General features: G+C 36.0%; 50 protein-coding genes and 4 tRNA genes (1 of these 54 running past the window's edge). 28 read left to right on the top strand and 26 right to left on the bottom strand.

The window, feature by feature from the left end:
* From topA to ACFIKR_RS05660, 7 genes are all read left to right on the top strand, one after another.
* Positions 1-1,720: the 3' portion of a type I DNA topoisomerase gene (topA, locus tag ACFIKR_RS05690; RefSeq protein WP_375659172.1), read on the top strand. It extends 854 nt beyond the left edge of the window; the window shows 1,720 of its 2,574 coding nt (coding positions 855-2,574); its start codon lies beyond the left edge, outside the window; its stop codon occupies positions 1,718-1,720.
* Positions 1,721-1,723: 3 nt separating this feature from the next.
* Positions 1,724-4,000, top strand: coding sequence for a ribonuclease R (gene rnr, locus ACFIKR_RS05685; RefSeq protein WP_375659171.1), 2,277 nt, complete (start codon positions 1,724-1,726; stop codon positions 3,998-4,000).
* Between the two features lie 322 nt (positions 4,001-4,322).
* Positions 4,323-4,586 (top strand): hypothetical protein, encoded by a 264-nt coding sequence (locus ACFIKR_RS05680; RefSeq protein WP_375659170.1) that lies wholly within the window; start codon positions 4,323-4,325, stop codon positions 4,584-4,586.
* A gap of 141 nt (positions 4,587-4,727) precedes the next feature.
* Positions 4,728-4,895: a 50S ribosomal protein L33 gene (gene rpmG / locus ACFIKR_RS05675; protein ID WP_004864083.1), complete on the top strand. Its 168-nt coding sequence runs from the start codon at positions 4,728-4,730 to the stop codon at positions 4,893-4,895.
* A 334-nt stretch (positions 4,896-5,229) separates the two neighbouring features.
* Positions 5,230-5,787: a thermonuclease family protein gene (locus ACFIKR_RS05670; RefSeq protein ID WP_375659169.1), complete on the top strand. Its 558-nt coding sequence runs from the start codon at positions 5,230-5,232 to the stop codon at positions 5,785-5,787.
* Between the two features lie 28 nt (positions 5,788-5,815).
* Positions 5,816-6,445: a uracil-DNA glycosylase family protein gene (locus ACFIKR_RS05665; protein WP_375659168.1), complete on the top strand. Its 630-nt coding sequence runs from the start codon at positions 5,816-5,818 to the stop codon at positions 6,443-6,445.
* A gap of 21 nt (positions 6,446-6,466) precedes the next feature.
* The gene (locus ACFIKR_RS05660) at positions 6,467-6,958 is read left to right on the top strand and encodes an Lrp/AsnC family transcriptional regulator (protein ID WP_015856433.1); all 492 of its coding nucleotides are present in this window, start codon (positions 6,467-6,469) and stop codon (positions 6,956-6,958) included.
* A gap of 48 nt (positions 6,959-7,006) precedes the next feature.
* Here the strand turns inward: ACFIKR_RS05660 and cobT are convergent, their stop codons facing one another.
* The 3 genes from cobT to glpD form a co-directional block, all read right to left on the bottom strand.
* Positions 7,007-7,993 carry a nicotinate-nucleotide--dimethylbenzimidazole phosphoribosyltransferase gene (cobT, locus tag ACFIKR_RS05655; RefSeq protein ID WP_375659167.1) on the bottom strand — a complete coding sequence of 329 codons (987 nt, stop codon included), beginning with the start codon at positions 7,991-7,993 and terminating at the stop codon, positions 7,007-7,009.
* A 385-nt stretch (positions 7,994-8,378) separates the two neighbouring features.
* Positions 8,379-9,359 (bottom strand): tRNA dihydrouridine(20/20a) synthase DusA, encoded by a 981-nt coding sequence (dusA, locus tag ACFIKR_RS05650; protein ID WP_375659166.1) that lies wholly within the window; start codon positions 9,357-9,359, stop codon positions 8,379-8,381.
* A gap of 694 nt (positions 9,360-10,053) precedes the next feature.
* Complete coding sequence (gene glpD / locus ACFIKR_RS05645) at positions 10,054-11,583, bottom strand: glycerol-3-phosphate dehydrogenase (protein WP_375659165.1); 1,530 nt, start codon at positions 11,581-11,583, stop codon at positions 10,054-10,056.
* A 346-nt stretch (positions 11,584-11,929) separates the two neighbouring features.
* Here glpD and ACFIKR_RS05640 point away from each other — a divergent pair, with 346 nt between their 5' ends.
* The 4 genes from ACFIKR_RS05640 (at position 11,930) to ACFIKR_RS05625 (ending at position 15,197) form a co-directional block, all read left to right on the top strand.
* The gene (locus ACFIKR_RS05640; RefSeq protein WP_375659164.1) at positions 11,930-12,802 is read left to right on the top strand and encodes a DsbA family protein; all 873 of its coding nucleotides are present in this window, start codon (positions 11,930-11,932) and stop codon (positions 12,800-12,802) included.
* Between the two features lie 242 nt (positions 12,803-13,044).
* Complete coding sequence (gene accB / locus ACFIKR_RS05635; RefSeq protein WP_375659163.1) at positions 13,045-13,542, top strand: acetyl-CoA carboxylase biotin carboxyl carrier protein; 498 nt, start codon at positions 13,045-13,047, stop codon at positions 13,540-13,542.
* Between the two features lie 15 nt (positions 13,543-13,557).
* Positions 13,558-14,916 (top strand): acetyl-CoA carboxylase biotin carboxylase subunit, encoded by a 1,359-nt coding sequence (gene accC, locus ACFIKR_RS05630; protein WP_375659162.1) that lies wholly within the window; start codon positions 13,558-13,560, stop codon positions 14,914-14,916.
* A gap of 205 nt (positions 14,917-15,121) precedes the next feature.
* A tRNA-Thr gene (locus ACFIKR_RS05625) sits at positions 15,122-15,197 on the top strand.
* A gap of 487 nt (positions 15,198-15,684) precedes the next feature.
* Here the strand turns inward: ACFIKR_RS05625 and ACFIKR_RS05620 are convergent.
* The 4 genes from ACFIKR_RS05620 to folE all read right to left on the bottom strand — a co-directional run bounded on the left by ACFIKR_RS05620 (position 15,685) and on the right by folE (position 18,538).
* Positions 15,685-16,191: a hypothetical protein gene (locus tag ACFIKR_RS05620; RefSeq protein WP_375659161.1), complete on the bottom strand. Its 507-nt coding sequence runs from the start codon at positions 16,189-16,191 to the stop codon at positions 15,685-15,687.
* Between the two features lie 136 nt (positions 16,192-16,327).
* Positions 16,328-17,500 carry an alpha/beta hydrolase gene (locus ACFIKR_RS05615; RefSeq protein WP_375659160.1) on the bottom strand — a complete coding sequence of 391 codons (1,173 nt, stop codon included), beginning with the start codon at positions 17,498-17,500 and terminating at the stop codon, positions 16,328-16,330.
* Positions 17,501-17,693: 193 nt separating this feature from the next.
* Positions 17,694-17,778 (bottom strand) — tRNA-Leu (locus tag ACFIKR_RS05610).
* 139 nt (positions 17,779-17,917) lie between these two features.
* Entirely contained in the window at positions 17,918-18,538 is a 621-nt protein-coding gene (folE, locus tag ACFIKR_RS05605) for a GTP cyclohydrolase I FolE (RefSeq protein ID WP_375636064.1), read from the bottom strand.
* A gap of 125 nt (positions 18,539-18,663) precedes the next feature.
* Between folE and ACFIKR_RS05600 the strand changes: the two genes are divergently transcribed.
* The 3 genes from ACFIKR_RS05600 (at position 18,664) to thrS (ending at position 21,530) form a co-directional block, all read left to right on the top strand.
* The gene (locus ACFIKR_RS05600) at positions 18,664-19,092 is read left to right on the top strand and encodes an iron-sulfur cluster assembly scaffold protein (RefSeq protein ID WP_375659159.1); all 429 of its coding nucleotides are present in this window, start codon (positions 18,664-18,666) and stop codon (positions 19,090-19,092) included.
* Positions 19,093-19,443 carry a membrane protein insertion efficiency factor YidD gene (gene yidD, locus ACFIKR_RS05595; protein WP_375659158.1) on the top strand — a complete coding sequence of 117 codons (351 nt, stop codon included), beginning with the start codon at positions 19,093-19,095 and terminating at the stop codon, positions 19,441-19,443. It abuts the gene before it with no gap.
* Positions 19,444-19,553: 110 nt separating this feature from the next.
* Positions 19,554-21,530 carry a threonine--tRNA ligase gene (gene thrS / locus ACFIKR_RS05590; protein ID WP_375659157.1) on the top strand — a complete coding sequence of 659 codons (1,977 nt, stop codon included), beginning with the start codon at positions 19,554-19,556 and terminating at the stop codon, positions 21,528-21,530.
* 1,110 nt (positions 21,531-22,640) lie between these two features.
* Here thrS and ACFIKR_RS05585 read toward each other — a convergent pair.
* From ACFIKR_RS05585 to ACFIKR_RS05565, 5 genes are all read right to left on the bottom strand, one after another.
* Positions 22,641-23,144 (bottom strand): MerR family transcriptional regulator, encoded by a 504-nt coding sequence (locus ACFIKR_RS05585; RefSeq protein WP_375607116.1) that lies wholly within the window; start codon positions 23,142-23,144, stop codon positions 22,641-22,643.
* A gap of 195 nt (positions 23,145-23,339) precedes the next feature.
* Entirely contained in the window at positions 23,340-23,654 is a 315-nt protein-coding gene (locus ACFIKR_RS05580; RefSeq protein ID WP_015856447.1) for an integration host factor subunit alpha, read from the bottom strand.
* Positions 23,655-23,731: 77 nt separating this feature from the next.
* Positions 23,732-24,706: a beta-ketoacyl-ACP synthase III gene (locus ACFIKR_RS05575; RefSeq protein ID WP_375659156.1), complete on the bottom strand. Its 975-nt coding sequence runs from the start codon at positions 24,704-24,706 to the stop codon at positions 23,732-23,734.
* Positions 24,707-24,755: 49 nt separating this feature from the next.
* Positions 24,756-25,826, bottom strand: coding sequence for a phosphate acyltransferase PlsX (plsX, locus tag ACFIKR_RS05570; protein WP_375659155.1), 1,071 nt, complete (start codon positions 25,824-25,826; stop codon positions 24,756-24,758).
* A gap of 154 nt (positions 25,827-25,980) precedes the next feature.
* Complete coding sequence (locus tag ACFIKR_RS05565) at positions 25,981-26,538, bottom strand: DUF177 domain-containing protein (protein WP_375659154.1); 558 nt, start codon at positions 26,536-26,538, stop codon at positions 25,981-25,983.
* Between the two features lie 219 nt (positions 26,539-26,757).
* Here ACFIKR_RS05565 and ACFIKR_RS05560 point away from each other — a divergent pair, with 219 nt between their 5' ends.
* On the top strand, positions 26,758-27,237 hold the full coding sequence (locus ACFIKR_RS05560; protein WP_375636126.1) for an outer membrane protein assembly factor BamE: 480 nt from the start codon (positions 26,758-26,760) through the stop codon (positions 27,235-27,237).
* Positions 27,238-27,314: 77 nt separating this feature from the next.
* On the opposite strand, the gene nusB is transcribed toward ACFIKR_RS05560, so the two are convergent.
* The 6 genes from nusB to glyA form a co-directional block, all read right to left on the bottom strand.
* On the bottom strand, positions 27,315-27,785 hold the full coding sequence (gene nusB, locus ACFIKR_RS05555; protein ID WP_015856452.1) for a transcription antitermination factor NusB: 471 nt from the start codon (positions 27,783-27,785) through the stop codon (positions 27,315-27,317).
* Between the two features lie 2 nt (positions 27,786-27,787).
* On the bottom strand, positions 27,788-28,243 hold the full coding sequence (locus ACFIKR_RS05550) for a 6,7-dimethyl-8-ribityllumazine synthase (protein WP_375636056.1): 456 nt from the start codon (positions 28,241-28,243) through the stop codon (positions 27,788-27,790).
* Positions 28,244-28,324: 81 nt separating this feature from the next.
* The gene (locus ACFIKR_RS05545) at positions 28,325-28,942 is read right to left on the bottom strand and encodes a riboflavin synthase (protein WP_375659153.1); all 618 of its coding nucleotides are present in this window, start codon (positions 28,940-28,942) and stop codon (positions 28,325-28,327) included.
* Positions 28,924-30,051 (bottom strand): bifunctional diaminohydroxyphosphoribosylaminopyrimidine deaminase/5-amino-6-(5-phosphoribosylamino)uracil reductase RibD, encoded by a 1,128-nt coding sequence (ribD, locus tag ACFIKR_RS05540; RefSeq protein WP_375659152.1) that lies wholly within the window; start codon positions 30,049-30,051, stop codon positions 28,924-28,926. The genes ACFIKR_RS05545 and ribD overlap by 19 nt, the downstream gene beginning before the upstream one ends.
* On the bottom strand, positions 30,044-30,526 hold the full coding sequence (nrdR, locus tag ACFIKR_RS05535; RefSeq protein ID WP_375659151.1) for a transcriptional regulator NrdR: 483 nt from the start codon (positions 30,524-30,526) through the stop codon (positions 30,044-30,046). The genes ribD and nrdR overlap by 8 nt, the downstream gene beginning before the upstream one ends.
* 11 nt (positions 30,527-30,537) lie before the next feature.
* Positions 30,538-31,851 (bottom strand): serine hydroxymethyltransferase, encoded by a 1,314-nt coding sequence (gene glyA, locus ACFIKR_RS05530; RefSeq protein ID WP_375659150.1) that lies wholly within the window; start codon positions 31,849-31,851, stop codon positions 30,538-30,540.
* A gap of 320 nt (positions 31,852-32,171) precedes the next feature.
* Here glyA and argC point away from each other — a divergent pair, with 320 nt between their 5' ends.
* A complete protein-coding gene (gene argC / locus ACFIKR_RS05525; protein ID WP_375659149.1) occupies positions 32,172-33,104 on the top strand; it encodes an N-acetyl-gamma-glutamyl-phosphate reductase in 933 nt (310 codons plus the stop codon).
* A gap of 20 nt (positions 33,105-33,124) precedes the next feature.
* On the opposite strand, the gene ACFIKR_RS05520 is transcribed toward argC, so the two are convergent.
* The 4 genes from ACFIKR_RS05520 to hfq form a co-directional block, all read right to left on the bottom strand.
* On the bottom strand, positions 33,125-34,201 hold the full coding sequence (locus ACFIKR_RS05520) for a COX15/CtaA family protein (RefSeq protein WP_375659148.1): 1,077 nt from the start codon (positions 34,199-34,201) through the stop codon (positions 33,125-33,127).
* Between the two features lie 146 nt (positions 34,202-34,347).
* Positions 34,348-36,174 carry a hypothetical protein gene (locus ACFIKR_RS05515; protein WP_375659147.1) on the bottom strand — a complete coding sequence of 609 codons (1,827 nt, stop codon included), beginning with the start codon at positions 36,172-36,174 and terminating at the stop codon, positions 34,348-34,350.
* A gap of 144 nt (positions 36,175-36,318) precedes the next feature.
* Positions 36,319-37,662 (bottom strand): GTPase HflX, encoded by a 1,344-nt coding sequence (gene hflX / locus ACFIKR_RS05510; protein WP_015856461.1) that lies wholly within the window; start codon positions 37,660-37,662, stop codon positions 36,319-36,321.
* 54 nt (positions 37,663-37,716) lie between these two features.
* The gene (hfq, locus tag ACFIKR_RS05505; protein ID WP_005773461.1) at positions 37,717-37,956 is read right to left on the bottom strand and encodes an RNA chaperone Hfq; all 240 of its coding nucleotides are present in this window, start codon (positions 37,954-37,956) and stop codon (positions 37,717-37,719) included.
* A gap of 655 nt (positions 37,957-38,611) precedes the next feature.
* Between hfq and ACFIKR_RS05500 the strand changes: the two genes are divergently transcribed.
* The 8 genes from ACFIKR_RS05500 (at position 38,612) to mazG (ending at position 52,375) form a co-directional block, all read left to right on the top strand.
* A complete protein-coding gene (locus tag ACFIKR_RS05500; protein WP_375659146.1) occupies positions 38,612-43,171 on the top strand; it encodes a hypothetical protein in 4,560 nt (1,519 codons plus the stop codon).
* A 1,127-nt stretch (positions 43,172-44,298) separates the two neighbouring features.
* Complete coding sequence (locus ACFIKR_RS05495) at positions 44,299-46,617, top strand: NADP-dependent malic enzyme (RefSeq protein WP_375659145.1); 2,319 nt, start codon at positions 44,299-44,301, stop codon at positions 46,615-46,617.
* 189 nt (positions 46,618-46,806) lie between these two features.
* Positions 46,807-47,091, top strand: a complete 285-nt coding sequence (locus tag ACFIKR_RS05490; protein WP_005773457.1) for an acyl carrier protein — start codon at positions 46,807-46,809, stop codon at positions 47,089-47,091.
* A gap of 10 nt (positions 47,092-47,101) precedes the next feature.
* Entirely contained in the window at positions 47,102-48,277 is a 1,176-nt protein-coding gene (locus ACFIKR_RS05485) for a beta-ketoacyl-ACP synthase (RefSeq protein WP_375659144.1), read from the top strand.
* Between the two features lie 14 nt (positions 48,278-48,291).
* Entirely contained in the window at positions 48,292-49,566 is a 1,275-nt protein-coding gene (locus ACFIKR_RS05480; RefSeq protein WP_375659143.1) for a beta-ketoacyl-ACP synthase, read from the top strand.
* A gap of 58 nt (positions 49,567-49,624) precedes the next feature.
* Positions 49,625-50,653, top strand: a complete 1,029-nt coding sequence (locus tag ACFIKR_RS05475; protein ID WP_375659142.1) for a zinc-binding dehydrogenase — start codon at positions 49,625-49,627, stop codon at positions 50,651-50,653.
* 6 nt (positions 50,654-50,659) lie between these two features.
* Complete coding sequence (locus tag ACFIKR_RS05470; RefSeq protein WP_375656223.1) at positions 50,660-51,589, top strand: lipid A biosynthesis lauroyl acyltransferase; 930 nt, start codon at positions 50,660-50,662, stop codon at positions 51,587-51,589.
* A 33-nt stretch (positions 51,590-51,622) separates the two neighbouring features.
* The gene (gene mazG / locus ACFIKR_RS05465) at positions 51,623-52,375 is read left to right on the top strand and encodes a nucleoside triphosphate pyrophosphohydrolase (RefSeq protein WP_375659141.1); all 753 of its coding nucleotides are present in this window, start codon (positions 51,623-51,625) and stop codon (positions 52,373-52,375) included.
* Between the two features lie 77 nt (positions 52,376-52,452).
* On the opposite strand, the gene ACFIKR_RS05460 is transcribed toward mazG, so the two are convergent.
* On the bottom strand, positions 52,453-52,818 hold the full coding sequence (locus ACFIKR_RS05460; RefSeq protein WP_375659140.1) for an iron-sulfur cluster assembly accessory protein: 366 nt from the start codon (positions 52,816-52,818) through the stop codon (positions 52,453-52,455).
* Positions 52,819-53,438: 620 nt separating this feature from the next.
* Here ACFIKR_RS05460 and ACFIKR_RS05455 point away from each other — a divergent pair.
* Positions 53,439-53,515 (top strand) — tRNA-Pro (locus tag ACFIKR_RS05455).
* Between the two features lie 258 nt (positions 53,516-53,773).
* Here ACFIKR_RS05455 and ACFIKR_RS05450 read toward each other — a convergent pair.
* Positions 53,774-54,241 carry an Hsp20 family protein gene (locus ACFIKR_RS05450; RefSeq protein WP_375659139.1) on the bottom strand — a complete coding sequence of 156 codons (468 nt, stop codon included), beginning with the start codon at positions 54,239-54,241 and terminating at the stop codon, positions 53,774-53,776.
* 280 nt (positions 54,242-54,521) lie between these two features.
* Here ACFIKR_RS05450 and ACFIKR_RS05445 point away from each other — a divergent pair, with 280 nt between their 5' ends.
* From ACFIKR_RS05445 to ACFIKR_RS05435, 3 genes are all read left to right on the top strand, one after another.
* Positions 54,522-55,439, top strand: coding sequence for an alpha/beta hydrolase (locus ACFIKR_RS05445; RefSeq protein WP_375659138.1), 918 nt, complete (start codon positions 54,522-54,524; stop codon positions 55,437-55,439).
* Positions 55,440-56,289: 850 nt separating this feature from the next.
* Positions 56,290-56,652 (top strand): cell cycle two-component system response regulator CpdR, encoded by a 363-nt coding sequence (cpdR, locus tag ACFIKR_RS05440; RefSeq protein ID WP_005773448.1) that lies wholly within the window; start codon positions 56,290-56,292, stop codon positions 56,650-56,652.
* A gap of 98 nt (positions 56,653-56,750) precedes the next feature.
* Positions 56,751-56,825: transfer RNA gene (locus ACFIKR_RS05435), tRNA-Val, on the top strand.
* Positions 56,826-56,914: 89 nt separating this feature from the next.
* Here ACFIKR_RS05435 and ACFIKR_RS05430 read toward each other — a convergent pair.
* Together ACFIKR_RS05430 and ACFIKR_RS05425 are read right to left on the bottom strand one after the other, a co-directional pair.
* A complete protein-coding gene (locus ACFIKR_RS05430) occupies positions 56,915-57,307 on the bottom strand; it encodes a helix-turn-helix domain-containing protein (RefSeq protein WP_375659137.1) in 393 nt (130 codons plus the stop codon).
* A gap of 148 nt (positions 57,308-57,455) precedes the next feature.
* Positions 57,456-57,671 (bottom strand): hypothetical protein (locus tag ACFIKR_RS05425; protein WP_375659136.1); only part of this gene is annotated, 216 nt, incomplete at its 5' end.

Raw genomic sequence — 57,671 nt, 5'->3', positions numbered from 1 at the left:
AAAGCTTTATGAAGGCATTGAAATTAATGGTGAAACGGCAGGGCTTATTACTTATATGCGTACCGATGGTGTGCAAATAGCACCAGAGGCCATTGATTCTGCACGAAAAGTTATTCATGAAACTTTCGGTAAAGACTATATTCCTGAAAAACCACGTTTTTATTCAACAAAGGCAAAAAATGCACAAGAAGCACACGAAGCGATCCGTCCAACAGATTTTCAACGCAATCCTAGTCAAGTCCGTAATTTTCTCGATAGCGATCAAACAAAGCTCTATGAGCTGATATGGAAGCGTGCTATTGCCAGCCAAATGCGTTCTGCTGAAATTGAACGCACAACTGTTGAAATTGAAGCACAGCAAGGAGAAAACCGTGCAAATCTGCGAGCAACAGGATCTGTTATTCGCTTTGATGGCTTTATTTCTGTCTACACCGATCAACGAGACGAAGAAAATAATGAAGAAAATGAAACAACACGTTTACCACAAATAAACACTGGTGAAGCACTTACAAAAGAAAAAGTTGAATCTGTACAGCATACCACAGAGCCCCCTTCTCGTTATTCTGAAGCTTCATTAATTAAAAAGCTTGAGGAGTTAGGAATTGGTCGTCCTTCAACTTATGCCTCCACATTGGCGACATTGTGTGACCGTGGATATATTGTAATTGATAAACGAAAACTTATTCCCGATGCTAAGGGACGTATTGTTACAGCCTTTCTTGAAAATTTTTTTAATCGCTATGTAGAATATGGTTTCACAGCAGATCTTGAAGAAAAGCTGGATCTTATCTCTGATGGAAAACTTTCTTGGAAAGACGTATTGCGAGATTTTTGGGATGGATTTAATGCATCTATTAGCAATATCCAAGAACTCCGTATAACCAATGTCCTTGATGTTTTAAATGTAACATTAGCACCTCTCGCCTTTCCTGAACGCGAAGATGGAAGTGATGTGCGTTCCTGTCCTCTTTGTAAAAATGGTCAATTATCATTAAAACTCGGTCGTTATGGTGCTTTTGTTGGTTGTTCCAATTATCCCGAATGTAAGTACACACACCAACTCGGTACAGATACTGGAGAAGAGAATGAAGCTGTGCGCAATGATGAACCTGTTATCCTTGGTATTGACCCTGAAACAGGAAAAGATATCTCTCTTCGTAATGGCCGGTTTGGTCCCTATATTCAACTTGGTGAAAGCAAAGAAGTTAAGCGTGCAGGACTACCAAAAGAATGGCAGGCAGAAAATGTAACCCTTGATAAAGCCTTGGCTTTATTATCCCTTCCCCGTGAAATTGGCATTCATCCTGAAACTGGAAAAACAATCACAGCTACGATTGGACGATATGGTCCCTATCTTAGCCATAACGGAAAATCTGCGCGCCTTCTTCATGCAGATGAAGTTTTTGATATTGGTATCAATCGCGCTGTTATAGTATTGGCAGAGCAACAAGAAAACAAAACCAAGCAAAGCAGAACAACACCTGCAGCATTGGCAACATTAGGAGAACATCCCGAAGGAGGAACTATTACCGTGCGCAACGGGCGTTATGGTCCTTATGTCAATTGGGCTAAAATTAATGCAACATTGCCAAAAGATAAAGATCCCATTAGTGTAACACTGTCAGAGGCATTAGAACTTATATCAGCTAAAGCATCGAGTAAAAAAACAACTTCTAAAAGAGCTTCTTCTAAAACAAAAGCAAAAATAAAAGAGACATAAATTTTGGCTAAAGGTGAAAAAAACATAAAATATCTCTCTTCATTCAAAGGGAAAAATTTTCCCAATAAGGAAGAAATCCTTTCCTTTATAAATGAGAATCCTAACCACTCAAGTAAACGAGAAATCGCCAAAGCTTTTAACTTAAAAGGCGATTCTCGTATTTGGCTTAGAGATATATTACGTGAGTTGAAGGATAAAAGTCTTATATCTAAACAACGCAAAAAAGCAATAAGCAAAAGAAAATTACCTCCTGTTACTTTAGTAAAAATTAGCGGACGTGATAAAGATGGAAGTTTTATTGCACAACCTCTTGAATGGGAAGATTCTCCAAAGCCCAATATTGAAATACACTCTTTTCATCACATAAAAGGAAGTAGCATTGGTGTTGGAGATCATATTCTTGTAAAAGTTTTTCAAAATAAAAATACTGAAAGCTCAAGCCCCCCTTATACGGGACGAATTATTCGTAAAATTGATGTATCTCCCAAAAGCGCATTTGCTATTGTACGAAAATTTGAAAATAATCAATGGCGCCTTGATCCTATAGACCGCAAAACGAATGAACTCATTGTTGAAATGTCTCCAGAAATGAAGGTTAAAATTGGTGATCTCGTTGAAGTTGAAATTAAAAAAAATACTGGTTACGGATTAAAGAGCGCAAAAATAAAGAATGTTTTAGGGCATATTAAGAGTGAAAAAACACTCTCAATGATAGCACTTCTTTCGAAAGGAATTCCTTATATTTTTCCTGAAAGTGTTCTTGAGCAAGTCAAACATATCAAAGCTGCCAATATGAATAATCGTGAAGATTGGCGGCAATTACCATTTATTACAATTGATCCACCAGATGCAAAAGACCATGATGATGCAGTTTATGCAACCAAGGATAAGGACCCAGCAAATAATGATGGTTGGATTATTATTGTGGCCATTGCAGATGTTTCTTACTATATCAAAACAGGAAGCGCATTAGATAAAGAAGCATTGAAACGCGGAAATTCTGTTTATTTTCCCGATACCGTTGTGCCAATGTTACCTGAACGCCTTTCTCATGATTTATGTTCTCTGCGTGAAGGAAAAGAAAGACCAGCTTTAGCCGTTCGTATGATTTTTGATGCAAACGGTAATAAACGAAAACATAGTTTTCATCGTACTATGATTCGTGTAAGAGCCAAGCTTTCTTATCAAGAAGTACAATTGGCAATTGAAGGGAATATAAATGAAAAAACAGCCGCTCTTTTTGAGAGCATTTTGCAACCCTTATGGGAAGCCTATACATGCCTTAAAGCTGCGCGAAATCGTCGCCAACCACTAGAATTAGAAATTGCAGAAAAAAAGATTATTCTTGATCAAAATGGATGCATAAAAGATGTTGTGAGTGAAACACAATTAGAAACGCATCGTTTAATTGAAGAGTTTATGATACAAGCCAATATTGCAGCTTCTGAAACATTAAAACAACATCACCAGCCCCTCATTTATCGTATTCATGAAAAACCTTCTCTTGCTAAGCAAGAAATACTTCGGAGCTTTCTTCAAAGTTTGGGGATACCACTCTCCCGCGGAAGCGAACTTACCTCAGCGCGCCTTAATAGCATTCTGGCAAAAGTGACGAATACACCACAAAAAGAATTGATCAACCAAGTTATTCTGCGCTCACAATCTCAAGCTGAGTATAATCCAAAAAATATCGGCCACTTTGGTTTAAACCTACATAATTATACACATTTTACATCCCCCATTCGTCGTTATGCTGATCTTATTATTCATCGAGCACTCATTAAAACGCTGAAATTAGGAAATGATCAATTAACAGATACACAAGAACAAAATCTTCCAGAAATTGCTACGAAAATTTCTTTATACGAGCGCCGTGCAATGATGGCTGAAAGGGAAACTATTGATCGGCTTGTTGCTCACTATTTAACGAATAAAATTGGCCGTATTTTTACAGGTCGCATTTCCGGAGTTACAAAAGCAGGTCTTTTTATCTCACTTGATAAACTCAATACAGATGGTTTTGTCCATATTTCCACACTTAAAAATGATTATTATCATTTTGATGAAGCACAACATATTCTTGTAGGACAGCGTAGCCATAAAGGCTATCAGCTCAGTGATGTTGTAGAAGTAAAACTTATAACGGTACACCCTTTTGCTGGCGCTTTATGCTTTGAACTCTTAACAAAACCTCGTCCAATAAAATTTTCACCGACATCCTACCATAAAAACAAATTAAAAAAACAAAAGCATACTTTTTATGGGAAAAGAAAAAATTAAGCTTCTTGTCCTCCATTAAATAGAATATAAATAATAAAATAATGAATAATTTCAAGTTAAGAAATGACTTATATTATATAATACTTTTATTATTTTATGTGTACAATCTTCTTTCTTTAGTATAAAAGAGGATAAATTTTATTGTTATCTCTATAATAACCATATAAAAATCTTGCAGTTTTTTATACTCAGGGGATGAGAGAAACTGCAAAGAATAGTTTGGTCTCCCTTTCATTTCAGCTCATCTTTTTATTGTTTAAATAAACAAAAGTACCTTAAGGCATTCTCATGAAAAAAAGCTTTTGACTCTCAAAAAAATTCTTTGCGTGCAATTATTGCAGCTATTGTAACTATTGGCACCGTTGGAACAGCATTGGGAATAGGAACACAACTTGTCTCTCTTCTTATGGCAGAGAAAGGTATTTCCAATAGTATGATCGGCTATAGTGGAACTATCGGTGGAATTGCCACAATTGTTGCCGCTACTTTTACTTCTCGAATCGCCTTATGCCTAGGCATTTCTAAAACGATATTATTTATGATGGCCATAAGATTCTTAAGTTTTTTAGTTTATATGTCACTTTAGTGTTTGTTCAACTTATGAGAAAATTAATCAGCTCTTGACTTTTTTGAGAACATCCGTAGTGTTGCTGGAAAATCTGATGACATCAGAAATAGGTTTTGATAGCAAAATAATATTTTTCAGTATAAATAGGGTTTTTACATTATGGCTAAAGCAGCAACCATTAAGATCAAGCTTTTATCAACTGCAGATACTGGTTTTTTCTATGTAACAAAGAAAAACAGCCGTACAATGACAGATAAAATGAGCAAGCGTAAATATGATCCAGTTGTAAAAAAACACGTTGAATTTAAAGAAACAAAAATTAAATAAATAGACTTATCATTGAATTGATAGATTTTATACTCCCAAAGAAATGTGGGGATATTGCTCTTCAAAGTTATTTTTTGAGGGGTGTTTTTTTGTTTCCTTAAGTTTAAAAAATTACTTTACAATTTGTATGTTTTGTACGGACTTGGATAAGTTGATTTATTATTTAAGTTGCTTACATATATTCTACATGAGTATTTGATTATTGTGATATCTAACGAAAATTTTGTCATTAAAACGAGACATTGTTTCGTCATATGAATAAAGTTTCTCGAACGAATTATAAGCAATACTGAAATAGAGTACGTTATAATAATGTTAGCCGTTTCTTGATTTCATGAAAAAAAATTCTCATTTTAATCTAAGAAGCTTAAAAAAAATCACTGATTTCAATATTTTTGTTGCTGCTAGCGTTCTTATTGTTATGTTAATTTATTTTAAGCAGAATCAGCCGTTGCCTCAAAAAGAAAATTTTTCTTCTCAAAACTCTGTTAAAGGAAATGCAGTAATCATTGATGGCGATTCTATCATGATTTCTTCAATTAAGATTCGACTGGTTGGAATTGATGCTCCTGAACTCCACCAATTTTGTGGAAAAAAGAAGGAACGCTACCCTTGTGGACTTGAGGCTAAAAAATATTTAAAACAACTACTAGAAAATCAAACTGTCACATGTCACTGGCATAAAACAGATCAATACCGTCGTGTTCTTGCAACATGTAAAACAAAACACGTTAGCAATATCAATGCAACGCTTGTACATAATGGTTGGGCTGTAAGCTATTATGCATACCCCAAAGAAGAACAAGAAGCTAGAAAGAAAAAGAAAGGAATATGGGCATCAAGTTTTCAACGACCGCGAGAATGGCGCAAAGCAAATCCTCGCATTGAATAAGAAAAATATTTTTTAATTTCATTGACCAATGAAACGATGTAATCAGATTATTAAACTTGAAAAAAAAATCTATTCCTGCCGTGTTTGTATCCAGCAACCACATTATTTTCCTCCTCTTCCTCACGAACCAAATCCCGTCGTTTATTTATCCGATACGGCTTTGATTGCAATTGCAGGACAAGCACCAGGATTGCGTGTCCATGAAACTTCCATCCCTTTTAATGATCGCTCTGGCAAAAGGCTACGTGATTGGCTGGGTGTAACAAAAGAAGAATTTTATAACAAATCTCTTTTTGCTATTGTTCCTATGGGATTTTGTTTTCCAGGTTATGACAACAATAAAGCTGATTTACCACCAAGGCGTGAATGTCGAGAAATATGGCATGAAAAGATATTCCAAGCGATGCCTCAAATAAAGCTTGTTCTTGCTATTGGCAGTTATGCGCAAAAGTGGCATATTACAGAATTAAAACATAAAACTGTTTCAGCAACCGTTAGTGATTGGAGAAATATTCTTTCCATCCCCCAACCTCAAGGCTATAATGTTATGCCTCTGCCTCATCCATCATGGCGAAATACTTCTTGGTTACAGAAAAACCCATGGTTTAACGATGAGCTTATTGTATATCTGCGCCGTTTAGTGCGTAAATTTTTATAAATTAAAATATTGAGAAAAAATATGGATCGTCTTGACCGAAAAATTTTACATCTTTTGCAAGAAAATGCGACACTTTCTGTTGCTGATATTGCTAAAAAAGTGGGACTTTCGACCACTCCTTGCTGGCGTAGAATTCAAAAACTTGAAGAAGATGGCGTCATTCAGCGTCGTGTTGCCGTTCTTTCTCCAGAAAAAGTAAATGCGCATGTCACTGTTTTTGTGTCTATTCGCACAAACACACATAGTCATGAATGGTTTAAGCGTTTTTCAAAAATTGTGCAAGAATTCCGTGAAGTCATTGAATTTTATCGAATGAGCGGAGATATTGACTATTTATTGCGTGTTGTTGTACCCAATATTGAAGCTTATGATCTTTTTTATAAAAAATTAATTTCTAAAATTGACATCCGTGATGTCTCATCTTCTTTCGCAATGGAACAGATTAAATATACAACGGAACTTCCACTTAATTATATTAAATTACACGACAAGACGCATGAACAAAACTCTTAAGAGTTTTTTATATCGTCTCATTATCTTTTAGGCATTCAAACTTTCTTGTTAAAAAACCACCGTTTGTGCATGTGTTAAAACAGCAGCTTTGACAATACCAGCTGCCATAGCTGCTCCTGTCCCCTCACCAAGACGCATCCCCAAATCAAGAAGTGGTTCTTTGCCAATTTTTTTTAAAAGTTTACGATGAGCTGCCTCAGAAGAAACATGTCCAACAAGAGTATGATCAAGAGCTTTTGGATGCATTTTATAAAGGACCGCTGCAGCTGCTGTTGCCACAAAACCGTCTAAAATAACAGGTATTTTTTCTATTCTTGCTGCTAAAATAGCACCAACCATAGCAGCAATTTCACGTCCTCCTAAGCGACGCATTATCTCAAAAGGATCATTAAAATAATCCTTATGCAAAGAAATAGCTGTATTAACCGCTGCGATTTTGCGCTGATAAAAATCACCTTCTGATTCCATACCATTTTCTGTCCATTCTTCCACTTCTCCTCCAAACAATGCTAAGCATAAAGCTGAAGCTATTGTTGTGTTTCCAATTCCCATTTCTCCAATACATAAAAGATCTGTCCCACCCGCAATGGATTCCATTCCAAATGCCATTGTAGCAGCTGCACTCCGCTCATCCATTGCAGCATCCTTCGTAATATTCATTGTTGGATATTCCAATGCTAAATCAAATATTTTTAATCCAAGATCATAAGCAATACAAATTTGATTAATAGCAGCTCCACCAGATGCAAAATTTTGCACCATCTTTTGTGTCATAGATTGTGGAAATGGTGTAACATTTTCTTCTACTATACCATGGTTTCCAGAAAAAATAGCAACCAAAGGTCGCGTTACGATAGGTTTTTCTGTGCCCCTCCATCCCGCATACCAAACAGCAATGTCTCCCAGTTTTCCCAATGTTCCTTGCTCTTTTGTTAAGTTTTTTTGCCGTTTTTTTGCCAAGATTATAGAAAACTCATCAGCAACAGGTAAATTTGTAAGCAAAGCACGAAAATCATCAAATGGACTAGCGGTCATAAGGATACCTTTTAAAATCTACAATGTTTATGAAAATCACGTCATATATACAGGATATGAATAATTTATTGTTTTTTTAAACAGTGCTTTAAAAACGTTAAATATTATGAAAGCAATGATTTCTATTTTCTAATCAAATAACGAACATGAAAGATTTTAAATATTATCAATATGTTATTACTATTTTTACATTATGCTCTTAACCTATTTCTCTATTAAATAGGAGCAATCAGCGTGTTGTTTAATATATAAATTCTAACATTCCTTCTATAACAAAAGTTGCAAATTTTCAGAAACTTATAAAATCGAAGGGATCAAAATGATCATAAAGAAATCAAAACACAAAGGATCTCAATTTTAACATATGTTAATTGTCAGGCTGTGATTAAATGAGAGCATAAAAAGCTTCTTTTAAAATACATATATCTGCATTTGGTTTTGTTGCGTCATTTGATAATATTTGCCTCCATCGACGTGCCCCACCCCGCCCATGAAATAAACCAATCATGTGACGCGTCACATGAGAAAGCCGCCCTCCCGATGCAATATGTCGAGCCGCATAATCACACATAATCTCAATAAGATCACTCTCACTCAGATTATTTTGCGCCTCATCATAGAGTTCAAAATCAATATGTTTTAACAAAGCTGGATCATGATAAACTTGGCGACCAAGCATGACAGCATCACAGAAAGTTAAGTGTTCTTTGATCTCACCAATCGATTTAATTCCACCATTTATCCCAATGAATTTATGAGGATATTTACGTTTTAATTTATAAACCCTTTCATAATTAAGGGGCGGAATATTGCGATTTTCTTTCGGACTCAATCCTTGTAACCATGCCTTACGTGCATGTATCCAGAGCGCATCACATCCAGCATTCCAAACCTGATTAGCCAAAAGATCTAACGCTAACTCTTCATCTTGTTCGTCCACTCCAATCCGACATTTGACAGTTACTGGTATAGTAACCTCTCGTTTCATCGCTTCCACGGCATTTGCCACAATGTCTGGATGTAGCATCAAACAAGCCCCAAAGACACCAGCTTGAACACGATTTGATGGGCAACCGACATTGAGATTTATTTCGTTGTAGCCAAAATCTTCAGCAATTCGTGCAGCTTCTGCTAACTTCTTCGGATCTGCCCCCCCTAATTGTAATGCAACTGGACGTTCTTTATCGCTAAAAGCCAACAATTGTTCGCGAACACCATGAATGACAGAATCTGCTACCATCATTTCCGTATAAAGAAGTGCTTTTTTCGTTAAAAGACGATAAAAAAACCTGCAATGTCGGTCTGTCCAGTCCAACATTGGTGCTACTGCAAATTTTACAGGCGATGGAAGGTTGTAAAATATCATGAGGGTATTACTCTCATATCCCTATAGCTCTCTCTTTATACATAGAAAAATACTTATTTTTAGTTTACGGAAAGTTTTATTCTCTTATACTATCATGAGTATAATAACAGCCCATTATTTTCAATTGATATAAAGGTTTACTACAATCAATCATGATAAAACACAATATGGCATTTCTCATAGATTAGTGTTCAGGTATATAAACATGAAAAAATTTTTTACTATAATATAAAAAACTCATTTACAATTTCTTCTTACGCTCATCAAGCTTCTATCCTTACATGATTTAGCGCAGCGTTTAAGATAATAAACGATAAACTAAAACATTGTACAACTTTTCATAATAGATTTAATTTTCTTTAGATTTTTTTAACTTATTGTGCAAATAAACGCTACAGAAAGTACTTTTATCTTCTCCTCAAGAAAGAGCAAAAATCCTTATTTACATGAATCTAATTATAAATCATTTTTTTTCAATGAATTATTCTTGGTAATATTCTTGGATTTCACTTTATAAGATAGATAAATTTCATCCTAAATGTTTTATCTAATTTTACCATTTTATGATTCTTGCAAAAAAACTAAAATTAGGGCATAGACAATCATTGTCTTTTTAATATGTATGATTGACATCAGTATCTCTTGAAGGAAAATATTTTACAATATTGCAGATAAAATCTGTAAAATGAAATGATCATAAACGTTGTTCAATCTCTTGTTTGCTTTGCATATAGGAAGAAAGAATGTCAACCTCTTGTTCATTAAATAGGAGACCAAGTTTTGAACGACGCCATAACACATCTTCACATACTTTAGCCCATTCTTTTTCCATCAACCATTTTACTTCTACTTCATAAAGCCCATGTCCAAAATCTTTTCCTCTATTTGCCTCACCATGTTCAAATATCACTAATGCTTCCGTACCATAGGAGCGTGCAAGCCTGCGATGTGTAAAAGCATCTAAATCTGGCATCAAAAGAGCAATCTTATTTTCGATTATATCTAATTGATTATAGGGAAAATCACCCCCTGGAAGTACTGTCTTAGCTGTCCATGATGCTCCCTTTTTACCAAGCGCTTTTTCAACAAATTTCATCGCATCTTCAGCCAATTTACGATAAGTTGTAATCTTTCCTCCGTAAAGATTAAGAATCTTTGGTGTTGTTCCTGTTCCCATTTCTTTTAAAACATAATCGCGCGTAATTTCTTGTGCTTTTGAAGCTCCATCATCATAGAGTGGACGAACTCCAGAGTAAGACCAGACAATTGTTTCAGGTAACACTGGTTGTATGAAATATTCACTGGCTGCTGCACAAATGTAATCAATTTCTGTATCAGTAATATGAACGTCAGCCGGATCTCCTTGATAATTACAATCTGTTGTTCCAAGCAAGGTAAATTCTTCTTGATACGGAATAGCAAATATAATACGCCCATCACCATTTTGAAAAATATAAGCACGATCATGAGTATAAAGCTTGGGAACCAAAATATGAGAACCTCTAACAAGTCGTACTGATGGATGTTCTTTACAGTCTAATATGTTTGCTAAAACATGATCAATCCAAGGTCCTGTCATATTCGCGACATAAGAAGCTGTGACACTATATTCTTTACTACTTAACTTGTCTTGAAGAACGATACGCCATTTATTGCCTTCTTTTTTTAAAGAGAGAACTTCTGTTCGTACTTTTATATCAGCTCCCCACTTTTCTGCATCACGAGCATTGCCAATAACTAAACGCGCATCGTCTACTCTTGCATCAGAATATTCAAAACCTCTCTGATATTCTTTCTTCAGTGTAGAGCAAAATTTTTTTGAAAAATTAATCGTTTTACTACGCCACAATTTCTGATTCCAATTCCCTAAATAATCATAAATAAAAAGTCCAAAACGCAACATCCAAGCAGGACGCAATTCTTTATGATAGGGAAGAAGAAAACGCAAAGGACGCACAATATGTGGAGCCATACGTAAAATGATCTCGCGTTCTTTCAATGCTTCACGAACAAGTTTGAACTCATAGTGTTCAAGATAACGAAGCCCACCATGAATAAGCTTTGTTGACGCACTTGAGGTCCCAGATGCAAGATCGTTCATTTCAGCCAATCCCACTTTAAATCCGCGTCCTGCTGCATCTCTTGCCAATCCACACCCGTTTATCCCTCCCCCAATGATAAACAGCTCATAATGTGTTGTGGTTTTCATAATTTCACTTTTCATTATTTAATTTTGTTTCTCAGTACTCAATAAAGCAATAGGAAAAAAATAATACAAGTGTTCTTCATTGTATTATCAACGTACTTTTTCCTAAAATAAACACGCACAAAAAGCTTTTGATACCCTTACACATCAAAACAACATTTGACAAATTAAAGAGAAATTTTTTATCTTTTACAAAAAATAATCCTTGCCAAGCCAAGGTTCATCATATGAAGTCTTTTTAGAGAAAAATTGATGTTTTTTCTCATTCTTAAATACACACTATAGCTAAATGCTTTATTGCACATAGATAACGCTTTTCATATAGTTCACTCAATGACACACTAGGAAATATGAAGGTATACAGATGACTCATCACTCTCAAAATTCGAAAATAACACCTCTTTCAAAAATTTTAGTCCCAGTTATGTCGAGTATTTTAATCTTTTTACCTTCTTTATCAAACGCAACATCACACTCAAAAACAGCAAATCATTTAAGCTTAGAAAAGCTTAAAACACAACTTTTGGAAGATTCTAGCTTTTTATCTAAGCTTAAAGAAAAAATGATACCACATAATAATTTTCATCATATTCAACAAATTGTCAGAGAGTACCTTCTTACTCATCCAGAAGTTCTGATTGAAATGCAGCTTATTCTTCAAGATAAGCTGGAAAAACAGAACGAATACGAAAACAAAATACAAACTTCTGTCATCCATTTATTAGAAAAAGAAATTTTTCATTCTCCTCATGACGCCGTTTTGGGAAACCCAAATGGTAAAAAAGTGCTTGTCAATTTTTTTGATTACAACTGTGGATATTGTAAAAGTTCCTATTCACATATAGAAGACTTGATAAAAGAATATCCAGATTTAAAGGTTATTATTAAGGATTTACCAATTTTAAGCTCTGATTCTATGGCAGCCCATACTGTTGCCTACGTATTTCGAAAACAATTTCCAGAGAAATATCCTCAGTTTCACAAAACGCTTTTAATGTATCAGGGCCGCGCAAATGAAGCTAAAGCTATTAAAGTAGCTGTTTCATTAGGAGCAGATGAAAAAAAACTACGTAATGCAATAAAAGATCCCACTCTACAAAACGCTTTTAAAGAAAATATCCAAATTGCCTCTAAACTTCATATTACGGGAACACCTTCTTACATTATTGGTAATAAAATATTCATTGGCGCAGCCAGACAAGATACTCTAAAACAAGCGATAAACAATACACGGTGAATACCTGATCAGTTTTAGGAAGAATACTGTAAATGAGGTAATTTTATGCTTTCTCTTTTTTGATAACAGGCTTATAAGTGCAATTTTGCGTAAAGCAGATACGAGTTTTAAATTGCAAAGTATAATGATTTAAAGGAAATAAAAATCTTTAAAGCCTCAAAAAATATCATCCCTAATCTAGAGATATGCAGTCATAAAATGAGATAATGACGATCTTCATTGATCAAGGAGTTAGAAATAAAATGGCAACAAAAAAAATGGATTCGGCAAAAACCGCAATTGATACGAAAATTATTCGTGATCTTGCTGAAATTTTGAATGATACCAATTTAACGAACATTGAAGTTGAACAAGGGGAGCTTCGTATTTGTGTCTCACGTCAAAATACCTTAACTTCTTCTGAGCAAGCCATCTATCCTCCTGTTTCTACTCCTACTTTTTCTGTAACATCTTCTCCAGTCCCAACAACTGAATCTCCTATACAATCTATCCAAGAAGATAAATCAAAAAACACAATAACCTCTCCGATGGTTGGAACAGCTTATCTTGCACCTTCACCAGGCGCGCAACCTTTTGTAGAAGTAGGACAAAATGTTTCTGAAGGGGAGACATTACTTATTATTGAAGCCATGAAAACAATGAATCAAATTTCATCACCACGCTCAGGCACGGTAACCACTGTTCTTGTCAAAGATGGCCAACCTGTTGAATTTGGTGAACCACTTATTATTGTTGAATAAAGCGAGGGGGCAACCATGATTCGAAAAATCCTCATTGCTAATCGGGGAGAAATTGCTCTTCGCGTTTTGCGTGCATGTAAAGAACTTGGCATAAAAACCGTGGCTGTTCATTCTACCGCTGATGCAGATGCAATGCATGTTCGGCTTGCTGACGAAAGCGTTTGTATTGGACCTCCTCCTGCTCGCGATTCTTATTTGAGTATTCAGCAAATTATTGCTGCTTGTGAAATTACAGGAGCTGATGCTGTTCATCCAGGTTATGGCTTTCTTTCTGAAAATGCAAAATTTGCAGATGTTCTAGAAGCCCATGATATTACATTCATCGGTCCAACAGCTACTCATATCCGAATCATGGGCGATAAAATCGAAGCAAAGAAAACCGCTAAAAAACTTGGTATTCCTGTAGTTCCCGGTTCAGATGGAGCAGTCACTGAAGAATCAGATGCTTTACGCACTGCTCGTGAAATTGGTTATCCAGTTATTATCAAAGCTTCTGCCGGTGGTGGTGGACGTGGTATGAAAGTCGTTCATTCTGAACAAGAATTTTCTATAGCTCTCAAAACAACGCGTTCAGAAGCGAAAGCTGCTTTTGGTGATGACGCTGTTTACATAGAGAAATATTTAGAAAAACCCCGTCATATTGAAATTCAAGTCATAGGTGATGGTGCGGGAAATGCTATTCATTTAGGAGAACGCGATTGTTCACTTCAACGACGGCATCAAAAAGTATGGGAAGAAGCTACATCACCTGCACTTAATGAATCTGAACGGAAAAAAATTGGCAGTATTGTTGCAAATGCCTGTGCCCAACTTGGATATCGTGGAGCTGGTACTATTGAATTTCTTTATGAAAATGGCGAATTTTATTTTATTGAAATGAATACGCGTTTACAAGTCGAACATCCTGTAACTGAAGAAATTACAGGTATAGATTTAGTCCATGAACAAATTCATATTGCATCAGGCTGCAAGCTTTCAGTGACACAAGATGATGTCTGTTTTTCTGGTCATGCCATTGAATGCCGTATTAATGCAGAAGATCCTATTAACTTTACGCCATCACCTGGAACTATTACACATTTTCATACACCTGGAGGTTTGGGGATTCGTGTTGATTCAGGTGCTTATTCAGGTTATCGTATCCCTCCTTATTATGATAGCATGATTGGAAAGCTAATTGTTCATGGACGTACTCGTTTAGAATGTATGATGCGTCTACGGCGTGCTTTAGATGAATTTGTCGTCGATGGAATAAAAACTACACTACCTCTTTTTCGCGATCTTATTAATAATCAAGATGTTGCTGATGGTAATTATAATATTCACTGGCTAGAAAAATACCTTGCTCATCAATCAAAGTCTTCAGATTCGTAATTCGATAGCAAAATGGTGAATTCCTGTAAAAGATTCTATAAGGTATCAACATAAGGATAATTCCAACCTTGCTGTAAAAAGTAGTAAAAGAGGAAATAAGTTGGTTATTTTTTTATTTGTTATATAGTTTTCTTTTAATATGTACAAAATTTGATAATTTTCTGTTTTCCTTTTTGTGAGTTTGTGTTAACTCCTACATGGTTACGCCCTTATAGCTCAGTTGGTAGAGCACCTGATTTGTAATCAGGGGGTCGGGAGTTCGAGTCTCTCTGGGGGCACCATATGCTTTTTTAATTACGTGTAGCTTATTCATTTTCCGAGCATTTTTAAATCCAAGAGAAGGTGGAGCTGGACGTGAATTTACAAGGCGTGTTATTTTTATCAAACTTCTTTTTTAATGCTTCAAATTCAGCTAATTCCTACTACGAAAAATATTAAAGTTTAAGTTTCTAATGAATATACTAACAACTTCATAACATTGGCAAAATTATCCAGTGAACTATTATTAAAAGAATCAGAAAGTTTTTTTGTAAAGTTCTTTACGCAAACATTTTCTTCAATAAAGCCATCTAATGCATCAGCCTTAACTTTACCAAAGATATAACCAAAGTCTTTTAAAGCTTTGATGCGATAAAGAGTGTGATTATAAAATACATGTGTTTCATTTATTAAATAAAATTCTTTTCTTTAATAAGATTATAACCTTCTATCTAACAGCGTTTTTTGCTGTAAAATTCAAATTATCTATTTGCTCAACTAAAAGAACTTTTATTGTTTAGCTTTTGTACTTTTTTCAAAGAGATGTGGACTTTCAAGAATAAGCTTTTCTCGTGCTTTTTGTAACTGTTTAATGACTTCATCAATCTTTGATGGAGAACAAAAAGATTCTTGGCTATTCAACAAATGCAGCCTCTCCTTTCCCTCATATAAACATTGCATATGAGATTGAAGTATTCTAACTTCTTGAAAAAAAAGACGTCCTGTTTCCTTAAAACCATTATTAAGTGCAAAAAGTTGATCGGAAATGGATAACAGAATTTGTTTTAAAAAACGCTCATTTTCTTGGCGTTTACGATATTCTAAAATAAGAGCATGACTTATCTCATCTAACTGTTTTTTTGTAGAATCAATTTGACGCAATAAATTTGGTTTTTCCCCCATATCACCTTTTCTCACCTTCACAAGCATAGCATGAATGTCTAACAACTTAATTGCGGAATGAGATAAATAATCAACAACTGTAGGCGTATTAACATAGCGTTTCCGTGTAATCATCACAAACTCACCTAATGACTGTTTTTTACATTCATCCCACTATTTGTTTTTCATTTTACAAAGCCATTCTAAAGAAAGTGCTAAAAATATTACCTCCAATGCATTATTCAATGGAACCCCTTCTCTCTTTTCACTATCAACGTGAAATCCGTGGAGAGAGAAAACGTACAGGTGTATAAAGAATAAGATGTGTTGTTTTTTCCAACACACTACTACCATCAGCAAGAAGGGCTTGACTAGGTGACAATTCTGTACCTTGCATAATTGTGGAAGCCAAAGAACCTTCCCGAGAAAGAGCCATCAACGTTGGCGAAGATGCAAAGACATTGTGTGCTCCCCCATCCACATGAGAGAAATCAAGAACAGCTATTCCATTTTTACGCAACATTTCAATATCTGAGCCATCGCCCACACGATGATGTCCACCCGTAAGGCGTCCTGAAACCGCGAGAGCTTTATCCGCTCTGGATACTAAAATAGCTGTTGGCTGCGGGAGTTTTTTTATATCATTAAGTTGGCGCTCAAATACATCAACATCAATGTCTGGTGCCGCCATTAATAAACTTGTAATACGACGAATAGGCTTATATTTTTTCTGTAAGGCTAAAGTTCTAAATGCTTCCATTATAACAAAATTGCCCATAGAATGCGCAATAACCGAAATCTGATCAGCATTGGTTTCACTAATAAGTGTTAAAAGCTCTATCAATCCGTCACGGGCAAAATTAGCACTATCACGATCATAAATATAAAGAGGAACAGATCCGGCAGAAGGCCAAGAATAATGCACAGCGACAACATTTAAAGAATAATCGTGTGTAAACTGTGCTGTACGAAATGTACCATCTGCAAAATTATTATTATACCCATGAATAAAAAGAAAAATTTCTCTTTTTCCTTTTGGCTTTTTTTCTAAAGCAGCATTTAATTGCTGTTTAAACTGTTCTTTATTATCGTATTTTTGCAATGCTACTGCTGCAAAATACTTATCATGCGTAGGTTTATACGCATTTATTTCAACAACTCCCTTTGTATGTTGCTGAGGAATTCCTACGTCAACGCGATTGTAATGTACTTTATTTGATCGCTCTGCACCATAAGGTTGAGCATAATTATTTTGCATCATACGACTTGTTGCAACATACACTGGAATGATGGCTTTGGGAGAAACCGGGTTCCCTCCAACGTCCCTTTCTACTGCAGTCATAGAAGGAGTTGCATGCACTCCATGCCAAAGCACAGCGCGTGAATCACTACATGCTGACAATAAAGAAATACAAATAAGAAGTGTTAAATATCTCAAAATCATTATACTTCTCACTGCAACTTCACCCCCACCCTATAAAAATATAACATTTCAAATGCACAGATAAAGTAATAAAAAATGAAACATTATTAGCAACACATCAACAAATAACATACAAAAAAGATTTTTCTATAATGCGCATAAATCCCCTCTCTCTACATAATTTCATCTCATTACAGAGAGACTCACTGCTAACTGGTGCGGTCGAGAAGACTCGAACTTCCACGGGTTGCCCCACAGCGACCTCAACGCTGCGCGTCTACCAATTCCGCCACGACCGCACGTGGGAAGAAAAACATTTCGGTTTTTAGCCTTTAACAAATCATAAAGAAAGGTACAAGCCAATTTTCTCTTTCTTATAATTTATTTCTATCCGAACGATTTATAACTTAATAGAGATTACTAAAAATATGGACTTTACTACGATCTTTGAATCATCATCATAAAGTGTGCTTGTGCAGCTTGATCTTTTTCATAATAACCATGAAAGTTTTTTGTAATTGTTGTAGAGCCCTGTTTTTGGATTCCTCTCATAGCCATACACATGTGCTCAGCCTCAATCAATACTGCTACACCATGAGGCTTCAGATACGTTTTTAACGCGTGAGCCACTTGCGCTGTCATAGCTTCTTGTGTTTGTAAACGACGAGAAAAAATATCTACAACACGTACAATTTTTGAAAGGCCAACAATTTTGTCATTAGGAAGATATGCTATATGTGCTTTCCCAATAATTGGGATCATATGATGCTCACAGTGTGAATAAAAAGGTATATTTTTTACGATTACGGCTTCATTGTATCCTGAAACCTCTTCAAAAACTGTACCTAAGATTTCTTTAACCGATTGACTATAACCACTAAAAAGCTCGCGATATGCCTTGGCTATACGTCTTGGAGTATCTAAAAGCCCTTCTCTATTTGGATTTTCCCCTATCCATAAGAGTAATGTACGAATCGCTTCTTCCACCTCTTCAATACTCGGACGCTTTTCTTCAGATAAAAAAGAATCCTTCGCGTCTTCTTTAACAACATTACGCATTCAAAAACTCCAAGCTTACTCTATACAAAGCATTTGCTCCATACCTATTTCATTTTGTATAATCTCTATATAAGCGAATTAAAAGTTTAAACAATCACGACTCTCAAAATTTCAGGTAATAGCGCATGATTGATAATATCTATAATGATAAAATACTTGAATATGCTGCACATATAGACAAAATTGGGCGTCTTAATAATCCTGATGCAACATCAAGAAAACATGCACACCTTTGTGGTTCGACAATCACTGTAGATTTAAAAGTGGAAAATGGTATTGTTACGGATTTTGCCCATGAAATACACGCATGTGTGCTAGGGCAAGCATCGGCTTCACTTTTAGCATCTCATATCATCGGACAAACAACACAAGATCTTAAAATATTGCGTGAAGTTATTTATCAAATGCTAACGCAAAATGGTCCTTCTCCTCAAGCTCCATTTGAGGATTTTTCTTGCTTACAGCCCATTAAAGACTATAAAGTGCGCCATGCAGCAACACTACTACCCTTTGATGCAACGATAGACTGCATTCAAAAAATTGAAGAAAAATAAATGTTCAAATCACAATCTCGACAAAAAAAATTGACTCGAAATTACACAGGCACTTGGCAAAAAACACCTGGACGGTTATTTGGTATTTTCTTAATACGTTTCTATCAAATAACACTTTCAAGTCTTATAGGCAATCAATGTCGCCATGCCCCGACTTGTTCAGAATATACATATGAAGCAATTGCACGCCATGGGCTTTGGGCTGGTGCATGGATAGGACTCTTTCGTATCATGCGTTGTGGGCCCTTTGGAACAGATGGCTTTGATCCAGTACCTATTTCGCTTGGAAATTCTTGCTGTTTTTATAAACCTTGGCGTTACTGGAAAATTTCTGGCAAACACAACAAATAATCCTTTTCTTTTTTCGTATGTATTGATAAAAATCAGTCTATAAGCTTTTTACTCAATTTTCACGAAACCATCCGCAATCGTTAGCGGAATTGGATTAAAAGGGTGTTTTTATGTCTTGCTCTGTTTCTCTTTCTTTTCCTGATGGTTCAAAACGTAATTACCCCCCCGAAATGACTGGTTTGGAATTAGCAGAATCCATTTCTAAATCACTCGCAAAAAAAGCAGTCGCCTATAGTCTTGATGGTATCACGCGAGACTTATCGGATCCATTGGAACAATCTGGTCAAGTAGAGATTATTACCCGAGAAGATTCACGTGCTCTTGAGCTCATAAGGCATGATTGCGCCCATGTCCTTGCTGAAGCAGTGCAAGAACTCTTTCCTGAAACGCAAGTAACAATAGGTCCTGTCATTGAAAATGGATTCTATTATGATTTTGCACGCCAACAACCTTTTACATTAGATGATCTCACCGTCATTGAAAAGAAAATGCGTGAAATTATCCAACGCAATAAATCTTTTAGAAAAGAAATTTGGTCTCGTGAAAAAGCCAGAAAAATTTTTTCTGAGAAAAAGGAATTTTATAAAGTTGAACTTATTGATAGCATTCCTGAAAATCAAGATTTAAAAATTTATTATCAAGGAAAATGGTTTGATCTTTGCCGCGGACCGCACATGCAATCTACAGGGCAAATTGGTACTGCTTTCAAATTAATGAAAGTCGCAGGAGCTTATTGGCGTGGCGATGCCAATAATCCAATGCTTACGAGAATTTATGGAACAGCATTTGCAAATGAAAATGACTTAAAAGCCTACCTCCATATGCTAGAAGAAGCTGAAAAACGTGATCATCGCCGCTTGGGACGTGAAATGGACTTATTTCATTTTCAAGAAGAAGGACCAGGAATGATTTTTTGGCACAAAAAAGGTTGGAAAATGTTCCAAAATTTGATCAACTATATGCGTAGACGCCTTGATGATCATCAATACGCTGAAGTTAATGCACCACAAGTTCTGGATAGGTCACTCTGGGAAATATCTGGCCATTGGGGCTGGTATAAAGAGAATATGTTCAAAGTAATTCCAGCAGCAGAAAATTCAGATCATGGGAATGTTTATGCCCTAAAACCGATGAATTGCCCTGGTCATGTGCAAATTTTTAAACATGGTTTAAAATCTTATCGTGATTTGCCTATTAGACTTGCTGAATTTGGACTTGTTCATCGTTATGAGCCTTCGGGCTCTTTACATGGTCTTATGCGTGTGCGTGGTTTTACGCAAGATGATGCGCATATTTTTTGTACTGATGAACAATTAGCCGATGAATGTCTCAGTATTAATGATCTTATTTTATCAACTTATGCTGATTTTGGTTTTAAAGAAATCAGTCTTAAGCTTTCAACACGTCCAGAAAAACGAGTTGGATCTGATGCATTATGGGATCATGCAGAAAGTATCATGGAATCTGTCCTTAAAACAATTGAAACAAAATTTGCAGGACAAATCAAAACAAGCATCCTTCCAGGTGAAGGAGCATTTTATGGTCCAAAATTTGAATATACATTAAAGGATGCTATCGGTCGTGAATGGCAATGTGGAACAACACAAATAGACTTTAATCTCCCCGAACGTTTTGGTGCATTCTATATTGATAAAGATTCAGAAAAACGTCAACCTGTTATGATCCACCGTGCTATCTTTGGATCAATGGAGCGTTTTCTCGGTATATTAATCGAAAATTTTGCTGGACATATGCCACTTTGGCTTGCTCCTGAACAAGTTGTTATTGCAACAATTACATCCGAAGCAAATGAATATGCCCAAAAAATAACGGCAAAACTTAGAGCTATTGGGCTTTCCGCAACAATGGATCTCCGCAATGAAAAAATTAACTATAAAATACGAGAACATTCTTTACAAAAAGTCCCCGTAATTTTGGTGTGTGGTAAACGTGAAGCTGAAACAAACAGCGTAAATATGCGCCGCTTAGGAAGTACAAATAAAACCCTTTTATCTGTAGAAGATGTGATTAAGCAACTCTCAAATGAAGCAACACCTCCGGATTTGCAGCGTGTAATAAATACATAACATCACAGAAGATGGTAATACGTTAATTTTTTACTATAAATCTTCAATTTTTATACAAAATGAAATAATTTGATGTTGTAGTGCGTTTTGTTTCATGCACAACTACCTATCACCAGAAAGAATCGCGTGATCACTCTCTACAAGGTGGATTGGTGAAAAAATTGAATGTAAGCTATGAGCTGTTTAAATGCAAAAATCATAGACAATTGAATATTAATAATAACATTAATCTTTTACCTTTATAATGAAAAGATGGCGCTATTATCATGGATAGATCATTACGATAATTATAGCGACATCAAGCAAGAAGACTGAAAACAAGATTATATTTATTAATAAAAAATATGTAAAATTAGCTGAACAATGATATGTCTTATTCGTAAGATAAGCCCTTATAAAAAAGACAAGATGTTGATTTATAATGATAATATATCGTTATTCATATTAAAGAAGGTTTCGAATATCATAGAATTCTCTCATTTTAAATATGTTTATGTTGTATCTTTCAAAATCATTCGCTTGCACGAGACAAGCGGAATGAGTGTGTGGATAAAAATTATTGAGAAAGGACTTTAAAATACTCACAATAAACCGCCTCAAGTGCTAAGATTGTTGCAATCATTGAGGGCAGGCTAAACTTATAATGATGATGCCGACTTGCTCCTTCATAAGTGTAAAAATAGCGTTACTCAACGGGTTTACCATTATATCATTCACGAGGTATCATGGTAAAATAAGCTTAAGGAGCCTCAAGAAACATCTCTTTAAAACAATCACATGAATTAATAAACCAATGGCATTTTACATCCTGTAATCTACACTGATGAGATATTGCCTTAACTTTTATAAAGCTAAATAAAAGAAAAATGGCAAAACTCAGCGTTTATTCTTTCCCCTCATCATATTTTATCAAATAAAAAACTTGTTAAATATACACATACGATACATTACTATTCGTTGAATGTATAAAACCTCTGGGCACACCCATAAAACGTCTAAATATCTACGAAACACATTGCCGCGCTAGACGCTAGATATTGATTTGTAAAACCATTTCAAAACACACGTTTTGCTAAAAAAGCAACAACATATAAAACAAAAATATTATTGCTATCGTGCTCTATCAAGAACACGCTTACATTCAATGAGTTCAAATAGGATTTCTTGCAACAATGCTTTATCAGTTTTATCTTTGTAAAGATTCACAGAACCGACAGATGTTTCTCCCTCATTCCTCATGAAACTCAAAAGCCCAAAAGAAGATTTCTTAGGCTTATTGCTAGCATTTTCAGAAGTTTGTCCTGCATGTTTCTTCTCTATGACCACATTCATAGCATCAAGATCACCATTACCCAATGCAGTCACAAAAGCAACACCATTTTCTTTCAAAAGGCGTTGCACACCTTTTATCGTATAACCCTGATCATATAATAACTGCTTAATACCATTGAGCAAATCAACATCGACCGGACGATAATATCGCCTTCCTCCCCCACGTTTCATTGGTTTAATCTGCCTAAAACGTGTTTCCCAAAACCTTAAGACATGCTGCGGAAGCTCCAATAACTCGGCTACTTCGCTAATTGTGCGAAAAGCATCAGAGCTTTTATCCATTTTGCAACACCTTATTTAAAACAAAATAAATTACTTTACAATGACTCATTCTGTCTCAATTTCTCAACAAGATTAGTCAAAAATAAGACCACCATTGACGACTTACACAACTGTCTTTTTCTAAAAAACAAAGACCGTTATTTTATCATTTTTTTAACAAATACCAAACATACCATGGCATTCATTTATGAGATATCATTTTTTCTGTCTTGCACGATGCGAATCTAAAATTCTCTGTTTAAGGACATTGGCAGCCTTAAACGTCACAACACGTCGCGGCGGAATAGGTGCTTCAACACCTGTTTTTGGATTGCGTCCAACACGTTCATTTTTACTGCGAACCTGAAAAGTTGCAAAAGAAGATAATTTAACCGCTTCACCTCTTACAAGTGAGTTGCAAATCTCATCCAAAACCAATTCGACTAAAGCTGCTGATTCAGTATGTGACAAGCCCACTCTTTTACAAACTACGCTCGCTAAATCTGCACGCGTTACTGTCTTACTTGTCATTATAACCACCTATTAAAATATTAAAAATTACAAAATGACTTATACGTTTTCTTGAAATATGGTCAAGTAGCCATAATTTACCAACGAATAAGAATTGCCCCCCATGTAAATCCACCTCCCATGGCTTCTAACATGATAAGATCTCCTTCTTTTATTTTTCCATCGTAAACAGCTGTTGTTAAAGCCAACGGAACTGATGCCGCAGAGGTATTACCATGTTGATCAACGGTAATCACAACTTTATCTAGTGAAATTCCCAGTTTTTTAGCAGATGCTTCAATAATGCGCTTATTAGCCTGATGAGGTACAAACCAATCTAGTTGTGAACAATCCATACCTGCAGCTGCAAAACAATCATCAACCACATCCGTTATCATACCAACAGCATATTTAAAAACTTCTCGTCCTTCCATACGCAAATAGCCTGTCGTTTGTGTTGTTGAAGGTCCACCATCAACATATAGCTTATCTATATAAGCACCATTAGAGCGCAGTTTAGCAGACAATATACCACGCTCAAAAGCAATCCCCCCCTCAATTTCTTGTGCTTCCAAAATAGCAGCACCCGCACCATCACCAAACAAAACACATGTCGTACGATCTTCCCAATCTAAAATCCGAGAAAATGTATCGGATCCAATAACTAAAATTCTTTTAGCCGCTCCACACCGTAAATAAGAATCTCCTGTTGTTAAAGCAAAAATAAAACCAGAGCAAACAGCTTGAACATCAAAAGCAAAGCCATGGCTCATTCCCAAAGCACGCTGAATTTCAACAGCAGAAGCAGGAAAAGTACGATTCGGGGTGGACGTTGCTAAAATAATACAATCAATGTCTTTTATTGTTAAACCGGCATTTGTAAGTGCTGCTTGCGCAGCCTCAACTCCTAAAGAAACAGTTGTTTCATTTTCACTGGCAATATAACGTCGGCGTATTCCTGTACGCTGAACAATCCATGAATCTGACGTTTCAACAAACTTTGCAATCTCATCATTTGATAAACTTCTCTTCGGCAAAGCACTTCCTACACCACTTATAATTGACCGAATCATTCAGCTCTTACCTTTTCTTCAAATTTTTCATTTCTATTATAAGAGCTTATCATAAGGACTCTCCATTCATCACCGCTTCATCTTCTTGGTCAAAAAGTGTTTCTTTATTCTCATGAAACCGCCGTAAATCAGCCGTTATTTTTTGTAAAAGTCCATTATTCACCATCTCATAACCAACGCGGATAGCAGAAGCAAAACCGTTAGCATTAGCACTCCCGTGGCTTTTGATCACAACACCATTCAACCCCAAAAGCACTCCTCCATTCACCCTATCGGGATCCATTTTATGTTTTAGTATACGAAAAGCACCCCGCGATAAAAAATAACCAAGAGATGTTAAAAAAGAACTGCGCAGTGCAGAGTTTAAAATCTCTCCTATCTGTCGCGCAGTTCCTTCTGCGGTTTTTAAAGCAATATTACCAGAAAACCCTTCTGTTACAACAACATCGACTGTTCCTTTTCCAATGTCATTTCCCTCAACAAATCCTTTATATTCCAATCCTTCTAATTGTACTTCACGCAATATCATTCCTGCTTTTTTTATTTCATAAAGTCCTTTAACCTCTTCCACCCCCACATTTAAAAGCCCAACACTTGGTCTTTCAGTGTGATATAAAGCGCGAAACATACCCGCTCCCATAACCGCTAAATCAACCAACTGACTAGCAGAAGCACCAATTGTTGCTCCAATATCTAAAACGATACTCTCACTGCGAAGTGTTGGCCAGATACCCGCAATACCAGGACGTTCAGCCTCTGCTAGCATTTTCAAACAAAAATAAGACATGGCCATGAGTGCACCCGTATTACCAGCAGAAATGCAAGCATCAGCTTCACCATTTTTTACCGCTTCAATGGCGTACCACATTGATGATTTACCACGTCCATTACGAAGTGCTTGGCTTGGCTTTTCATCCATGCGTGTATAACTTTCTGTAGGGAAAAAGCACGATACAGAATCCAAACAAGGATATTTTTTTAAAACCGGACGAACAGCCTCCTCTATTCCATAAAACAGAAAATAAATATTTGATAAATATTTTTGTACAATTGCTGCTCCTGCAATAGCTGCTTCTGGACCGTAATCACCGCCCATGACATCCACAGAAATTCTAATCACGCTTGCATATCCTACATCTTTTCATTTACATCTTTAAACACATATTATGATTTTGGCTCCTGAACACTCACAAAGCAAATTTTGCAAAAACCGCTCCGCAGAAAATACCGTTTAGCATACAATAAATATAGATATTTTTTTTATGTTTTTACAATCACTTCCAATTTTTCAAAACAGAAAATGGCGAGAATTTTCGCTCTGCTTCTTCTAAATTTTCAACCATATCCATCTTTATCCCCTCTTTACGTGGATAATGATTAATAGACAACTCAAAAAACTCTTCCATGATTGCACCAATATCAATTTTATCATCATAAAACACTTCAGGAGTATCAAGCCCCTCCACATCTAAAAACAATTCTCCTGTATCCTCTGATATTTTGGGCTTCATCAAATTTGAATCTTCAGGAACAAAAACAACCTCAATATTTTCACAAAGGATATTTTCTAATGGCTCTAATGTAACAACACATAACTGTAGTATACGCGCTTGCAACAGACCTTTTATACGCACTCCGCGTTTTTTCCACGGGAAAATATGGAAATTTCCCTCACAAGATTTTACTTCAATTAAATCATGGTTCTGAGCTAAATGTGTACATTCTTTTTTGTTTGCACAAAGATAAACCCTTATACCTTTAGCAGGTAGAGAACGTACGGATATTGGATAAGCCAAAGCAAATGTCATTTGAGGAACATTTTGAACATTCATTGACAACTCCCAAACATAAAAACGCATAAAATACTGTGTTTTTATTTATCTCAAGTATTCATGCATTTTTTTCTTTTCTAAAGAAATTCTATATGGCATAATTTGGCTTATAACAGGGAAACTCAGTGTAAGCTACGGTAGATTAAGCTAAAAAGAAAAAACTTGAGGTTGCCTTCTTGTCCTACACCTCAGTATAAAAAGGAGATATCATTGTTTCAAATGCCTCACATAATAGCCTTAATCAAACGTAAATTATTGATTGGTCTATCAATAGCAAGCATAGGAATGCTTGCGGGATGTAGTCTTCTCGATTCTTCAGGTTCGAGCCAAATTTATAGAGAGGGCTATGTTCTTGATAAAAATGCTCTAAGTTCTATTGCTATTGGCTCAAGTCAAGAGCAAGTTCTTTTAACTTTAGGGACCCCTTCATTAAAAACAAAATATGATAATGAAGTTTTTTATTACATCTCACAGACACGCTATCGTGGGATGCAGTTTATGAAAACAAAGATTATTGATCGCAAAGTTTTAGCCATTTACTTCAATAAAAATAATCAGGTTGCAAAAGTTGCTAATTACGGATTACAAGACGGTCAAGTATTTGATTTTATTACACAAACAACGCCAACTGTAACAAAGGAACATCCTTTCTTAATTCAAATTATAAAAGGCCCTGCGAATTTGCCACCCCATAACTAAATCATATAGTCTACATACCGTCTCAATATTATTAGGTCTGATACTATCAGACCTAATAATAGGGGGATTTTTAGCTCTTATAGGCGGACTTTTTTTGCCATACTGTCGAGAACTGCATTAACAAGTTTTGGCTCATCACCTTCAAAAAACGCCTTCGCTATGTCAACATATTCATTCATGACAACCGCAACAGGAACATCTTTACGGTTGATCAGCTCCCATAAACCTGCTCGTAAAATTGCTCGCAATATAGAATCAAGACGTGAAAGAGACCACTCAGCAGAAAGCTGTTGATGAAGCAGAGGATCAAGCTGCTTTTGATCTTTTACAACACCCGTTATAATAGCCAAAAACCATTGAAAATCAGCTTCAAGATACTGGTCTCCATCGATATCTTTTCCCAAACGATAAGCTTCATACTCAGCTGCTGTTTCCATCACCCCCGAACCCACAATATCCATTTGATAGAGGGCTTGAACTGCAGCGAGTCTTGCTGCTCCACGTTTATTGGCTGAACGCGGAAAATGTCTGCTTTTTATATCAGCCATATTTAACGATTATCTCCAAATCTCTTTTTTAGAGCGATCATACATAAAGCAGCTTCAGCCGCAAAACCACCTTTATTTTTGTCATCTAGTTTTGCACGCACCCATGCTTGTTCTTCGTTTTCAACAGTCAAAATACCATTTCCAATAGCCAAATGCTGATGAACAGTTAAATCCATCAATGCACGACAAGAATCATTAGCAACAATTTCAAAGTGATATGTTTCGCCCCGAATAACACAACCAAGAGCAACATAACCATCATAAGATATGTTATTTTGTTCAGCAAAAGCTATTGCACTTGGTATTTCTAATGCTCCAGGAACCGTTACAACATCATAACTTGCTTCAGCTTTTTGCAAAGTATTCACTGCACCTCTCAAAAGCGCATCAGAAATCCCCTCATAAAAACGTGCTTCAACAATCAATACGTGAGGCTTTTTACGTATCTCTTTCTTCATAATGGAATTCCACAAAAACGAATCAAAAAAAATCAAGGTTATAAAGCATAAAATTCTGAAAACGATCAATAGAGTTTTGGCTTATTCATCTTCTCTTTTTAAAGCAAAAAGTTTCGCAGCATAACGAGCAAGTTGATCAATTTCCAAATTGACCCGATCTCCAATTCTAGCTTGTCCCCACGTTGTCATTTCGAGTGTATGGCGAATAATAAGAACATCAAAAACACAATCCTCAACACCATTAACAGTCAAAGATGCCCCATTAAGTGCAATAGATCCCTTATTGACAATGAAAGGCATAAATTGTCTTGCAACTTTTAAATAAAAACGAATTGCATCCCCTTCATTTTTTTGATCAATAATTTCAGCCAAACCATCAATATGACCAGAAACCAAATGTCCTCCCATTTCATCACCTAATCGAAGCGAACGTTCCAAATTAACAAAAGTTCCTTTTGTCCATTGTGCAAGATTACTCAAACGCAATGCTTCTTCCCATGCTTCTACAGCAAACCAACCAGCAGTCGCTTGTTGTACCCCCCGCTCTACAATTGTCAGACAAATTCCTGAACAAGCAATTGATGCGCCAATTGCTAAACTTTCTATAGCATAGCGTGTAGAAATCTTTAAACGCATCCCCTGCTTTAAAGGTTGAACATCTTCAATACAACCAATATCCGTTATAATTCCTGTGAACATAATGTCTTACGTCTCCATTTATAAAAACGGTCATTTCCAAACATTCTTGATTCAACCTTATGAAATTGCGAGAGATAATTTCCAAAATGAGGGGCTTCAACACGACCTTCGCCTAAAATAACGGGGGCATAAAAACATATCAAATGATCCACACAACCAGCATTCAAAAACTTTTCCCCTGTCTTTACGCCCCCTTCCAATAAAACACTATTAATCCCATGTTTATAAAGCATCTGTAAAAGAGCAAAGGGTTTTACACAACCATTGTTCATCTCTACCGAATAAACAGACACACCATATTGCTCCAATGCATTTTTTTTGCTTTTCTTTGAAAGATCCACATCACAAATAACCCATGTAGGAATTTTCATGGCTGTTTGGACAACTTTTGCATCAAAGGGGATAGATAAATCTGCATCCAAAATAATACGAATTGGTGAGCGCAGCTCCATCCCTGGCAAGCGGCAATTGAGTTGTGGATCATCTGCTAATATAGTACCAATACCAACGAGGATAGCATTATTTTGAGCACGTAGAATATGCGTATGGGCATGAGAAAGTGTTCCACTAATTTTTACGTTGCCCTTTTCTCTTTTTCCAACACCATTATCAGCAGAAATTGCCATTTTAAAAGTAACCGCACAGCGTTGTATCTTCCTTATGCACCAATGTGTCCATAAAGATTCAAAAGCCTCTTCAGCTAAAATGCCCTCAACCACTTCAATACCCGCTGCTCGCAAAAGAGCAATACCATGACCATCAACACGCTTGTCACAATCAGTCAGCGCAACAACAACTCGAGAAACACCTGAATCAATGAGTGCATTCACACACGGCGAAGTTTTTCCATAATGCGCACAAGGTTCTAAAGTAACATAAGCAGTCGCTCCTTGAGCTAAAGAACCAGCCATATGTAAAGCTTGCACTTCCGCATGAGGACTCCCATGAATAGCTGTTACGCCATAGCCAACAATAAATGCCCCCGCACTATTATCGTTTCGCACAATTAACGTACCAACGGAAGGATTTTCACCTGTAAGACCGACATGACGTTCTGCTAAACGAATAGCTGCAGCCATAAACCGTTCATCTTGCACTTTTTTATTCATCAAAACGAGATTCTGTATCCGCGATACCCTTTGACAATTCATCTATAACATCGTGAAAATCGCTTGCATTACGAAAATCTCGATACACAGAAGCAAAACGAATATAAGCAATATCATCAATTCTTTTCAATGCTTCCATCACAAGATGTCCAATTTTTTCTGAAGCAATCTCTGGTTCTCCCAAACTTTCAAGCTGGCGCACAATGCCAGAAATTGCTCGTTCAATATGATCAGGATCAATATTGCGCTTACGTACAGCCACATCAACTGATCGCATTAACTTATCACGATCGAATGGTTCACATCGTCCACTTTTTTTAGCAACCAAGAGCTCACGCAACTGAACACGTTCAAAAGTTGTAAAACGACCACCACAAACGGAACACACACGACGGCGGCGAATCACTGCCCCCTCTTCTGCTGGACGTGAATCTCTAACCTGTGTATCCTCATATTGGCAGTAAGGACAGCGCATCTTTTGTGTCCTTAACGAGTACTAAGATAAGAGTAAAGAGGAAATTGACTCGTTATATCTTTTACCTTTTTCTTAACAGCCATTTCAACGGCACAATTATCTTCATCACTTTTTGCGCTCCGAAGACCATCAAGAACTTCTGAAACCAGATGACCAACTTGAATAAACTCTTTTTCTAAAAAACCACGTGTTGTGGCAGCAGGTGATCCCAAGCGAATTCCCGATGTTATAGATGGCGTTTCAGGATCAAAAGGAATACCATTTTTATTGCAGGTAATATGAGCGCGCCCCAAAGCCAATTCAGCACGTTTACCTGTTAGATTTTTGGAACGTAAATCAACCAACAACAAATGATTATCTGTACCACCAGAAACAATATTAAAACCATTACTCTGTAATATTTTTGCTAAAGTTTTCGCATTAGCGACCACATTGGCACTGTAACTCTTGAAAGAGGGACGCAAAGCCTCCTCAAATGCAACAGCCTTTGCGGCAATTACATGCATTAAAGGACCACCTTGAAGACCAGGAAAAATTGCAGAATTAATTTTTCTGGATAAAGACTCATCATTTGTCAATATTAAACCACCACGAGGACCTCGAAGCGACTTATGTGTTGTTGTTGTTACAATATGCGCATGTGGAACAGGTGAAGGATGCACGCCACCAGCAACAAGACCGGCAATATGAGACATATCAACGAGTAAATGAGCACCTATCTCATCTGCAATTTCACGGAATCGTTTCCAATCCCATAACCGTGGATAAGATGAGCCACCCGCTATAATAAGTTTGGGCTTACGTTCTTTTGCAAGCTGCTCAACCTCATCCATATCAATAATCTGATCTTCTTGACGCACACCATAGGAAACAACATCAAACCATTTTCCTGACATATTAACAGATGAACCATGCGTAAGGTGACCACCAGCATTTAAGTCTAATCCCATAAATGTGTCACCAGGCTGAAGTAAAGCTAAAAAGACAGCTTGATTCATTTGGCTACCAGAATTAGGCTGTACATTCGCAAAAGCAGCACCAAAAAGCTGTTTTGCCCTTTCAATGGCTAAATCTTCAACGACATCAACAAATTGACACCCGCCATAGTAGCGCTTTCTTGGATAACCTTCTGCATACTTATTAGTCAAAACAGACCCCTGCGCTTCAAGGACCGCTCTTGAAACAATATTCTCTGAAGCAATCAGCTCAATTTCATGTTGTTGACGCTCAAACTCCCCTCTAATTGCATCAAAGATTGCACCATCAACAGTTTGTAAATTATCATTAAAAAAGCGCTTTTCTGCGTCACTTGCTTGCTGGGTCATAAAACACGTTCCTAACATAAAAAAAATAAAGTCACTGAACGATAACACAGCAAACCATGCAAACCAAACATTTTAAACCACTTACACTCAAAAATAATGATGCAAATATTTATCTTACTCTTTGTTATAAAAACAGCGAAAAACTTCCCTCTCAAGAATGGTAAAAATGAGATTACATTTCTTTTTTACACTCTTATTTGTTTACACCTTTTACAAAAGGTATCTATAATCTAAAGAAATTCAATAATTTAATGATTAAAAATAATTTATAATGTGAAAAGCTGAATATAATAGGCAAAGTTAATACAAGGCAAATAAGAATGCTAACCAAAGTTTTTATTGATGGTGAACATGGCACAACCGGACTACAAATACAAAAACGCTTAGAGGGGCGTACAGATTTAAAACTACTCTCTCTTGCTCATAAAGATCGCCATAATGTTCATCTGCGACAAGACTATCTTAATCAAGCCGATATTGCTATTTTGTGTCTTCCAGATGATGCTGCACGCGAAACAGTTCATTGGCTTAAAAAAAATAAAAACATTAGGATTATTGATAGCTCGACAGCCCACCGTGTTGCACCAGACTGGGTTTACGGTTTTCCTGAAATGACAGCAGGACAAAGAAAGTGCATCCAAGCAGCACATTATGTAACCAATCCCGGATGCTACCCTACCGGTGCCATTAGTTTGATTCGCCCACTCCGTGAAGCAGGACTGCTAGACGCCTATTATCCCATCTCAATTAATGCAATCTCCGGCTATACCGGTGGTGGAAAACAGTTGATTTTACAAATGGAAAATCAATCTCAACAAAATATTCAGGAAAATTATTTTATCTATGGTCTTAATCTTGAACACAAACATGTGCCAGAAATTAAAATCTATGGACAAATCAACCAAACCCCAATTTTTATACCAAGTGTTGGTCGTTTTCCTCAGGGAATGATTGTGAATCTTCCTCTGCATCGCCATTTATTCACAAAATCAGCAAACTGTTCTGATTTGCGCGAAATTCTCGCAAACCATTACGATGGACAAAATACCATTTTAGTTGCATCACAAGAAGAAACTGCTTCACTTCAAAGACTTAATCCAGAGTGTTTAGCCAATAAAGATGATATGAAACTGTTCGTATTTGGAAATGATCGTGAAGGTATTTTTAATCTCAGCGCCATATTCGATAATTTAGGAAAAGGCGCATCAGCTGCGGCTATCCAGAACCTCGACTTAATGCTTTCAAGCGACTAAAACTCCCTAAATACAAACTTTTACTCAACAACGCGATATGCCCCTTTCGTTGCTCGCCAGTGCGCAACCGCAAAACACAACACTGCTAGTGCCATACTTTGGTGAATGAGCCCTAAACTTATCGGAACCTCATGTAACAGTGTTAAGATACCCAAGAGTGCTTGGATAATAATCATAACACAGATAAGAAATGCACGACGAGAATGGGTTGAATGTGGAACATTTTTTTGTACGTAGAAAGCATGAATAACTGAGATAATAAATAAAAAATAAGCAAAAACCCGATGAATAAATTGAACCATTAAGGAATTTTCGAATAAATTGAGCCAAACAGGACGAAGCTGCAACAACCCATCAGGAATAATCTGCCCATCCATAAGAGGCCATGTATTATAGACTTTTCCAGCATGAAGCCCTGCAACCAAAGCTCCAAAATAAATCTCTATCAAGACGAGAACAACAAGCCAAGCCGCAAAATATTGCACCTTTTGATTTGCTAGCTTTTCTGAGTACTCTGCAAGTCCTCGAGATAAATAAGTAACAAAAACAATAACAAAACATGCCGTCATAAGATGAAATGCCAAACGATATTGGCTCACACTTGTTAAATTACTTTGCCCAATCCCTGAGGCAACCATCCACCAACCAATAAAGCCTTGAAAGGCGATAAGAATAGGCACAACAATAAGCGGGAGTAAGATATTTTTTTCAACACGCTTAGTCACCCAAAACCAAATGAGCCCCAATAAAGCGACAAGACCAACAAGACGCCCAAGAACACGATGCGCCCATTCCCACCAAAAAATGACCTTAAAAGCACTTAAGGTCATATCAGGATTAAGCAGCTTATATTGTGCTATCTGTTGATATTTTAAAAATTCCTCTTGCCATTGATCCACACCAATCGGTGGAATAACGCCGTGTATTGGCTTCCATTCCGTTATAGATAATCCTGATCCCGTCAAACGAGTAGCGCCACCTACTAAGACAATTGCTAAACAAAGCAATAAAATAGAGTAAAGCCACACCTGTATTTGTTTTCTATTTTTCTTTTGCACGGGCGTTAAAATGCTATTGTTTAATCTCTTTACTGCCATCTCTGATTGCCCCACGCTTCTCTCCAACTACAATACATTTTAAAATTTAAACATCAAATCTTTGTGTATTCTAGTATGTACTATAACTTTAGCAAAAAACAAGCGTACCACTATAACATGCGATACATATTTCTTTTTTACAAAGTTTATGATGCAACAACGCGATAAACAGTCTTTGGAAAACTGCTTACCATCCGCATCATCCATTCTTGTTCATTAAGAACAGTATTACAAATATAATAGTCTGTTAGCTCTGCAAATTGCTCAAATCCATATTTTGGTTCGCTTGCCATCTCTAGGATGATAAAATCATATTCTTTTTTAAATTCTTGTAATATATGAGAAATGTCATTTGAAAAATCTTGTGCAGAAATAGCACTTGTTAACCCCTGAGGAAGAATATCAACTCCCGTATCATAATCACGGTAAATAACATCATGCAACTGGGCATTGCCCGTTAAAATATCACTCAGTCCGCGATGTGGACCAATGACTTTCTCTATTTGTTGACCAGAAATATCGACCAACAAAATTGTTTTGTTCTCTTTTGTGAGATGAAGTGAAAGCTTCGCCGCTGTCCGTGCAGCCTCTGGTCCAATGATTGAAATAATGGTTGAAGCACGCCATTTCAAAACATCAGATAATCCCTCTATCGTAATAAAAGCTTCAAGATTTTTCATTTCTTGAGAGACTAAAATACTCTCGTTCTTCTTAAGAGCATTTTCTTTTGATCTCAAATCCTCTCCTGAAGGTTGATCTTTTTTGCTTTTAAAGCACGGATAAAATAACAATATTCCTAGTAAAAGAGTAAGGAAGCTAGCCAATGCACTCACAAGAATATTTTTTCCATAAAGAGCCATAAAAGAAATTGGTGCTAACGTTGTTGGCATAACCACGTGGATATTTGTATTTTGTAAGAGAAGAGAATCATCACTCAATCTCCGATATGAACCAATTATTTTTTCTCTTCGTTGAGCAGACTTGCTCATCGCTTTATTTTGTGCATCGACTGCTGCTTTTATTTTATTTTCAAACTCGTTAAATATTTCATTCAAAGATTGGGATTGATCTTTTACAAAAAAGTTCATTCTTTTTTTGAGCTGTTTTTCTAATTCTGTTGCAATAACCTCATCTGAATGAACTTGATAAACGATTTGTAAAATTTTATTTTTTAATTGGTGGGAAACTGTCTCTAATTCCGCAGTCATTGCTTTAATTTGAGGATGTGTCCACCCCAATTGCACCGCCATATGTGCTCTTTGCGTTTCCAAAAGATCACGTTTAGATTCCAGAGCAACAATTGCTGAATTACCTGCAATAAACGATAAAGACAATAAAGACTGTCCCTTTTCACGCATCATGTTAATCGTTGAATTCAAACTTGTTAAATGAATACGCTTTAAAGTTGCTTCCGTTAATTGCATAGAAAGATCATGAAGCTCTGTTTGTTTTACACCATGCTGAATAAAAGACTCAACAGATGTACGAAATCCCTGCACGATATTAACGATTGTAGTATTATCATATTGTTTGTCTTCTAATTTATCATTTAACAAGAATTGTTTCTGTTTTATGATTGCTTGTGAAAATGCGGAAAACCAAGTTTCCAACCCACGTTGAGCTGCTTCAAGTGTCTCAGCTTCAAAAGTCAAATCGATAAAATCACCACGACGCGATAAACGGATATTTTCATGATTTTTTTTCTTATTAAAAGCACTTAAAGAAAATTGCGAATCATTGAAGAACATAGGCTGTGAAAACAAAAAGGCGATAACATTGTCTTGCTTTTTGATTGGTAATGGTTTTCCTACAGAATCAGATAACGAAAATATTAAAGTTGCTTGGTAACCACGGGGTTGGACAAAATAATACAACCAAATCAAAGATATACATAGCACTTGTAATAGCAAAACAATCAAAATGCTTCGCCATACGGTACGTACGAATAGTCTTTTATTACACTTAAGACTCATCTTTATTTTAACCAGCAAAATACTTCTTCATATTGTTTTATTAAGAGAAAGTAGTAACTATCCTCTTAACTTGCTGTCATATTATTTTCAGATAATAAAAACATAAAATTTAAGCACAAATGTTCAGCAATAACTTTAAAGAACTTAATTCATATTTTTTTTGATGTTCTCTAATTGTTTTTTTGCTTCAGAAGTAATAACGGCTCTAATGGTAACAGACCCATCATCATGTCCTTCTTGCATTATTTCCGCAGAGTTTTCATAAAACCAATCGATAAGCGACATTTCATGAGGTTTTAAAAGATATTCAATGCTTTGCACCTCTCCAAAAATTCGCTTTTCAATGGCTCTTAATAATTGATCGAGTCCATCCCCCTTAAGCGCTGATACCATGAGAGCAGGATTTAATCGTGTTTTTGCGCTTGTTTGTAAAACATTCAATGCCTGCTCATCCAACATATCAATCTTATTCCAAACTTCTATGATATGCTCCATATCATCAATATCGATATCAAGACTTGAAAGCACTTCTAAAACATCTTGAGCATGTGCACGATGATCAAGATCTGACATATCTCTTACATGAAGAATGAGATCCGCTTCAACCACTTCTTCAAGCGTTGCTCTAAAAGCTGCAATCAAATTTGTTGGCAAGTTAGAAATAAACCCTACAGTATCAGACAAAAGAATAGTTTTTCCATGGGGAAGAACAACTTTGCGCAAAGTCGGATCAAGCGTTGCAAATAACATATTCTTTGCTAAAACATCTGCACCACTTAAACGGTTAAAGAGAGTTGATTTTCCTGTATTCGTATATCCTACCAGTGCCACAACAGGATAAGATGTTTTTTTCCTTTTTGCTCTATGAAGTGCACGTGTTTTAATAACCGTTTCCAATTCGCGTCGAATACGAATAATTTTCTCTTGTAAAAGACGCCTGTCTGCTTCAATTTGCGTTTCACCAGGTCCACCTAAGAAGCCACGCCCCCCCCGTTGCCTTTCCAAGTGCGTCCAACTACGCACAAGTCGCCCTTTTTGATAGGACAAATGCGCTAACTCTACTTGCAAAACTCCTTCTTTTGTTCGTGCACGATCCCCAAAAATTTCAAGAATCAAAGCCGTTCTATCGATAACTTTGCAATTCCATAATTTTTCTAAATTACGCTGCTGTACTGGTGTTAAAAAGTGATCTACAATCGCAAGCTCAATAGAATATTCATCTATGTAACAGGTTAACGCATCTACTTTACCTTTTCCAAAGAGAGTTGCAGAGCGAGGCGTTGCAATATTAATCGTTTCATAATTAACAACTTCTAACCTTATAGCACGCGCTAAGCCTAATGATTCTTTAACACGAGAAGATATAGAACATTCTCTCAAAGAGCTTTCACTTCTATTTTCTTGAAAAATCGGTATCAAAACAAGTGCGCGCACCTGTCCTGTATTCTGCGAAAATATCCCTCCTAATCTCTCATTTTCATTTATCATAGCAATCTAAGTACTTTTAAAATGGGATAAGAGGTCTATCTTAAAATGATATGTTTACTCAGGACTTTCACCCTCAAACATCTGTACAGGCTGTCCAGGCATAATCGTAGAAATAGCATGCTTATAAACCAATTGCGCGTGTCCATCTCGGCGTAAAAGAACACAAAAATTATCAAATGAAGTTACAATACCTGTGAGTTTAACGCCATTGACAAGAAAAATTGTAAGGGAAATTTTTTGCTTACGCACCGTATTTAAAAACACATCTTGCAGGTGTTGTGATCGCTCTGCCATTATTCTTACACCTTCATCTCGATTGCATAAAATATTCGTGCATGCATATCGACTGAAAAATATCCAATTGTCAACGTAGAAGCTTCAAAATTTAGCAACAAACAACTGAAATTAGAGAAAAAACGGCTCTTTAAGGCAATAATAAAGCGCAACTTACGAAAAGCTATATTAAATTAAAAATTTTTCCACGTTTACTCTTTTATAATCTTACAATTCAAAGGCACACTTTCATACATCCTAAGCTATTACAGACTATATGTGATGATGAATCTGCTTCATTTAGAATCAATAAAGTAAACGGACAACAATATTTATGAACGATCATCGGTATTAATAGAGAGGTATTCGCCACCCTACTGTATATATAACCGCTATTAAATTATCCTTATTTCAAAGACTAGCGGCTTATAAAGTTTTTTATAAACACAAGTTGTAAACAGTATTTTTGTTTTTGTTAGATTCAAATAATAAATTGTTTTTACTATATTTTATAACATTTTTAAACAGGGTATAAGAAACCGCGTTAACTTTATCTTGATAAGTTTTTAAAATTTTTCCCTAAGCATATTCCTTTCTAAATAATTAACAGCTAGTATGTAGAAATTATGTGGAAGAGGACGTATCCCTTTTCCGTCTGTAAGAGTACGAGGCGAGTATGGCACGCAGAACCAAATTGCAAACATTTGAAGTTGAAGTTGAAGAAGCCCTCACGAAAGCTATGAACTTTGATTTCAATGACACAGAATTTGAAACAATATCATCCAATAATTCTGAAAATATTGTTAATGTCGATGATCTGATTCAAAAAATTGCAATGGCAGAAGAAGAATTCTTTGCTGAAAACGGTACGTCAACTTTTGTTTCTAATATTCATGATGAAGCTGTTGTTGATAAATCCGTTGTTGAACAGCTTTTTGCTCCAAAACCTTCACCTGATATTTCAGGTGGAACTGTTCATAATACATTGTTGTCTACAAAACTTCTTCCTGCAAATGATGATATAACAACCCCTGTAAATTTTGGACTATTAAAGCAGCGTTCTTCTTCTCAAGTCTACTGGTATACAACAGCGCTTAGTGCTTTATGGGCAACGGGAGGAGCTTTTATTGCGCATAAGCTCGCACCTACCGGACTCAGCTCCTTATCCAATATTAGCACTTTTGTTACATCCCCAACAGGACTCGCTGTAGCAGCCGGAACAGCAATTCCTATCCTTATATCTTGGGGCGTTGCTCAATTAACAAAACGTTCAAACGACTTGCATAACATTGCTCTTCTTATGACAAATGCTGCACAACGCCTTAGTGAACCACAACATTTATCTGAAAAACAAGCTATTGCTATAGGGCAAACCATTCGTGAAGAAGTAGCGGCAATGAACGAAGGTATTGAACGTACCCTCGGACGTGCTGTTGAACTTGAAGCAATCATACAAGGTGAAGTTCACAACCTAGAACAAGCCTATGCTGAGAATGAATCACGTATTCACACATTAATCAAAGAATTGAGCAATGAACGCATCGCCATTTTGAATCACGCAGATCGCGTACAATCAACAATTAAAGGAACCCAAGAACAACTGAGTGATGAATTTGGTTTAGTTACCTCTAAAATTGTAACCAATGTTGAAAAGCTTGCACAAACTCTCTCTCAAACTTTACAAAAACAAGGTGAAGACCTTGTTGAAAAACTTTCCTATGCCGGTGATGGCGTAACAAATCAGCTTGTTGAAAAATTTAACGAAACAACAACACAAATTCAGCAGAAAAACACAGATTTTTTTCATGAATTAGGAAAAAACTTCGATGGTTTTGCAAAACGATTTGATCATAATGAAAAGCAAATAGAAAAAACCTTTAATGAAACAGCTGAAAAAGCGGAAGTACATGTTGCTAAAATTGCAACACATATACAAGCAGTAACAGATCAAACTTTGCACGCTGTCGATGAAAAGTTTAAAGCCTTAGATAAAGCTCTTATTGATCGTAATAATCAATCTCTACAGAACTTTGATGAGAAGATCTTAAAGCTCGACGACCAAGCACATAAACTCTCTTCTAAATTTGATAACGTAACCTCGCAAGCAATTGGAGCCTTTGAACAACGTTTAGCAACTGTTGATCTTTCTCTTAAAGAACATAGTGATTCCATCATTGATTCCTTTATAGAACGCAGTCAGGCTTTAGAGGATAATGCTGAAAAGCTTGGTAACTTCTTGGAATCTCATGTCTCGAAAATAAATGAAAACCTCCAAGAAAAAACAGCAGACATTACCCATGCATTTACAAATGGACGTGAAGCTATTCTTTCTGCAATTGATAAAAGTAAAGAAAGTCTGAGAGAAGAAATTCAGTATGTCGACAATGCCATTGTTGATATCATACAAGAACGTTCACAAGATCTTAAAGTACAACTTTCTGATCAACGAGCTCTTATGGCAGATATGCTCGATAACGAGAAGAATAAAATTGCGGATACATTAAGAAATCAAATTGATGTCTTGTCCCAAAATACTTCTCATATTGAAAAAGTTTTGGCTGACAATATTCAAGTCGTTGATAAACAAGCTGAAAATCATATCACAAACATCATTCAATGCACTGAAAAACTACAAGATGTCATTGTACAAAGCTGCAATACAACCCAAGATGCTTTAGAAGCACAAGCGAGAAATATTGATATCCGTGCCGATGCTCTGCGTGACTCTTTAGCGATTAATAGTTTTTCTCTCAATGAAGTTCTTGCCGATCAAGCACGCACACTTGAGCAACGCATGGAAACAATCCATAACCTCATTGCAAAAAGTGATATACGTGTCGATGTTGCATTGAAACAACAAATAGATTTAGTTGAGAGTGCAATTGTCGCCAATAATAAGAATATTACTGAAACGGTTCAAGATCATATCAAAAACCTTGAAAGCCATGCCGAAATTTTAAAGAATACTCTCTCTCAATCGAGTGGTGTTTTCTTTGAAACCCTTGAAACACGTATGGAATCATTCGATACAGATCTAGAAGATCGTGCACACAAAATTTTTGAACGAACAACAACGCTAGAGGAAACATTATCTGAAAAATTTAGCCAAATCTGTGAAGCCATTAATATGCAAACATCTGTTATTGAGGAACGTTCTGACACGTTAAAAACGTCTCTCATGCTTAATAATGAGCAAAGTCAGATAATTCAACAAGCGCTGGAAAGCAGTGTTGACAATATGCGTGTAACCTTAGAAGACTCTGTTAATATAGTTACAGATAACCTGCATAATAAGATTATAAAAGCTTCTGATATTCTTTCTTCTACGAGTGAACAAATTCTTTCATCTGTTACAAATGTTACTACACAAGCAGAAAATATTCTCTCAGAATCAGGCAATCGCATTGTATCAAATGTCAAAAAAACTGTTTATGATACCAGTGAAAAAGTTCTATCCGTTCTGTCTGAACAAACAGCGCATACTGTCGAAGCTTTCGCAACAGCCAGTCATAATGCACAAGCATTATTGAATGAAACCATTCACACATCAACAACAGCAATAGAGCAAGTTCTTAATGAACGCTGTGATGTTCTTCATCACTCTATGCAAAATTTAAAAAATAATTTAGGGTATCAGCTCTCTGATGTAACGAGCTATCTGGAAGATGCAGAAAATCAAACAGCAACACAAATTTCAAAACATGTTGGAAAAATAACAGAGCTGACAAATCACTTAAATCAAGCAGCGCAAAATACGACAGAATCAATTGATTCTTTAACACAGCATATCGGTGAACAACTCTCTCTCTCCACACAAGAAGCTGAACAAAGAATTTATGCACATAATGAATTTTTAGTGAATAGCTTAACCAAAGCTAACTCTGAAACAATTCAAACAATAACGGTTATGAAGGAAGAACTTGTTAATAATGTCTCATCCGTCTTAACACAGTTAAATCAATCAATTTACAATTTTCACGAAAATAGTAATGTTTTATTATCAGCTGTTCAAAATATTGATGGTCAGTTTAATGAGAGTGCGAATAATTTTTTCCGCAACACGGACCAAGTAGCAGAGCGTTTGTCAGCCTCAAATCAAGCGCTCAATAATAATGTTGAAATTCTGCAAGGACTTTCAAAGAATACCTTTGAACAAATTAATCATATAACGAGCAGTTTTGGTGAACATGCAAAAACACTTTCCCAAACTATTCATGTTCTTGAACAGTCTGAAAATTCACTTAGTGCAACACTTGAAGAAAAACATAATATGCTTTCTGTATTAAGCGATGCTCTTGTTTCAAAGTCTCATGAAATTAATCAATTGATTGGACATTATGAAAAAATCTTCAACTCAGCACTTGAACGCTCTGATAAGAATGCACGTAACTCCACAAATTCATTCCAACAATCACTTAATAGGCTTGTTAGTGAAGCATCGACGCGTTTTTCAGAAGCAGCAGAAGACATACGTCGCTCCGCTGATGAAGTTCGTTTAGAGCTTTCAAAGATTAATAATGATATCAATGAAAATGTTAAAAAACTTCCAGAAAAGACAAAAGAAACAACGCAAACAATTCGCACAGCTTTGAATGAACAGATTACAGCGTTACAAGATCTAGTCAGTGTTATACAAAATGATCAAAAGAGCGCAAAAAAACAGCTGATATCAGAACTTCCTACATCATCAATGTTTAATCAAAGAAGTGACAATTCCACCGAGTCCGTTAAAAAGATTGTACCACCTAAGCCTATTTTGCAACAAGATCAAAGCAAAAAAAGACCAAACAAATGGGTATCAAATCTCTTAGAAAGAGCTTCACGTGAAGAAACGTTTTATGATGCTCCCCCTAGTGATGATGTTTTAACATCAGTGCAAACAAAACCATCTCCTGCAAACAGCTCTCTTAATTCATTAGCTTCTGGTATAGTGCAAGCTATTAATCACAATGCCATTGTTGAGCTATGGGATCATTATCAACGTGGACAAAAAAACATCGTAACAGAACGCCTTTATACCTTAAATGGACAAAAAATATTTGAAATGATTAAGAGAAAATATATGAGCGATTTTGAGTTTAAACGTTCAATGAATCAATATGTTACAGATTTCGAAAAGCTCTTACGTGATATATCGCGTAGTTCTGGTTCTTCCAGCTCAGTTCGCAAATACCTGATATCAGATACCGGAAAAGTTTATACTATGCTTGCTCATGCAAGTGGTCGAATCCAATAAAAAAATAAGAAAAGTGGAAAAAGATATTTTTTCCACTTTTTTCCTCTCCAGTTGTTTTAATGGCTCATCGTAGAGTACTTTGCTTTCAACTACGGCTTTGTACTTCAAAGGCTGGAATAATTGGCATGCGGTTTTCTTTGATATCCTAAGCAATAACCCTAAAGAAGCGTAATGACTTATCAAACAACATATCACTTTAAGAATGATAAGCATATTTTCTATTTCCTTATCTTTTTCTTAGCTCCTTTATTTTCCATAGTTTCATAAAGGTACAAAATAGGTAATAATTATTTTTGCTAATTGTGAAAAAATCCCATGCTCTTATATTAAAATAGCTCATAGAAACATTTCTATTTATTTTTCAAACGTTTTTTATCCACACATTACTCTCGTTTGAATTATGTAATTGAATATTTTTTATTATATTAGGTGAATTTTAAATAAAAGAATCTTATTGTATTCAAATTTCTCATTCAACATACGAAATGATGCATTATAAATTATAAAGAAAAGCGTTATGCGAAATATATGATTTTCATGTATAAAATCCGCAATTACAGCCATTTCAGCCACATCTTTGTTTATTAAAACACATAATTATCAGTATATAAAAGATACAGCTTTCACTATTAAGAATCCAATTGAATAACATAACTTTCATTCTCAACTTTCCAGTTTCCTTTAAAATAGCGGAATAAACAATTTATAAATTACAAATTGTTATTTAAAATTTCTTCTACCTCCGTATAAAAATTTAAATAAAATATATATTTTATAAAAAATGGATGAAATTGATAGGAACCGTTCTTCTGTTCTTTCCTTATTTTGTAAACATTGCAAAAAAATAATGGCTTGATAATGTAATCGTTAGAAAATATTTTATTTTTTTTGTAAAATAATCAATTTTTACGAGTTTTATTAAGGAAAGAAAAACAAATGTGCTGCTATCAATGAAATTATTCATGCACACAAACAAAAAGAATCATCAAACTGGTTTTACGATCCAGAAGAATTTGCTCATGCTCATGCATTTTGATATTCAGAGAAATGAGGATCTATTAGTGGACAAAACCTTATCGTAGATGGAACATCTCATATACACATACGCTAACTTGGATATCATAAAAATGTCTAGAGAACGAAATAGTGATTTCAGTTCACCAAAAGCTGAACTTGACAATGCCGCACTTTTTTATCACCAACACCCAAAACCTGGAAAATTGGAAATACAAGCAACAAAACCTCTTGATAATCAACGTGATTTAGCTCTTGCTTATTCTCCAGGCGTTGCAGCACCATGTCTTGCGATTCATGAAGATCCCAATCTTGCTGCTCAATATACCTCCCGTGCTAATTTAGTCGCTGTTATATCCAATGGAACTGCTGTTCTTGGTTTAGGAAACATTGGTCCACTCGCTTCAAAGCCAGTTATGGAAGGCAAAGCCGTTTTATTTAAAAAATTTGCGAATATTGATGTTTTTGATATTGAAATTGATGCATCCGATATAGAACAAATGGTACAAACGATATCAACCTTAGAACCTACATTCGGTGGTATTAATCTTGAAGACATTAAGGCTCCTGAATGTTTTGATATCGAAGAAAAGCTTCGTGCTAAAATGAATATTCCAGTTTTTCATGATGACCAACATGGAACTGCCATTATTGTTTCTGCAGCTGTATTAAATGCCTTAACTCTTTCAGGAAAAAAAATTGAAAATGCAAAAATAGTTACCTCAGGTGCAGGTGCTGCTGCCCTAGCTTGTCTTAATCTTTTGGTTCGTCTTGGGGCGAAAGTTGAAAATATTTGGCTTAGTGACTTAGAGGGGGTTGTTTATGAAGGTCGCAAGACCCTTATGGATCGTTGGAAAATCAATTACGCACAAAAAACGGACGCACGAACTTTATCTGATATTATTGATGATGCGGATATTTTTCTAGGCCTATCTGCGGGTGGTGTTTTAAAGCCTGAATATCTTAAAAGAATGGCTCAAAATCCACTCATTTTAGCGCTGGCTAATCCAGTACCAGAAATTATGCCTGAAGAAGCACACTCTATACGACCAGATGCAATGATCTGTACAGGACGCTCTGATTATCCCAATCAAGTTAATAATGTCCTTTGTTTTCCCTATATCTTCCGTGGTGCATTAGACGTAGGTGCTTGTGCAATTAATGAAGAAATGAAAATGGCCGCTGTTCATGCGATTGCTGCCCTTGCACGTGAAGAAACTTCAGATGTTGTAGCACGTGCATACTCAAAAGAACCACCCAATTTTGGACCAGACTATCTGATCCCCTCTCCTTTTGATCCGCGTTTAATACTGCGTATTGCTCCCGCTGTTGCTAAAGCAGCAATGGCAACTGGTGTCGCCATTCGTCCCATTGAAGATATGGAAGCCTACTATGATATCCTCAATCGATTTGTCTTTCTTTCTGGTTTAACAATGAAACCTGTTTTTGCTGCAGCAAAAACAGCAAAACGTAAACGCGTCATCTATGCCAATGGTGAAGATGAACGCGTCCTTCGTGCAGCACAAGTTGTCATTGAAGAACAAACCGCAACGCCTCTCCTTATCGGCCGTCCACATGTCGTAGAAGCGAGATTAAAACGCTTTGGTTTAAAAATTCGTCCTGGTATAGATTTTGAATTAACCAACCCTGAAGATGATCCACGTTTTCGTGATTATGTTAATTTATTTTTTCATTATACAGGAAGGCGTGGTGTTACGCCTGAAATGGCAAAAACAGTAGTAAGAACATCAACAACGGCTATTGCTGCCCTTGCCGTCATGCGTGAAGAAGCAGATGCAATGATTTGCGGCTTAGAAGGACGTTTTGAACGTCAACTTGAATTGATTGAACAAATTATCGGTCTTGATCCTAATGTTCATCGTTTTTCTGCTATGAGTTTGCTTATCTCTCAACAACGTACTCTTTTCCTCACAGATACTTACGTCAATGAAAATCCTTCTGCAGAAGAAATCGCTGAAATGACTGTGTTGGCAGCTCAAGAAGTTGAAGCATTTGGAATAACACCAAAAGCAGCCTTATTATCACACTCAAACTTTGGTTCTAAAAACACAGAAAGTGCGCGTAAAATGCGACGTGCAACAGAAATTCTTGCCAAATTACACCCTGATTTAGAAGCAGATGGTGAAATGCATGGTGATGCTGCCCTTTCCAAAGTTTTTCGTGATCGTGTTTTTCCTGATTCTCGTCTTAAAAGTGAAGCTAATTTGCTTGTCTTTCCAACACTTGATGCTGCCAATATCACGCTCAACACTGTTAAAAGCCTCACAAATGCACTCCATGTTGGTCCTATTCTAATCGGGGCAGCACGTCCCGCCCATATCTTAACGCCCTCAGTAACTTCACGGGGAGTTGTTAATATAACAGCCCTTGCTGTCCTTGCAGCCAATAGAAAAAATAGTCTCGTAAAATAAATGCGCAATAAGTTTTCAAAGTTTTTTAAATATTGAGATATAGCATTTCATGTACTGTAAACCTCTTTTCTCTATAGAGAAAGATAGCTATATTCTGGATTAAGTCTTTTTTTTTAAGAGAAAAAAGGCTAGAAGAACGATATTAAATGTATTTTGAATTTACTAACTCTATAATAAGGAATCCGTACATTGCCTTCCACGTTTGATAAAGTTGCTGATATCATAGCAGAAATCAGTGAAATTGATCGCAATACAATTACACCTGAAAGTCATACAATTGACGATCTAGGAATCGACAGTCTTGATTTTCTTGATATTGTTTTCGCTATTGATAAAGCTTTCGGAATAAAAGTCCCTCTAGAACAATGGACACAAGAAGTCAACGAAGGTACTGTTGCAACAGAAGAATACTTTGTTCTTAAAAACCTTTGTGCAAAAATTGATGATCTCGTTGCCTTAAAACAGGCGGAGTAGTTTTTTCACCATGCATGATCAATCTGTATTCATCACTGGTATAGGCCTCATAAGCTCTCTGGGGGAAGGAACTGCTCAACATTGGAATCTCTTAAATGATCCAAACCGTACACCAAACCTAGATTGTACAACTTTTTCACCCTACACGGTTCATAAATTGCCCGAAATTGATTGGAGTTTACAAATTCCTAAAAAAAGTGATCAACGGCAAATGGGAACATGGCAGCGTCTTGGTACCTATGCGGCTGGTCTTGCTCTTGATGATGCTGGCATGAAAAATAATGAACAACTCACTTCAACAATGGACATGATTGTAGCAGCAAGTGGAGGAGAGCGTGATATTACTGTTGATACACAGATTCTTTCTAAAGCGCGCGCAGTTGCCGATCATGCCTCTATGTTAAATGTTGCTCTTTCAACCGAACTTCGTCCAACATTATTTTTGGCACAACTTTCAAACCTTTTAGCAGGAAACATTTCAATTGTTCATAAAGTCACTGGATCATCTCGTACATTTATGGGAGAAGAAGGCAGTGGGCTTTCTGCACTTCAAATTGCTGTAGCTCGTATTAAATCAGGTCAAAGTACCCATGCTCTTGTAGGAGGTTCCTATAATGCACAAAGTTATGATATGTTGTTGGCGCATGAACTTGGTGGTCTTTTAACCCATAATGGATGGAGCTCAGTGTGGGATCGTGAAATCCACCCCGGCGGTGGTATCATAGCCGGTTCTGGTGGTATCTTCCTAGTTCTTGAAAGTGGAGAACATGCAAAAAAGCGCAACGCACGTGCTTATGCTGAAATTAGCCAAATTATTACAGACCAAACAGATAGAACCAAAATTCCACTTAGAGAATCAATTGCAACAATGTTAAAAACTGCGGGCGCTAAATCTGCCCTAGCCATTTCAGCAGCCTCAGGAGCTCACGAAGCAACAAAAGCAGAACAAAATGCTCTTGATAATGCTGATCTATCTTATCGTGGCATTACAACATTATTTGGTTATATGCGGGAAGCACAATTTCCTCTAGCTCTAGCTCTAGCAGCACTTTCAATTGAAAAAAAACACAGTTTTCCAGCATTAAGTCCTCATGAAAAACCTTTTTCTAAAGAAGTACGTGAAATATTTGTTACAACTATTGGTATAAAAAGAGCTGAAGGTATTGTGCGTCTTACAGCTGTTTGAAGGGAATTTCTATAGTGAAATATCATGATCATTTTGGGCGTCCACTTGTAGCAATAACTGGGGCAGGCATCGTCACATCACTGGGACAAGGGAAACATGAAAATTGGCAAAAATTAACAAGCGGTGTAAGCGGTATCCACAAAATAACACGTTTTCCCGTTGAGGGATTAAATACATATATTGCTGGAACAATTGATTTTCTCAAAGAAAGTACACTTGGTGCTTCAGCTCTTTCTGAGAAGCTTGCACATCTTTCCGCTGAAGAAGCTTTGGAACAAGCTGCTGTTGATAAAAAAAAATTTAATGGACCACTCTTTCTAGCTGCTCCTCCTGTTGAACTTGAATGGACCGCACGTTTTAGTCTTGATCAAGAGGAAGAATTCAATGATGAACCTTCTTATGCACACCTTCTTAAAGTCTGTAAGAATAAACTCCATGAAACGCTTTTTGAAGCCACACAATTTGGTGCAATTGCAGAAAAACTTCAAAAAACATTTGGTACAAAAGGACTTCCTGTTACACTTTCCACTGCTTGTGCATCTGGTGCAACAGCAATTCAATTAGGAGTTGAATCTATTAGACGGGGAGAGACAAATCGAGCTCTCATAATTGCGACAGATGGATCAGTTTCAGCAGAATCTCTCATCCGTTTTTCGTTGCTATCTGCTCTTTCAACCCAAAATGATCCTGCTGAAAAAGCAGCAAAACCCTTTAGCCGTGATCGGGATGGATTTGTTATGGCAGAAGGCTCAGGTGCTTTTGTTCTTGAATCTCTTCAAAGCGCATTAAACCGTAATGCTACAGTTTTAGGAATTTTAGCTGGCTGTGGAGAAACAGCCGATGATTTTCACCGTACACGTTCAAAACCTGATGCATCACCAGCAATTGAATCCGTTCGCAAAGCTTTAGACGATGCAAAAATAACCATCAATGAAATTGATTATATTAATGCACATGGAACTTCAACACCTGAAAATGAGAAAATGGAATATCTTGCATTATCAACAGTATTCGGTGATCTTTTAGAGCATATTCCAGTCTCTTCTAATAAATCAATGATTGGGCATACATTAACTGCTGCTGGTGCAATAGAAGCGGTTTTTTCGCTTTTAACCATTCAATCTGGAATACTTCCACCTACAATAAATTATGATAATCCTGACCCTGCTATCCCTTTAGATGTTGTTCCTCATCATAGCCGTAAAACCTGTGTCAATGCGGTTTTGTCAAACTCATTTGGATTTGGTGGTCAAAATATGAGTCTTGTTATCACTGCATATAAAGGATAATCCTTTAATAATAAAATTTTATAACGCTAACCTAATAACATATTTAAGTGGGATGATAATGCGTGCACTGCAACTCTTCGATGATCGTCGACTTGAAATCACTAATATTTCTCCGCCATCTTCACCTAGTCTAGGTGAAGTAACTGTGCGGATAAAAGCCGTTGCTCTTAATCATATTGATGTATGGGGATGGCGTGGCATGGCTTTTGCGAAAAGAAAAATGCCCCTCATCATTGGTGCAGAAGCCTCTGGTGAAGTTATACAAATAGGAGATGGCGTTGAACATCTCCAGCTTGGACAAATTGTCTCAATTTATGGTGCACAAACCTGCGGAGTATGCCAAGCGTGTCATGAAGGACGAGATAATCTTTGCAGTCATGTAAAGGGAGTCTACGGTTTTCACCTTGATGGATTTGCGTGTGAGCTTGTCAATTTGCCAGCACGTTTATTAGTTCCATCACCTCCCCAATGTGATGAATTGCAGGCAGCGGTTGCTCCAATTACTTTTGGTACCGTAGAACATATGCTTTTCGATAACGCAAAACTACAAGCAGGAGAAACAATCCTGATACAGGCTGGTGGTTCAGGTATTGGCTCTGCAGCCATTCAACTTGCAAAACACATGGGCTGTACAGTTATCGCAACTGTAGGTTCAGATGAAAAAATTGCAAAAGCACACTCTCTTGGAGCAGATCATGTGATTAATTATCGTAAAGATCGTTTTGAAGGTGTGGTGCGTAAATTAACCCAAAAAAAAGGTGTTGACGTTGTTTTTGAGCATGTTGGTGTAGATACATGGAACGGTTCTTTGTTATGTATGAAAAAAGGAGCACGCTTAGTGACTTGCGGCTCTACCTCTGGTGTTTCAGCACCAATAAATCTCATGCAATTATTCCAACAACAACTTAAGATATTCGGTTCATTTGGCTGCCGTATGGAAAATATGAAAAATGCCATGCAAAAAATGGCAGAAAAAACTGTACACCCTGTCATTGATACAATTGTTGAGCTTGATGAAATTGATACAGCTTTAAAACGAATGGAGAGCCGTGATGTTTTTGGTAAAATTATCCTTAAAATCGATTAAATCATGATGAAGCTTTCTCTTAAAAATCTCATATATCTTATTAAAATTATAGCCAAAAAAATATCCTACTTGTTATGGGCATATCTGCTCTTTGGTTCTTTATTTATTCTAAAATGCTTTCCTGCCAAAATGGGAGTCTCTTTTTTTTCTTGGTTGGTAAAAAAAATTGGTCCCCTTTTACATCGTCATCAAATCACACTTAAAAATCTTAGAGGTGCATATCCAGAAAAAACAGAGCAAGAACTCCATGCAATTGCAATAGAAATGTGGGAAAATATAGGACGTTTCCTAGCCGAATATATTTTTCTTGATAAAATTTTTGATTTTGATCCTCATGCAGACGAGCCAGGTTTCATTGAGGTTAAAGGCGTTGAAATATTTGAGCGATTAAAAAATGAAAAAAAACCACATATTTTTTTCACCGCACATACTGGAAATTTTGAACTTCTGCCTATTTGTGCACAAAGTTTTGATCTTAATGTTACAGTATTATTTAGACCACCCAATAATCCCTATGTTGCCAAACGAGTCCTTAAAGCACGACAAACTTCTATGGGGCATCTTATTCCCTCCAAGGCCGGTGCAGCATGGGCATTAGCAGCCAAATTAGAAAAAGGTGAAAATGTTGGTATGCTCGTTGATCAAAAATTTCGCCGCGGTATCATGGGAACATTTTTTAACAGACCTCTTAAAACAAATCCCTTAATTATAAAACTCGCTCGACAATATGACTGTGATATTTATCCAGCACGTTGTATTCGTTTGCCTAATGGACGTCATCGTTTAGAGTTATATGAACATATAGAACTTCCACGTGATGAAAAAAATGATATCGATATAGCTGCTTCTACGCAAAAATTAAATGATATTGTTGAATCTTGGGTCCGTGAATATCCTGGACAATGGATGTGGTTACATAGACGTTGGGACATCTAACATAAGGCTCTATTGCTTACAAAGGAAGTGCAAATGTTAGCTTCAAAAGACATCAAAGATCTCATTGCAATTATCACTGCATTACGAAATTCTGATAGCGGTTGTATCTGGCATAAAAAACAAACTTTTGAATCCCTCATACCCTATATGCTCGAAGAAGTTTACGAAGTAATCGATGCCATTGAACGAAAAAACCGAAAGGATCTTTGTGAAGAACTTGGAGATCTTCTTTTACAAGTTATCTATCATGCTACCATTGCACAAGAAGAAGGCAGCTTTACTTTTGAAGATGTTGTTTATGCAATCACGGCAAAAATGATTCGACGCCATCCTCACGTTTTTGGAAATGCCGAGCAAAAAAAATTGCGCGAAGAAAAAAACAACAATTCCTCCACAAGCATACTCGCACAAGTAAAACAAATCCAGCCAGCAAACCAAGAGGCACTTGCTTTACAAGAAGCAGCAGCCAAAGTAGGTTTTGATTGGAAAAAAAGTGATAAAGTTTTTGAAAAAATAGAAGAAGAACTCGAAGAGCTCAAAGAAGCCATCAAAAATAAACAAAATTCAGAAATAGAAGCAGAGTTTGGAGATCTCTACTTTATTCTCCTTAATCTCGCACGCCACTTAGCGATTGATTCACAAAAAGCATTAAAAAAAACGAATATAAAATTTCGAAACCGTTTCACCTATATTGAAGAAAAGCTATCCACTCAATCGAAAACACTGACCGACGCATCCTTGAATGAAATGGAAACACTTTGGAAGCAAGCTAAAAATGAACAATAAAAAATATTAGATTTCTTCTACCTTCTACCTCAAAGAACAAGTCCCTCTAAAATTATTGAATTATAATTCAGCTCAGCTCAATTTGTTTTATATTGATCCTGCGTAGCAGGACGAAGTTCCACCGATTCGCCACACCCACATGCTGAAACTTGATTAGGATTTTTAAAGACAAAACCAGAACGAAGCTTTGTCACTTCATAATCCATCTGCGTCCCTAATAAAAATAATACCGCATTATGTGCTACGAAAACACGGGCACCATTCACTTCAACAACATCCGCATCTATCCCCTTTTCTTTGACAAGAGTAATTGTATACTCCATCCCTGCACAACCACCTTTTTTGATACCCACAAGAATACCCTGTGCATCTTTTGCATCCATAATCGCTTTAACACGATCCACTGCTGCTTCCGTCAAATTTATTACCGAAAAACGGCTCATGGTTTACTCTTTTCTTAGTTCAATAAACACTTTGAAAGTTTTTCCTCTATAATATTTTATCTGGTATTTTAGAAAAAAAACAACAAAACCTAAATTAAAGTATTCTGGCCTTATTTATTTGGATAAAAACGCGTACCCATAAAATGAGATTTATGATTATACAATCCAGAACTTACAATTTTTTGTCCACATAAAACACAAAATACTTCGTCTATAAAAACTCTAAACAAAAGAAAACGTTTTAATACCATACATTCACTCCTCTCCTTTTGAAAATCTTTATCTTTTTAGAAAAGTAACGATTAGATAAGGAAAAAATATACCTCCCGCACTCATTTGCTCCTCTCCTTCTCCAATTCATACCCATAAAGTTACCAATCTTACCCCTTCACAATCTGCAAAAGTAATTAAATGCATCCATCTATTCACTATAGAGCTAAAAATTTAATGTTCACAAAGAATTTTACAGATTTGTTACGTATCTTGAATTGACAACAAAATATTGATGTCCAAAATTTTTATTTTCAAAAGCTCTAAGTGCAAGAGCATTTTAGATTTTATTCTGTTTATTTTTTCTCTTGCCTTTAAAGAAACAGTCATTTAATCGTTTTACACGAACTCGGAGCGTAGCGCAGCTTGGTAGCGCACTTGACTGGGGGTCAAGGGGTCGTGGGTTCAAATCCCGCCGCTCCGACCATTTTTAAAATGCTATAAAATAAAAAATAAGCTTACTTAAAAAGTGAATTATTATGCATTTCAATTGCACATACGTGAATTTTTTCTTCAACGTAGAATAATGTGCAATAACATTTTGTCATAAATTCGAGATAAGCTGTTTTATTAAAATAAGCTTCGTTCTTAAGAGAACACACACGAAACGCGAGACTTTTTGCCTCGCGTTTTTTACTCTTCAGAAAAATTTATAATTATTCGATCTCATATTTTCTAAATTTTCCTACACGACAATGTCGCTGTTATCATTTTTTGTAATGGATGGTGACATCTGTACGGTTATCTTTTTGGGTTTTAATTCAGCTGGCATTTCCCTTTTAAGCTGAATATGAAGAAGCCCATCTCCAAGTTCTGCTCCAATAACCTTAACATGATCAGCCAAATGAAAACGCCGTTCAAAAGCACGCGAAGCAATACCTCGATAAAGGAATTCTCGCTCTCCATCATCATTTTCAGACTTTCTGTTTCCCTTAACGATCAGCTGGTTACAATGCGTTTCAATATCAATTTCATCTTGAGAAAAACCAGCAACAGCCATAGAAATTCTATAAGAATCTTCAGTTAAACGCTCGATATTATAAGGGGGATAAGAAGAAACTTCATCTGGTTGTGTTCTAGAATCAAACCAGTTAAAAAGATGATCAAAACCTACTGTGGAACGATAAAATGGTGAAAAATCTACTTGACGCATAATATTGCCCTCCTCTAGAGCGACTATAATTTAATAATTAATTCACAAAGTTCCCAAATGGCAAACTTACTTGTGAACCTGCGGCCCCATCATGGCAACCACACTATATTATCTGGTAATTGTTTTTCTTTATTTCAACTCTTTGGAACCTAAATTGATAAAAACTATCTAAAAAGCAATATACCCCTTTTTAAATCCTTTTTCTTCATTACATAAATGTCAAAGTTCTCTCATTATCTCACGTTGCACTAAGCGGCAAATACACTGTAAAGGATTTCAATTGGAAACATCTATTTATCCCATAGACTGGGCTTCCACTCCTCCTAATATCCATCATGGTACTCTTAAAATAGCAATAGATCACGAAATTCGTTTTGCGATAACATATCCTGAGGTGGAAAAATCTAAGGGAACAATTGTTATTCTCAAAAGCTACGCAAGTACTTTAGAAAAATATTTTTTATTAATAAATGAAATTTCTAAACGCGGTTTTCATACAGCAATATTTGACTGGTTTGATCAAGAAAAAAAATCCTTCAAGATAAGAAAACAAAGCCGACATCATTGTTTTGATATAAATAATGATATTAATGACTTATATAAATTTCTTAAAAATATTGTTTATTCTAATTGTCCGCCTCCTTACTCTATGCTCGCCTATGGCATTGGTGGATTGATAGCACTTAGCGGATTAGATCTCATTAATCATCGGTTTAATAAATTGCTCTGTGTTTCTCCCCTTTTTGCTCCATTCGGCAATAAAACGAATGGTTTTCAACATAAATTAACACAATTTCTTTCTGATATAGGTCTTGGCTTTATACCAGCGAAAGATGGGAAAAAATTAAACAAAACAAAACAAAACAATATACAATTGGGACACATGCATAAAGTGCCGTTCCCTTCCATTAAGCCCCCAACATCCCAATGGATGGCATCGGTATTTAATGCGATTGATTCTATGAAGAGAAATGTACTCCACGGAGATTTACGAATACCAACACTCTTTATTCTTGCCAATCAAAACAATATTGCAAACAACATTGAAGTGCGGCAATTATGCCAACACACACGCCTGACAGAAAGTATTACTATTACAGGCGCTGAACTAGATACAATTATGGTTAACGAAAATTATAAAAAGCAATTTTGGGCTGCATTTGATGCATTTATTCCCGATAATGTATCTGTAAAATAACACTAAACCTTAATTTCCGCTCCACCCCATAAAAAAAGAAAATTTTTACGAGCGTTAGATCTACAAACACTTTTTAATATAACGAATTTTACTTTCCAACCACTCATATGATTCGTTTTCTAACCTCTACAGGCAAGCCATGACCTAAATATTCACCACGCATTCTAATAAAAAAAAACTAATATACAAAGTATGTCTTTACATTAAACAATATTATTTTATATCATAAAAAATAACTTAATAAAAAAATATTTTATATAAATAAAAATAAAGATAATAAATCATATCTTAATATAACATGATACATATTTATAAACAAAGCATCAAAGTAATATTTTTGATCTATTATTAAGTGTTAATTTAATATTATATCTAAAAAAGTAACAGTTTTCATCTATTTAAAGAAAAAACTGAAAATAAAGCGCATTTATAATATTTATTACAAATCTCTATAAAACAAATAATTATAAAATTTCTATTTTTTAGGAGAACTTTTTAAAAACAATAAATTAACATAATATTCTTCTAATTTCTCGATATAGTAAGTCCCTACAGTAACGGTTTTCATAAGTTTTTTAATGAAATTCTGATAATAATTAGAAAATTTAAAAGAAAAGATAGCAATGAATCATCTTAAAAGTTCTAGAGAACCCCTTCTTTTTTAAAATCACATATATTTTGAATTTAACCAACTCACAACGAATATGCTATATTCTGAATAAGAATGTAATAATTAACCATTTTGCCATTCATTTCAATTATGAGCATTTTACCGTCTTTTTTATAAATACTCTATATTGTATAATTGATACGGCAAAACTCTGACAAATGGAGCCATTGGAACATAATCATGAAACGAATCCTGCTCGCAGAAGATGATAACGATATGCGTCGCTTTCTAGTAAAAGCCTTAGAACGTGCAGGCTACGAAGTCGCCGATTTCGATAATGGTATTAGCGCGTATGAACGTTTACAAGAAGAGCCATTTTCCCTTCTCTTGACTGATATTGTGATGCCAGAGATGGATGGAATCGAACTCGCACGCCGTGCTACTGAGATTGACCCTGATTTACGAGTAATGTTCATTACAGGTTTTGCAGCGGTAGCACTCAATTCAAATAGTGATGCCCCTCCTGATGCAAAGGTTCTCTCTAAGCCATTTCACTTACGTGAACTCGTCAATGAAGTTGAAAAGATCCTTATCGCTGCTTAGAAAAGTATTTTTTTAAGTTATTTGCATCTATTGAAAGAGAAAATGAAATTAGGCATTGACGTTTGTCATTCTATATGGTGTATGCAACATCAATGAATGGGCGTGTAGCTCAGCGGGAGAGCACTACGTTGACATCGTAGGGGTCACAGGTTCAATCCCTGTCACGCCCACCAGATTCTTTTTCTTATCCTATAACTTGCTGTATTTATACATCTTTTTTACTGTGAGGGATGTATGAATAAAGTTAGGGGAATAGGATTTTTTAACATTCCTCTACAAAGGTAGCATTTTTTTCTCTTTTTGATTCGCTAATTACTTCTGGTATTTGTTTGAATTTTTCTAAATCCTCTTGTGTAAAAACATCTATAAGTCTAGAAAACATACCAACAATTTCACGTCTCAACGGATCAGAAGTCTTGATTGTAAAACTTTTGCGACAAGCATAAGCTGCTTTCCTTAAGAGTAAAGCCTTCTCTTTATCTAAACCATAAAGCTCTATGATCTTTTCTTCCAATCCTACAGGAACAGATTTTTTGCCAATTTCTACAGAAGATAAAAATGATACAGATATGTCTAATTTCTTAGCCATATCTAAAAGGCGTTCGGAGTGATCAATGCGAAGTTTACGTAAAATTTTACCAAAGGATGTAAGCATCTAGAAAGTCCTGTTAGAGAAGAAATATTTCTTCTGATTCTAACAAATCTTTTTATGATTTTCCTCAATTATTGCGAATCAAGAGTTCTTTTCGGGGTGGTTTTTTAGCAAAACCAGAGGTCCAAAGGGTCTCTAATTCTAAGATGTTCTAACTTTTTGTTATCCATCTTTTAAGATGTGAGAAGCTATTCTCTATGGCGTCCACGCAACGGGAAAAATCTATTACAAACATAAAGAGAATAAAGGCAATCAATTTCATGAGGCGTGACATCATCTTTAAGCCTTGATAGGTCTCTATCATCTCGTGAAGAAGCTGTTGTTCTTTTTCTGTAAGACCTTTATCTTTGCTGCTTCGTTTCTTGAC

The organism is Bartonella sp. MR30HLJHH (assembly GCF_042194195.1).
In the GTDB taxonomy this organism is placed as follows: domain Bacteria; phylum Pseudomonadota; class Alphaproteobacteria; order Rhizobiales; family Rhizobiaceae; genus Bartonella; species Bartonella grahamii.
Note: the sequence above shows the minus strand (reverse complement) of the source record. Positions and strands in the feature narration are given on the sequence as shown.

What these genes read in the sequence shown, in the direction of transcription:
- rpmG (WP_004864083.1), top strand. Translation starts at nt 4,728, where the DNA reads ATGGCTAAAGCAGCAACCATTAAGATCAAGCTTTTATCAACTGCAGAT.
- ACFIKR_RS05670 (WP_375659169.1), top strand. Translation starts at nt 5,230, where the DNA reads ATGAAAAAAAATTCTCATTTTAATCTAAGAAGCTTAAAAAAAATCACT.
- ACFIKR_RS05665 (WP_375659168.1), top strand. Translation starts at nt 5,816, where the DNA reads ATGAAACGATGTAATCAGATTATTAAACTTGAAAAAAAAATCTATTCC.
- ACFIKR_RS05660 (WP_015856433.1), top strand. Translation starts at nt 6,467, where the DNA reads ATGGATCGTCTTGACCGAAAAATTTTACATCTTTTGCAAGAAAATGCG.
- cobT (WP_375659167.1), bottom strand. Translation starts at nt 7,993, where the DNA reads ATGACCGCTAGTCCATTTGATGATTTTCGTGCTTTGCTTACAAATTTA.
- dusA (WP_375659166.1), bottom strand. Translation starts at nt 9,359, where the DNA reads ATGATATTTTACAACCTTCCATCGCCTGTAAAATTTGCAGTAGCACCA.
- glpD (WP_375659165.1), bottom strand. Translation starts at nt 11,583, where the DNA reads ATGAAAAGTGAAATTATGAAAACCACAACACATTATGAGCTGTTTATC.
- ACFIKR_RS05640 (WP_375659164.1), top strand. Translation starts at nt 11,930, where the DNA reads ATGACTCATCACTCTCAAAATTCGAAAATAACACCTCTTTCAAAAATT.
- accB (WP_375659163.1), top strand. Translation starts at nt 13,045, where the DNA reads ATGGCAACAAAAAAAATGGATTCGGCAAAAACCGCAATTGATACGAAA.
- accC (WP_375659162.1), top strand. Translation starts at nt 13,558, where the DNA reads ATGATTCGAAAAATCCTCATTGCTAATCGGGGAGAAATTGCTCTTCGC.
- ACFIKR_RS05620 (WP_375659161.1), bottom strand. Translation starts at nt 16,191, where the DNA reads ATGATTACACGGAAACGCTATGTTAATACGCCTACAGTTGTTGATTAT.
- ACFIKR_RS05615 (WP_375659160.1), bottom strand. Translation starts at nt 17,500, where the DNA reads ATGATTTTGAGATATTTAACACTTCTTATTTGTATTTCTTTATTGTCA.
- folE (WP_375636064.1), bottom strand. Translation starts at nt 18,538, where the DNA reads ATGCGTAATGTTGTTAAAGAAGACGCGAAGGATTCTTTTTTATCTGAA.
- ACFIKR_RS05600 (WP_375659159.1), top strand. Translation starts at nt 18,664, where the DNA reads ATGATTGATAATATCTATAATGATAAAATACTTGAATATGCTGCACAT.
- yidD (WP_375659158.1), top strand. Translation starts at nt 19,093, where the DNA reads ATGTTCAAATCACAATCTCGACAAAAAAAATTGACTCGAAATTACACA.
- thrS (WP_375659157.1), top strand. Translation starts at nt 19,554, where the DNA reads ATGTCTTGCTCTGTTTCTCTTTCTTTTCCTGATGGTTCAAAACGTAAT.
- ACFIKR_RS05585 (WP_375607116.1), bottom strand. Translation starts at nt 23,144, where the DNA reads ATGGATAAAAGCTCTGATGCTTTTCGCACAATTAGCGAAGTAGCCGAG.
- ACFIKR_RS05580 (WP_015856447.1), bottom strand. Translation starts at nt 23,654, where the DNA reads ATGACAAGTAAGACAGTAACGCGTGCAGATTTAGCGAGCGTAGTTTGT.
- ACFIKR_RS05575 (WP_375659156.1), bottom strand. Translation starts at nt 24,706, where the DNA reads ATGATTCGGTCAATTATAAGTGGTGTAGGAAGTGCTTTGCCGAAGAGA.
- ACFIKR_RS05565 (WP_375659154.1), bottom strand. Translation starts at nt 26,538, where the DNA reads ATGAATGTTCAAAATGTTCCTCAAATGACATTTGCTTTGGCTTATCCA.
- ACFIKR_RS05560 (WP_375636126.1), top strand. Translation starts at nt 26,758, where the DNA reads ATGCCTCACATAATAGCCTTAATCAAACGTAAATTATTGATTGGTCTA.
- nusB (WP_015856452.1), bottom strand. Translation starts at nt 27,785, where the DNA reads ATGGCTGATATAAAAAGCAGACATTTTCCGCGTTCAGCCAATAAACGT.
- ACFIKR_RS05550 (WP_375636056.1), bottom strand. Translation starts at nt 28,243, where the DNA reads ATGAAGAAAGAGATACGTAAAAAGCCTCACGTATTGATTGTTGAAGCA.
- ACFIKR_RS05545 (WP_375659153.1), bottom strand. Translation starts at nt 28,942, where the DNA reads ATGTTCACAGGAATTATAACGGATATTGGTTGTATTGAAGATGTTCAA.
- ribD (WP_375659152.1), bottom strand. Translation starts at nt 30,051, where the DNA reads ATGAATAAAAAAGTGCAAGATGAACGGTTTATGGCTGCAGCTATTCGT.
- nrdR (WP_375659151.1), bottom strand. Translation starts at nt 30,526, where the DNA reads ATGCGCTGTCCTTACTGCCAATATGAGGATACACAGGTTAGAGATTCA.
- glyA (WP_375659150.1), bottom strand. Translation starts at nt 31,851, where the DNA reads ATGACCCAGCAAGCAAGTGACGCAGAAAAGCGCTTTTTTAATGATAAT.
- argC (WP_375659149.1), top strand. Translation starts at nt 32,172, where the DNA reads ATGCTAACCAAAGTTTTTATTGATGGTGAACATGGCACAACCGGACTA.
- ACFIKR_RS05520 (WP_375659148.1), bottom strand. Translation starts at nt 34,201, where the DNA reads ATGGCAGTAAAGAGATTAAACAATAGCATTTTAACGCCCGTGCAAAAG.
- ACFIKR_RS05515 (WP_375659147.1), bottom strand. Translation starts at nt 36,174, where the DNA reads ATGAGTCTTAAGTGTAATAAAAGACTATTCGTACGTACCGTATGGCGA.
- hflX (WP_015856461.1), bottom strand. Translation starts at nt 37,662, where the DNA reads ATGATAAATGAAAATGAGAGATTAGGAGGGATATTTTCGCAGAATACA.
- hfq (WP_005773461.1), bottom strand. Translation starts at nt 37,956, where the DNA reads ATGGCAGAGCGATCACAACACCTGCAAGATGTGTTTTTAAATACGGTG.
- ACFIKR_RS05500 (WP_375659146.1), top strand. Translation starts at nt 38,612, where the DNA reads ATGGCACGCAGAACCAAATTGCAAACATTTGAAGTTGAAGTTGAAGAA.
- ACFIKR_RS05495 (WP_375659145.1), top strand. Translation starts at nt 44,299, where the DNA reads ATGTCTAGAGAACGAAATAGTGATTTCAGTTCACCAAAAGCTGAACTT.
- ACFIKR_RS05485 (WP_375659144.1), top strand. Translation starts at nt 47,102, where the DNA reads ATGCATGATCAATCTGTATTCATCACTGGTATAGGCCTCATAAGCTCT.
- ACFIKR_RS05475 (WP_375659142.1), top strand. Translation starts at nt 49,625, where the DNA reads ATGCGTGCACTGCAACTCTTCGATGATCGTCGACTTGAAATCACTAAT.
- ACFIKR_RS05470 (WP_375656223.1), top strand. Translation starts at nt 50,660, where the DNA reads ATGAAGCTTTCTCTTAAAAATCTCATATATCTTATTAAAATTATAGCC.
- mazG (WP_375659141.1), top strand. Translation starts at nt 51,623, where the DNA reads ATGTTAGCTTCAAAAGACATCAAAGATCTCATTGCAATTATCACTGCA.
- ACFIKR_RS05460 (WP_375659140.1), bottom strand. Translation starts at nt 52,818, where the DNA reads ATGAGCCGTTTTTCGGTAATAAATTTGACGGAAGCAGCAGTGGATCGT.
- ACFIKR_RS05450 (WP_375659139.1), bottom strand. Translation starts at nt 54,241, where the DNA reads ATGCGTCAAGTAGATTTTTCACCATTTTATCGTTCCACAGTAGGTTTT.
- cpdR (WP_005773448.1), top strand. Translation starts at nt 56,290, where the DNA reads ATGAAACGAATCCTGCTCGCAGAAGATGATAACGATATGCGTCGCTTT.
- ACFIKR_RS05430 (WP_375659137.1), bottom strand. Translation starts at nt 57,307, where the DNA reads ATGCTTACATCCTTTGGTAAAATTTTACGTAAACTTCGCATTGATCAC.